The 56,084-nt window shown below is 68.7% G+C and carries 55 protein-coding genes (2 of these 55 running past the window's edge); 28 read left to right on the forward strand and 27 right to left on the reverse strand.

All coding sequences use genetic code 11. The features are described from left to right. Positions 1 to 2,992, reverse strand: partial view of an acetyl-CoA carboxylase family protein gene (locus AC5W7N_RS27880; RefSeq protein ID WP_495922642.1) — the 5' portion only. It extends 161 nt beyond the left edge of the window; only the first 2,992 of its 3,153 coding nucleotides appear in the window; it begins with the start codon at positions 2,990 to 2,992; the stop codon falls past the left edge of the window. 344 nt (positions 2,993 to 3,336) lie between these two features. Between AC5W7N_RS27880 and AC5W7N_RS27885 the strand changes: the two genes are divergently transcribed. From AC5W7N_RS27885 to AC5W7N_RS27900, 4 genes are all read left to right on the forward strand, one after another. Next, positions 3,337 to 3,867: a cyclase family protein gene (locus tag AC5W7N_RS27885; protein ID WP_495922643.1), complete on the forward strand. Its 531-nt coding sequence runs from the start codon at positions 3,337 to 3,339 to the stop codon at positions 3,865 to 3,867. A 73-nt stretch (positions 3,868 to 3,940) separates the two neighbouring features. After that, complete coding sequence (locus AC5W7N_RS27890) at positions 3,941 to 4,087, forward strand: DUF1059 domain-containing protein (RefSeq protein ID WP_104361371.1); 147 nt, start codon at positions 3,941 to 3,943, stop codon at positions 4,085 to 4,087. A gap of 125 nt (positions 4,088 to 4,212) precedes the next feature. Continuing rightward, positions 4,213 to 4,635, forward strand: coding sequence for a YciI family protein (locus tag AC5W7N_RS27895; RefSeq protein WP_194989374.1), 423 nt, complete (start codon positions 4,213 to 4,215; stop codon positions 4,633 to 4,635). 15 nt (positions 4,636 to 4,650) lie between these two features. Further along, positions 4,651 to 5,937 (forward strand): RNA polymerase sigma factor, encoded by a 1,287-nt coding sequence (locus tag AC5W7N_RS27900; RefSeq protein WP_163812667.1) that lies wholly within the window; start codon positions 4,651 to 4,653, stop codon positions 5,935 to 5,937. Between the two features lie 105 nt (positions 5,938 to 6,042). Here AC5W7N_RS27900 and AC5W7N_RS27905 read toward each other — a convergent pair whose 3' ends face one another. Then, a complete protein-coding gene (locus AC5W7N_RS27905; RefSeq protein WP_195021609.1) occupies positions 6,043 to 6,930 on the reverse strand; it encodes a LysR family transcriptional regulator in 888 nt (295 codons plus the stop codon). Positions 6,931 to 7,000: 70 nt separating this feature from the next. On the opposite strand from AC5W7N_RS27905, the gene dapA reads away from it, so the two are divergent. The 3 genes from dapA (at position 7,001) to AC5W7N_RS27920 (ending at position 9,804) form a co-directional block, all read left to right on the forward strand. Beyond that, positions 7,001 to 7,897 carry a 4-hydroxy-tetrahydrodipicolinate synthase gene (gene dapA, locus AC5W7N_RS27910; protein ID WP_495922646.1) on the forward strand — a complete coding sequence of 299 codons (897 nt, stop codon included), beginning with the start codon at positions 7,001 to 7,003 and terminating at the stop codon, positions 7,895 to 7,897. Between the two features lie 40 nt (positions 7,898 to 7,937). Then, a complete protein-coding gene (locus AC5W7N_RS27915) occupies positions 7,938 to 8,645 on the forward strand; it encodes a TetR/AcrR family transcriptional regulator (protein ID WP_195021607.1) in 708 nt (235 codons plus the stop codon). A gap of 178 nt (positions 8,646 to 8,823) precedes the next feature. Next, positions 8,824 to 9,804 (forward strand): AurF N-oxygenase family protein, encoded by a 981-nt coding sequence (locus AC5W7N_RS27920; protein WP_194989378.1) that lies wholly within the window; start codon positions 8,824 to 8,826, stop codon positions 9,802 to 9,804. A gap of 13 nt (positions 9,805 to 9,817) precedes the next feature. Here AC5W7N_RS27920 and AC5W7N_RS27925 read toward each other — a convergent pair whose 3' ends face one another. Beyond that, positions 9,818 to 10,789: a pirin family protein gene (locus AC5W7N_RS27925; RefSeq protein WP_163812656.1), complete on the reverse strand. Its 972-nt coding sequence runs from the start codon at positions 10,787 to 10,789 to the stop codon at positions 9,818 to 9,820. Positions 10,790 to 11,011: 222 nt separating this feature from the next. After that, positions 11,012 to 12,064, reverse strand: a complete 1,053-nt coding sequence (locus AC5W7N_RS27930; protein WP_495922647.1) for an alpha/beta hydrolase — start codon at positions 12,062 to 12,064, stop codon at positions 11,012 to 11,014. Positions 12,065 to 12,291: 227 nt separating this feature from the next. On the opposite strand from AC5W7N_RS27930, the gene AC5W7N_RS27935 reads away from it, so the two are divergent. Beyond that, on the forward strand, positions 12,292 to 13,797 hold the full coding sequence (locus AC5W7N_RS27935; protein WP_495922649.1) for an FAD-dependent oxidoreductase: 1,506 nt from the start codon (positions 12,292 to 12,294) through the stop codon (positions 13,795 to 13,797). A gap of 302 nt (positions 13,798 to 14,099) precedes the next feature. Continuing rightward, entirely contained in the window at positions 14,100 to 14,570 is a 471-nt protein-coding gene (locus AC5W7N_RS27940; RefSeq protein ID WP_495922651.1) for a hypothetical protein, read from the forward strand. Here the strand turns inward: AC5W7N_RS27940 and AC5W7N_RS27945 are convergent. After that, positions 14,516 to 14,965: a hypothetical protein gene (locus AC5W7N_RS27945; RefSeq protein ID WP_163812648.1), complete on the reverse strand. Its 450-nt coding sequence runs from the start codon at positions 14,963 to 14,965 to the stop codon at positions 14,516 to 14,518. The two genes, AC5W7N_RS27940 and AC5W7N_RS27945, sit on opposite strands and share 55 nt — an antisense overlap. 88 nt (positions 14,966 to 15,053) lie before the next feature. Then, a complete protein-coding gene (locus AC5W7N_RS27950) occupies positions 15,054 to 15,500 on the reverse strand; it encodes a MarR family winged helix-turn-helix transcriptional regulator (RefSeq protein ID WP_495922653.1) in 447 nt (148 codons plus the stop codon). Between the two features lie 69 nt (positions 15,501 to 15,569). On the opposite strand from AC5W7N_RS27950, the gene AC5W7N_RS27955 reads away from it, so the two are divergent. Then, entirely contained in the window at positions 15,570 to 16,040 is a 471-nt protein-coding gene (locus AC5W7N_RS27955) for an NUDIX hydrolase (protein ID WP_163812644.1), read from the forward strand. Between the two features lie 4 nt (positions 16,041 to 16,044). Here AC5W7N_RS27955 and AC5W7N_RS27960 read toward each other — a convergent pair whose 3' ends face one another. From AC5W7N_RS27960 to AC5W7N_RS27975, 4 genes are all read right to left on the reverse strand, one after another. Next, complete coding sequence (locus AC5W7N_RS27960) at positions 16,045 to 17,028, reverse strand: NAD(P)H-dependent flavin oxidoreductase (protein ID WP_495922654.1); 984 nt, start codon at positions 17,026 to 17,028, stop codon at positions 16,045 to 16,047. 198 nt (positions 17,029 to 17,226) lie between these two features. Further along, positions 17,227 to 18,453, reverse strand: coding sequence for a cytochrome P450 (locus AC5W7N_RS27965; protein WP_163812640.1), 1,227 nt, complete (start codon positions 18,451 to 18,453; stop codon positions 17,227 to 17,229). A 148-nt stretch (positions 18,454 to 18,601) separates the two neighbouring features. Beyond that, the gene (locus tag AC5W7N_RS27970) at positions 18,602 to 19,540 is read right to left on the reverse strand and encodes a serine hydrolase (RefSeq protein WP_195021602.1); all 939 of its coding nucleotides are present in this window, start codon (positions 19,538 to 19,540) and stop codon (positions 18,602 to 18,604) included. Continuing rightward, positions 19,537 to 20,421, reverse strand: a complete 885-nt coding sequence (locus AC5W7N_RS27975) for a LysR family transcriptional regulator (protein ID WP_194992098.1) — start codon at positions 20,419 to 20,421, stop codon at positions 19,537 to 19,539. Before AC5W7N_RS27975 ends, AC5W7N_RS27970 begins: the two co-directional genes overlap by 4 nt. A gap of 229 nt (positions 20,422 to 20,650) precedes the next feature. Here AC5W7N_RS27975 and bla point away from each other — a divergent pair, with 229 nt between their 5' ends. Then, entirely contained in the window at positions 20,651 to 21,508 is an 858-nt protein-coding gene (gene bla, locus AC5W7N_RS27980) for a class A beta-lactamase (protein WP_228806929.1), read from the forward strand. A 125-nt stretch (positions 21,509 to 21,633) separates the two neighbouring features. Here bla and AC5W7N_RS27985 read toward each other — a convergent pair whose 3' ends face one another. Continuing rightward, a complete protein-coding gene (locus AC5W7N_RS27985; protein ID WP_495922655.1) occupies positions 21,634 to 22,140 on the reverse strand; it encodes a nuclear transport factor 2 family protein in 507 nt (168 codons plus the stop codon). Positions 22,141 to 22,340: 200 nt separating this feature from the next. Here AC5W7N_RS27985 and AC5W7N_RS27990 point away from each other — a divergent pair, with 200 nt between their 5' ends. Next, the gene (locus AC5W7N_RS27990) at positions 22,341 to 24,035 is read left to right on the forward strand and encodes an alkaline phosphatase D family protein (protein WP_195021600.1); all 1,695 of its coding nucleotides are present in this window, start codon (positions 22,341 to 22,343) and stop codon (positions 24,033 to 24,035) included. 46 nt (positions 24,036 to 24,081) lie between these two features. On the opposite strand, the gene AC5W7N_RS27995 is transcribed toward AC5W7N_RS27990, so the two are convergent. The 4 genes from AC5W7N_RS27995 to AC5W7N_RS28010 form a co-directional block, all read right to left on the reverse strand. Beyond that, a complete protein-coding gene (locus tag AC5W7N_RS27995; RefSeq protein ID WP_163812629.1) occupies positions 24,082 to 25,191 on the reverse strand; it encodes a mechanosensitive ion channel family protein in 1,110 nt (369 codons plus the stop codon). Positions 25,192 to 25,317: 126 nt separating this feature from the next. Next, a complete protein-coding gene (locus AC5W7N_RS28000; protein WP_163812627.1) occupies positions 25,318 to 27,777 on the reverse strand; it encodes an ATP-dependent Clp protease ATP-binding subunit in 2,460 nt (819 codons plus the stop codon). Between the two features lie 333 nt (positions 27,778 to 28,110). Continuing rightward, positions 28,111 to 28,962: an SDR family oxidoreductase gene (locus AC5W7N_RS28005; protein WP_194991119.1), complete on the reverse strand. Its 852-nt coding sequence runs from the start codon at positions 28,960 to 28,962 to the stop codon at positions 28,111 to 28,113. A gap of 133 nt (positions 28,963 to 29,095) precedes the next feature. Further along, complete coding sequence (locus tag AC5W7N_RS28010) at positions 29,096 to 30,307, reverse strand: pyridoxal phosphate-dependent aminotransferase (RefSeq protein ID WP_163812935.1); 1,212 nt, start codon at positions 30,305 to 30,307, stop codon at positions 29,096 to 29,098. 92 nt (positions 30,308 to 30,399) lie between these two features. On the opposite strand from AC5W7N_RS28010, the gene AC5W7N_RS28015 reads away from it, so the two are divergent. Then, a complete protein-coding gene (locus AC5W7N_RS28015) occupies positions 30,400 to 30,981 on the forward strand; it encodes a winged helix-turn-helix transcriptional regulator (protein ID WP_163812622.1) in 582 nt (193 codons plus the stop codon). 420 nt (positions 30,982 to 31,401) lie between these two features. Next, positions 31,402 to 32,400 carry an alpha/beta hydrolase gene (locus AC5W7N_RS28020; protein WP_495922659.1) on the forward strand — a complete coding sequence of 333 codons (999 nt, stop codon included), beginning with the start codon at positions 31,402 to 31,404 and terminating at the stop codon, positions 32,398 to 32,400. A gap of 27 nt (positions 32,401 to 32,427) precedes the next feature. Here AC5W7N_RS28020 and AC5W7N_RS28025 read toward each other — a convergent pair whose 3' ends face one another. Next, the gene (locus AC5W7N_RS28025; RefSeq protein WP_195021598.1) at positions 32,428 to 33,186 is read right to left on the reverse strand and encodes an AraC family transcriptional regulator; all 759 of its coding nucleotides are present in this window, start codon (positions 33,184 to 33,186) and stop codon (positions 32,428 to 32,430) included. A 137-nt stretch (positions 33,187 to 33,323) separates the two neighbouring features. Here AC5W7N_RS28025 and AC5W7N_RS28030 point away from each other — a divergent pair, with 137 nt between their 5' ends. Continuing rightward, a complete protein-coding gene (locus tag AC5W7N_RS28030; protein ID WP_495922661.1) occupies positions 33,324 to 34,199 on the forward strand; it encodes an NAD(P)H-binding protein in 876 nt (291 codons plus the stop codon). A 167-nt stretch (positions 34,200 to 34,366) separates the two neighbouring features. On the opposite strand, the gene AC5W7N_RS28035 is transcribed toward AC5W7N_RS28030, so the two are convergent. After that, positions 34,367 to 34,882, reverse strand: coding sequence for a cupin domain-containing protein (locus tag AC5W7N_RS28035; RefSeq protein ID WP_495922662.1), 516 nt, complete (start codon positions 34,880 to 34,882; stop codon positions 34,367 to 34,369). Here AC5W7N_RS28035 and AC5W7N_RS28040 point away from each other — a divergent pair. Together AC5W7N_RS28040 and AC5W7N_RS28045 are read left to right on the forward strand one after the other, a co-directional pair. Next, the gene (locus AC5W7N_RS28040) at positions 34,876 to 35,367 is read left to right on the forward strand and encodes a MarR family winged helix-turn-helix transcriptional regulator (protein WP_495922664.1); all 492 of its coding nucleotides are present in this window, start codon (positions 34,876 to 34,878) and stop codon (positions 35,365 to 35,367) included. The genes AC5W7N_RS28035 and AC5W7N_RS28040 overlap by 7 nt on opposite strands. Positions 35,368 to 35,687: 320 nt before the next feature. Further along, entirely contained in the window at positions 35,688 to 36,458 is a 771-nt protein-coding gene (locus tag AC5W7N_RS28045; protein WP_495922666.1) for a polysaccharide deacetylase family protein, read from the forward strand. On the opposite strand, the gene AC5W7N_RS28050 is transcribed toward AC5W7N_RS28045, so the two are convergent. The 5 genes from AC5W7N_RS28050 to AC5W7N_RS28070 all read right to left on the reverse strand — a co-directional run bounded on the left by AC5W7N_RS28050 (position 36,439) and on the right by AC5W7N_RS28070 (position 41,310). Beyond that, entirely contained in the window at positions 36,439 to 36,729 is a 291-nt protein-coding gene (locus AC5W7N_RS28050; RefSeq protein WP_194990722.1) for a hypothetical protein, read from the reverse strand. The two genes, AC5W7N_RS28045 and AC5W7N_RS28050, sit on opposite strands and share 20 nt — an antisense overlap. Before the next feature lie 125 nt (positions 36,730 to 36,854). Then, a complete protein-coding gene (locus AC5W7N_RS28055; RefSeq protein WP_495922667.1) occupies positions 36,855 to 38,270 on the reverse strand; it encodes an outer membrane protein assembly factor BamB family protein in 1,416 nt (471 codons plus the stop codon). Beyond that, positions 38,270 to 39,628, reverse strand: a complete 1,359-nt coding sequence (locus AC5W7N_RS28060) for a hypothetical protein (RefSeq protein WP_495922669.1) — start codon at positions 39,626 to 39,628, stop codon at positions 38,270 to 38,272. Before AC5W7N_RS28060 ends, AC5W7N_RS28055 begins: the two co-directional genes overlap by 1 nt. 24 nt (positions 39,629 to 39,652) lie before the next feature. Then, complete coding sequence (locus tag AC5W7N_RS28065; RefSeq protein WP_495922671.1) at positions 39,653 to 40,921, reverse strand: RNA polymerase sigma factor; 1,269 nt, start codon at positions 40,919 to 40,921, stop codon at positions 39,653 to 39,655. Then, positions 40,918 to 41,310: a YciI family protein gene (locus tag AC5W7N_RS28070; protein ID WP_195021592.1), complete on the reverse strand. Its 393-nt coding sequence runs from the start codon at positions 41,308 to 41,310 to the stop codon at positions 40,918 to 40,920. The genes AC5W7N_RS28065 and AC5W7N_RS28070 overlap by 4 nt, the downstream gene beginning before the upstream one ends. Positions 41,311 to 41,534: 224 nt before the next feature. On the opposite strand from AC5W7N_RS28070, the gene AC5W7N_RS28075 reads away from it, so the two are divergent. Further along, positions 41,535 to 42,542, forward strand: coding sequence for a DUF8832 domain-containing protein (locus AC5W7N_RS28075; RefSeq protein WP_495922673.1), 1,008 nt, complete (start codon positions 41,535 to 41,537; stop codon positions 42,540 to 42,542). Between the two features lie 104 nt (positions 42,543 to 42,646). Here AC5W7N_RS28075 and AC5W7N_RS28080 read toward each other — a convergent pair whose 3' ends face one another. After that, positions 42,647 to 43,207 (reverse strand): PadR family transcriptional regulator, encoded by a 561-nt coding sequence (locus tag AC5W7N_RS28080; RefSeq protein ID WP_495922675.1) that lies wholly within the window; start codon positions 43,205 to 43,207, stop codon positions 42,647 to 42,649. Between the two features lie 85 nt (positions 43,208 to 43,292). On the opposite strand from AC5W7N_RS28080, the gene AC5W7N_RS28085 reads away from it, so the two are divergent. Beyond that, the gene (locus AC5W7N_RS28085; RefSeq protein WP_495922677.1) at positions 43,293 to 43,727 is read left to right on the forward strand and encodes a nuclear transport factor 2 family protein; all 435 of its coding nucleotides are present in this window, start codon (positions 43,293 to 43,295) and stop codon (positions 43,725 to 43,727) included. Between the two features lie 10 nt (positions 43,728 to 43,737). Beyond that, a complete protein-coding gene (locus AC5W7N_RS28090) occupies positions 43,738 to 44,535 on the forward strand; it encodes a class I SAM-dependent methyltransferase (protein WP_495922679.1) in 798 nt (265 codons plus the stop codon). Here the strand turns inward: AC5W7N_RS28090 and AC5W7N_RS28095 are convergent. The 3 genes from AC5W7N_RS28095 to AC5W7N_RS28105 all read right to left on the reverse strand — a co-directional run bounded on the left by AC5W7N_RS28095 (position 44,532) and on the right by AC5W7N_RS28105 (position 47,180). After that, on the reverse strand, positions 44,532 to 44,882 hold the full coding sequence (locus AC5W7N_RS28095; protein ID WP_194990714.1) for a hypothetical protein: 351 nt from the start codon (positions 44,880 to 44,882) through the stop codon (positions 44,532 to 44,534). The two genes, AC5W7N_RS28090 and AC5W7N_RS28095, sit on opposite strands and share 4 nt — an antisense overlap. A gap of 19 nt (positions 44,883 to 44,901) precedes the next feature. Then, complete coding sequence (locus tag AC5W7N_RS28100; RefSeq protein WP_495922681.1) at positions 44,902 to 45,363, reverse strand: ArsR/SmtB family transcription factor; 462 nt, start codon at positions 45,361 to 45,363, stop codon at positions 44,902 to 44,904. A 200-nt stretch (positions 45,364 to 45,563) separates the two neighbouring features. Then, on the reverse strand, positions 45,564 to 47,180 hold the full coding sequence (locus tag AC5W7N_RS28105; protein ID WP_495922683.1) for a hypothetical protein: 1,617 nt from the start codon (positions 47,178 to 47,180) through the stop codon (positions 45,564 to 45,566). 309 nt (positions 47,181 to 47,489) lie between these two features. Here AC5W7N_RS28105 and AC5W7N_RS28110 point away from each other — a divergent pair, with 309 nt between their 5' ends. Then, on the forward strand, positions 47,490 to 50,033 hold the full coding sequence (locus tag AC5W7N_RS28110; RefSeq protein WP_495922684.1) for an MFS transporter: 2,544 nt from the start codon (positions 47,490 to 47,492) through the stop codon (positions 50,031 to 50,033). Positions 50,034 to 50,071: 38 nt separating this feature from the next. Here the strand turns inward: AC5W7N_RS28110 and AC5W7N_RS28115 are convergent, their stop codons facing one another. Then, positions 50,072 to 52,051: a heavy metal translocating P-type ATPase gene (locus AC5W7N_RS28115; protein ID WP_495924220.1), complete on the reverse strand. Its 1,980-nt coding sequence runs from the start codon at positions 52,049 to 52,051 to the stop codon at positions 50,072 to 50,074. 111 nt (positions 52,052 to 52,162) lie between these two features. Between AC5W7N_RS28115 and AC5W7N_RS28120 the strand changes: the two genes are divergently transcribed. The 7 genes from AC5W7N_RS28120 to AC5W7N_RS28150 form a co-directional block, all read left to right on the forward strand. Continuing rightward, positions 52,163 to 52,555, forward strand: a complete 393-nt coding sequence (locus tag AC5W7N_RS28120; RefSeq protein WP_195021584.1) for a hypothetical protein — start codon at positions 52,163 to 52,165, stop codon at positions 52,553 to 52,555. Positions 52,556 to 52,766: 211 nt separating this feature from the next. After that, positions 52,767 to 52,988, forward strand: a complete 222-nt coding sequence (locus AC5W7N_RS28125; RefSeq protein WP_014350467.1) for a DUF6480 family protein — start codon at positions 52,767 to 52,769, stop codon at positions 52,986 to 52,988. A gap of 45 nt (positions 52,989 to 53,033) precedes the next feature. Then, positions 53,034 to 53,597, forward strand: coding sequence for a nucleotidyltransferase family protein (locus AC5W7N_RS28130; protein ID WP_194991039.1), 564 nt, complete (start codon positions 53,034 to 53,036; stop codon positions 53,595 to 53,597). Next, positions 53,597 to 53,869: a BON domain-containing protein gene (locus AC5W7N_RS28135; protein ID WP_163812584.1), complete on the forward strand. Its 273-nt coding sequence runs from the start codon at positions 53,597 to 53,599 to the stop codon at positions 53,867 to 53,869. Before AC5W7N_RS28130 ends, AC5W7N_RS28135 begins: the two co-directional genes overlap by 1 nt. 35 nt (positions 53,870 to 53,904) lie before the next feature. Further along, a complete protein-coding gene (locus tag AC5W7N_RS28140) occupies positions 53,905 to 54,657 on the forward strand; it encodes a metallophosphoesterase family protein (protein ID WP_195021583.1) in 753 nt (250 codons plus the stop codon). A gap of 46 nt (positions 54,658 to 54,703) precedes the next feature. Beyond that, on the forward strand, positions 54,704 to 55,672 hold the full coding sequence (locus AC5W7N_RS28145) for a TIGR03557 family F420-dependent LLM class oxidoreductase (protein WP_163812579.1): 969 nt from the start codon (positions 54,704 to 54,706) through the stop codon (positions 55,670 to 55,672). 90 nt (positions 55,673 to 55,762) lie between these two features. Then, positions 55,763 to 56,084 carry the 5' portion of a DUF6766 family protein gene (locus tag AC5W7N_RS28150; RefSeq protein WP_014350462.1) on the forward strand. 11 nt of this gene lie beyond the right edge of the window, so only the first 322 of its 333 coding nucleotides appear in the window; it begins with the start codon at positions 55,763 to 55,765; its stop codon lies beyond the right edge, outside the window.

The following is a 56,084-nucleotide window of genomic DNA, read 5'->3' on the forward strand; positions in this document are numbered from 1 at the left end:
CCTTGGCGAAGCCGAGCCGCACCGCCCCTTCCAGGCCCATGCCGCCGATCTCGCCGGTGGGCCAGGCGACCACGAATCGCGGCGCCCGGAACGATCCGGCGGCCATCGCCTGTGCACCGAGCCCGTATCCCTTGCGCAGGATGACGGTGCCGAAGGGGACGGTGAGGGCGGCGGCATCGATGAACAGGCGCGCGAACCGGGTCACCACTCCCTCCTTCTCGATCTCCGGCCCGACCATGAAACCCGGTGTGTCGCAGAGGGACACGATCGGCAGGCGGTGGGTGCCGCAGAGCCGCAGGAATGCGCTGAGCTTGTCGGCCGCGGCGGCGTCGATGGCACCGCCGAGGTGGTGGCAGTCGTTGGCGATGACGCCGAACGGCCTGCCCTCCACCCGCATGAGGGCAGTGACCATGCCGATGCCCCAGTCGCGGCGCAGTTCCAGCACCGAACCGAGGTCGGCGATCGCCTCGATGACCGCGCGAATGTCGAAGGCGCGCAATCTGTTCTCGGGCACGATGTGCCGGGCCAGGCGCGGATCGGGTGCTTCCCACTCCTGGACCGCGCCTTGGAAGTACGCCAGGTACTTCCGCGCCACCGCGACTGCCTCGGCGTCGTTCGCCGCGACGATGTGCACGACGCCGTTGCGGCGCTGCACGTCGATGGGTCCGATGTCCTCTGGCTTGTAGACGCCGAGCCCGCCGCCTTCGATCATGGCCGGACCACCCATGCCGATATTCGCGTCCGGGGTGGCGATGACGACATCGCACATCCCCAGCAGCGCGGCGTTTCCGGCGAAGCAGCGTCCGGACACGATGCCGATCAAGGGAACTCGTCCCGAGAGCGCGCCCATGGCGCGGAAGGTGGTGACGTCCAGGCCCGACACACCCACGTAGTCGGTGTCGCCGGGACGTCCGCCACCGCCCTCGGTGAAGAACACCACGGGCAGTTCGCGTTCCCGCGCGAGTTCGAGCATGCGATCGGTCTTGGCGTGATTGCGCATGCCCTGGGTGCCCGCGAGCACCGTGTAGTCGTAGGACATCACGACCGCGCGGGACCGCTCATGCCCGAATCGATCGGCGTTGATGGTGGCGATGCCGGCGACGAGCCCATCGGCGGGAGTGTTCGCGATGAGGTCTTCGGTGCTGCGCCTGCGGCTCTGGGCGGCGACGGCCAAGCCGCCGTATTCGACGAAGCTGTCGGCGTCGACCAGGTCCTCGATGTTCTCGCGAGCGGTGCGGCGGCCGAGGCGATGACGTTTCGCGACGGCGTCGGGACGGGCCTCATCGCTGAGAGCGTCGTGGCGCCTGCGGACCTCGGCGAGGTCGTCGCGCACCCGATCGAGGTCGGTGACGGCCGCCTGCTCGCCGGTGCCGTCGTGGTCGGCGTCGGTGACGATCAGCAGCACGGCGTGCGGGTCGACCACGTCGCCGGGGGCCACGGCAGGCCGCAGCACGCGCAGCGGCTGCGGCGCGCGCACCACATGCTGCATCTTCATCGCTTCCAGCACCGCCACCTCGGCACCGGCGGGCAGCACGGTACCGGGCGCCGACACCGACACCACGGTCGCGCCCATCGGGGAACGAACCGTCCACTCGTCCGCAGCGAGATCGAGGACCTCCGACTGCTGGGCGGGCACGGCCGGTGCCGCGTACTCGGCTGCCCGAGTGAGTAGTTCGGCGGTGGCGTGGTCGAACCAGCCGGTCGATACCGGCCCGTCGAGGGTGTCGAGTATCGCGCGCAGCAACGCGATATTGGTGTCGAGGCCGGCGATGGTCGTCTCGGCGAGCGCGTCGCGACAGCGGCGCGTGGCGCTGTCCAGCGACGGTCCGCGGGCGATCACCTTTGCCAGCAGCGAATCGAATCGGGTGCCGTGCCGCATGCCGGTATGGACCGCGGTGTCGACGCGGACACCGGCGCCGGTAGGCGGACCGAACCCGGTGATGGCCCCGCTGGTCGGCAGTAGATCGCCGTCCGCGGTGACGAGTTCGGCGTTCACGCGCGCCTGCACGGCGTAGCCGCGCGCCGAATGGCCGAGGTCGAGTTCGGTCAGCGCACGGCCGAGCGCCAGGTCGAACTGGATGCCGACGAGATCGGTGCCGGTGATCTCCTCGGTGATGGTGTGCTCGACCTGGAGCCGCGGATTGACCTCGAGAAACCATCCGTCCTCGCCCGCGACGAGGAACTCGACCGTGATCACACCCCGGCATCCCACCGATTCCGCGATTCGCACCGCATCGCGATGCAACCGTTCCCGCAGGGCGGGCGCGAGCGCCGGTGCGGGCGCGATCTCGATGAGCTTCTGATGACGGCGCTGCACACTGCAATCCCGGTCACCCAGCGCCACCGCGTGGGTGCCGTCGGCGACGATCTGCACCTCCACATGCCTGGCGTCGGCGATGAGGGCTTCGGCGTAGACGGTGGCGTCGCCGAAGGCATTGCGCGCCTCGGCCCGGCAGCGTTCATACGCCGCCGCGATCTGGCCGGGCGCGAACACCATCCGCATGCCGCGCCCGCCACCGCCGGCGGCCGCCTTCACCATCACCCCGGCCGGATTGCTCGCCAGCAGGGCCGCGATGTCGTCGGGCCCGGCCGCACGAGTCGCCGGCAGCACCGGAACCCCGGCCTTCTCCGCCGCCGCGCGCGCCGCCACCTTGTCGCCGAAGGTCCGCAGCACCGCGGGTTCCGGGCCGGCGAAGATCAGCCCGGCCTCGGCGCAGGATTGCGCCAATTCCGCGCTTTCACTGAGGAACCCGTATCCCGGATGCACCAGCGCACCCGGCCCGGCGCCGCGAGCCGCCGCGACGATGGCGTCGACATCGAGATAAGCCGCCGCACCCTCTCCGGGCAACCGCACCGCCTCATCGGCCAACCGCACCGCCGTTGATTCCGATTCCTCGCCGGTGTGCAGCACCTGCGTCCGATATCCGCGTTCCCGGGCGGTTCGCACGATACGAACGGCGATCTCGCCCCGGTTCGCCACGACGATATCCATGACACCGCATCGTCGTTAATCTTGACGTCAATGTCAATTATTCGCCTGAGCCGCCCGAACGAGTAGTCCACTACGCGTGATTCGCGCCGACGGTGGATGGATCGTGGTTTTCGCCCCACTCGGCGGTACCCGGACGGCCGGCGGAACCGTCCCGGCACCGACCCCTCGGTGTTACCGGCTCGAGCGGCAACGTCCGCGCACCAGCGGCCGGGCCATGGAGCACCGAGGCCTTGGCCCTCGACGCCGACCACGGCTTCGGCGATCGTCACCGGCGACCGGCGACGCAATCGACGATGACCGGGTCTACGTCGAGGGCCGGGCGAGTGGCGCTATACCGTGACGCGGTGAACCCGTTCGGACGGCTGGTGAGCCTGTCACACGTACACGATCCGGCGACCACACCGGTGTATCCCGGCGATCCGGCATTCGAGATCGATACCGTCGCGACCATTGCCGAGGACGGCTATTACCTGCGGTTCGTGCGGCAGGGCGAGCATACGGGGACGCATTGGGGCGCGCCGGTGCATGTCGATCCGGCGGGTACGGCCGCCGACGAACTGGAGCTCGACGATCTGCTGCTGCCCGCGGTCCGGATCGATGTGCGCGCCGAGTGCGCGTGCGACCGGGACCATGCGATCACGGCCGGGGACCTGCGGGACTGGGAGCGGCGGCACGGGCGGATACCCGACGGCGCGGCGGTGATCGCCTGGACCGGCTGGGACGCGAAATGGGGCAGCCAGGACTTCCTCGGCACCGGCGCCGACGCCGGGCATATGCCGGGTTTCGCGGTCGACGCCGTCGAATGGCTGCTCGCGACCGGGCGGCTGGGGCGGCGCGGCGCCCTCGGCACCGCCGAGGTGAAACCGAATTACTAAAACGCGTTCACAAATGGCTGTCGCCGTGGTTCACTCGACACAACCGTGTTCCATGAGGACGAAGGGCACTCGCGTGAAGACCAGACTGAACTGCCCCTGCGGCGAACACATCACCGGCACCGACGAGGACGACCTCGTCGCCAAGACCCAGGCCCACCTCGCCGCCGAGCACCCCGGCCACGACTACACGCGCGACGAGATCCTCTTCATCGCGTACTGACCTGCGCGAACAGCGCCGGAAAAATTCTCGGAAAAATTTCACGGTCGTGTCGATCGGTTGCACCTCCCGTTCGACCTACGAATGAGAGGGTCACAACGACCCGGACCACACCGAGGAGACAGACCATGAAATACATGCTGATCATGCGGGCCACCGACGAGACCTTCGAGGCCTTCCAGAACGCCGACTTCACCGAAATCATGGAGTCGATGGGCAAGTTCAACGACGAGATGATCCGGGCCGGCGTGCTGGTCGCCGCCGAGGGTCTCGATCCCGACCCGGAATCGGGCGTCGTGGTGGATTATTCGTCGGAGACCCCGGTGGTCACCGACGGTCCGTACGGTGAGACCAAGGAGTTGTTCGGCGGCTTCTGGATTCTCAATGTGGCCTCGCGGGAAGAGGCGATCGAGTGGGCCAAGCGGGCGCCGATGGCGGGCCCGGGCTCCAAGTGCGAGATCCGCCGGGTCACCACTATCGACGAATTCCCGGAGGACAACGTGTGGATCGAGAAGGAGCGGGCGTGGCGCGAGGCCACCGGTCAGCTCTGAGCGAGCACGCCGAGGATGGTCGAGCACACCGGCCGTGAGGCCGTCGCCGCCGTCTGGCGGATCGAGTCCGCGCGGATCGTCGGTGCGCTGGCGCGCTACACCGGCGATTTCGCGCTGGCCGAAGATCTCGCCCAGGAGGCGTTCGCCGAGGCGCTGGTGACCTGGCCGCGGGAGGGCGTGCCGCAGCAGCCCGCCGGCTGGTTGCTCACCGTCGGTAAGCGGCGCGCGATCGACGCCTTCCGCCGCCGCGCGCTGCGCGACGACAAATACGCCGTCCTCGCCCATGGTCTGGGCGAGGGCGGCGTCGTCGCGGGCAGCCCGCCCACCGACCCGATGCGTGCGGCCGATGACGTGTTGTGGGACCCGGACCAGATCGACGACGATCTGCTGGCGCTGATGTTCGTCTCCTGCCATCCGGTCTTGTCGCGCGAGGCGCGAATCGCACTCACGTTGCGCGTGGTGGGCGGTCTGACCAGCGACGAGATCGCCCGCGCCTTCCTGGTGCCGACCGCAACCGTGCAGGCGCGCATCACCCGCGCCAAAAAGACACTCGCCGCGGCGCGGGTGCCTTTCGAAGTGCCGGCGTCGGCCGAGCGCGGCGCCCGGCTCGGTTCGGTGCTGAGCGTGATCTATGTGATCTTCACCGAGGGCTCTTCGGCCAGTTCCGGCACCGCGTGGATGCGGCTGGACCTGGCCGGTGAAGCGCTGCGGCTGGCGCGGGTGCTGGCTCGACTCATGCCCGAAGAACCCGAGACGCACAGCCTGCTGGCGCTGCTCGAACTGACCGCGGCGCGCTTTCCCGCCCGCACCGACGCCGACGGCCGGCCGGTGCTGCTGGAGCAGCAAGACCGGCGCCGCTGGGATCGTTCGGCGATCCGGCGGGGACGGGCCGCGCTGGCCCGCACCGAACAACTCGGACGCGGCCTGGGCGCCTACGGTTTACAGGCCGCGATCGCCGAATGTCATGCCGTCGCACCCTCGGTGGAGGAAACGAACTGGGAGCGCATCGTGCTGCTGTACGAAGCGCTCGGCCGGCTGGCACCGTCACCGGTGGTGGAGTTGAACCGGGCGGTGGCGGTGTCGATGGCGGACGGTCCGGCCGCCGCGTTACCGATCGTCGACGAGCTGGCGGCGGGCGGGGCGTTCACGAATTCGCATCTGCTGCCCAGTGTGCGGGGCGAGCTGTTCATCCGCCTCGGCCGCCGCGAGGAAGCCCGCGCCGAACTGGAAACGGCGATGCAGCTGTGTGGCAACGACCAGGAACGGGCGGTCCTGCACCACAAGCTCGCCGATCTCGGCTGATGAGTCCGGGCACGCCAGGCACTGCGCTCACCGGGTGACGCCCGCCGCCGGTGACCCATCGGAGCACGGCCACCGACGAGCATAGGGTCGTCGCAACGCCCCCGGCTAGGGCAGCGCCTGCGGGAATTCCCCTGCCGCACAGTCGTGCAGGGCGGCGCGGGCCGCGCTCACCATGGGATGGGCGCGGGTACCACGACGGTAGGCCAATCGAGTATGGCGCCGAGTCGGCAGCGGAGTCAGTACCACGCCCTCGGGTGGGGTGCTGGCACCGAGTTCGGGGACCAGGCTGACCCCGCGACCGGCGGCCACGAGGGCGAGCACGGCGCTGAAATCGTCGATGTGGTGGCGGATTCGCGGCGTGAAGCCAGCGGCTTCGCACACCCGGATCGTCATCGTGTGGCACAGGGTGCCCGGCGTGCCCGCGATCCAGGCGGAGCCGCGGTGGGCGGCGAGCGGATCGTCGCCGCGCGCGGCCAGGTAGATCGTTTCCGCGAGCAGCGGGTCGGTCTCCAACGCGGCGTCCGGCGCGACGGGCACGTGGTCGTATTCCTGCACCAGGGCGAGGTCCACCGATTCGCTGCGCAGCGCGGCCGGGGCGGTGGCCGGATCGAGCTCTGTGACAATCAGCTCCAGCCCCGGATGTGCGCCGGTGAGGGCGATCAAGGCGGGCGCGAGGATCGTCGGAACAGCGGTGGGGAAGGCGCCGATGCGCAGGGTGCCGGTGAGTTCTGCGCTCGCACTGGTCAGGTCGGCCGCCGCCCGCTCGAGGGTGGCGAGGATGGTTTCGGTGTGGTCGACCAGGGTCAGCGCGGCCGGAGTCAGGGTGACCCGGCGGCCGGTCCGTTCCAGGAGCGGCACGCCCGCCTCGCGCTCGAGGGCGCTCAACTGCTGCGAGACCGCCGAGGGCGTGTAGTTCAGCGCCTCGGCGACGGCGGCGATCGTCTGCCGGTGGGCCAGTTCCCGCAGCAGCCGAAGCTTCCGAACATCGAGCATCAGCTCAGCTTACGCTCGGCAATAGAAATGTGAACTGGACCTGAAGGTAGGACGCGCGCACGCTGGGCCCATGACCCTGACCGGACTGTTCGTCCCGCTCATCACGCCCTTCACCACCGACGGCGAGCTCGCGCTCGACGCCCTCGAGCGGCACGCCCATCGGGTGCTCGACGACGACGCCACCGGCATCGTCGCACTCGGCACCACCGCCGAACCCGCCACCCTGAGCGCCGAGGAACATCGCCGAGTGCTCGATGTCTGCCTGCGGGTGTGCAGCGAACGCGGCGCGCCGCTGATCGCCGGCGCCGGCACGAACTCGACCACCGGTTCTCTCGCGGCGCTGCATGCCCTGGACGAGCGGATCACCGCCGCGCTGACCGTCGTCCCCTACTACACCCGGCCGTCGGAAGCCGGGGTGCTGGCGCATTTCCGAAGGCTGGCGGCAGGACCGGTGCCACTGATCGTCTACAACATTCCGTATCGCACCAGCCGCACCCTCGGCCTCGACACCGTGCTCGAACTGGCCGATATCCCGGGCATCGCCGGGTTCAAGCACGCCGTCGGCGCGATCGATGACACCACCATCGCGATGATGGGCAGGCTCGCGGCCGAGGTGTCCGTGCTGGCCGGTGACGACCTGTACGCCGCGCCCCTGCTGGCGCTCGGCGCCCACGGCGCGATCCTCGCCTGCGCCAACCTCGCGACGTCGGCCTACGCCGAACTGGTCCGTGGCTGGCGCGACGGCCCGATCGATGCGGCCAGAATACTCGGACATCGGCTGTCCGGAGTGGCCGAAGCTGTTTTCGCGGAACCGAATCCGGTCGTCATCAAATCCGTCCTTGCCGCGCAAGGACACATTCCCAGCTCGACCGTCCGGCTGCCACTGCTGCCCGCTTCCGCGGCGGCGACGGCGGCCGCGCTCCGCGCACTCGACGCGGTCGACATCCGGTGCGGGCTGCGCAGCTGATCCGGCGTATTTCCCGCCGCGCACGCCGAGGTGGGATGCTGTGACCATGGTGTCGCAGCAGACGGACGTCGGTGGTGGACGGTGGGGTGACCACAATTCCGAACGCAGGCGCGCCATCATGGAGGCATTGATCGCCCTGATCGAGGAGTCCGATCCCGGCGCCGATATCCCGTTGCAGCTCATCGCCGAACGCGCCGGAATCCGCCGGTCGGTGATCTATCGGCATTTCACCGATCGCAAGGACCTCGACGCCAAGACCCGTGAATACATCGTCGAGTCCAACATCGACCGGGTCATGCCGACGCTGGACCTGGACGACACCCTGCACGACACCCTCGAGCGGATCATCGGCACCTACGTGCAGCTGGTGTCGGCGCGGCCGCGGCTGCATCTGTGGGTCGAGCACGGGCCGGGCAGCCACGATCCGGCCGGGCTGGCCGTCGTCGGCGGCACCAAACTCGCTGTCTCCCAGCGCATCACCGACCTGTTCCTGATGGCGACGGCCATTTTGGGCATCGAGGAGCCCGGGCTCGATGTGGCCGCCTACTCGGTGGTCTCGATGGTCGACGGCGCGGTGACGCGGTGGCTGCAGACCGACTCGCCCGGCTTGAACGCCGAGGAAATGGCGCGGCTGCTCACGCAATCGCTGTGGTTCCTCATCGACGGGCACGCGCGCCTGCGTGGTGTGGCGGTGGATCCGGATCTGCCGCTGCGCGAGCTGCTGGTGCGGGCCACCGCCGACGCCTGATTCGCACCGCCGCCGCACCCGAGATCGTGGCCGGTCAGCCGGTCCGAGCCGCTGCCGCGCGCGCGACACTGTGTGTGACACTCCGTCACGCTCACCTCTTGCCCGTCGCCGACAGGCGCTGTACCGTCGACAGTATGAGCGTGACACGCTGTCACACTCATCCGACGAGGAGTGCAGGATGAAGTCGACGCCCCTTGGCACCGATCCCGATATCGATCAGTACGCCGACGTCCTGGCAACGCTGTCGCACGGCTCGGTGACCCGCCGTTTCGACCCGTATATCGATATCGATTGGGACGACCCCGAATTCACGATCCGCTCCGACGACGATCGGTGGATTCTGCCCGCCTCCGACCCGTTCGGCGCGCATCCCTGGTACCGGGCCCTGCCCCGCGAGCGCCAGATCTCTATCGGCATGTGGCGTCAGGCCAATGTCGCCAAGGTCGGCCTCCAGTTCGAGAACCTACTGATCCGCGGGCTCATGCAACACGTCTTCGCCCTGCCCAACGGCTCCCCCGAATTCCGTTATTGCACCCACGAAGCCATCGAAGAGTGCAACCACACGATGATGTTCCAGGAGTTGGTGAACCGCATCGGCGTGGAAGTCGGCGGGATGCGTGCCTGGGTGCGGATGATCGGTCCGGCGATTCCGCTGGTGGCCTCGATCTTTCCGGAATGGTTCTTCACCATGGTGCTGGCCGGCGAGGAGCCGATCGACCACGCCCAGAAGACCATCCTCCGGGCGAACACGAACCCGCACCCGCTGCTCGAGCGGGTGATGTCGATCCACGTGGCCGAGGAGGCCCGCCACATCAGCTTCGCCCATGAATATCTGCGCCATGCGGTACCGAAGCTCGGCCCGGTGCGCCGGTTCGTGCTTTCGCTGCTGTTCGCGCCGACCATGCGGATCGCCTGCGACCTGATCGCCGTACCGACCCGCGAGTTCCGCAAGGAATGCGGTGTCCCGAGACGCGTGGTGCACGAGGTCTTCTGGGGCAGCCCGGAGTCACGCAAGGTGCTGCGCGGCTATTTCGCCGACGTCCGCATGCTCGCCGACGAGCTCGGCCTGATGAATCCGGTGGCCCGGCCGCTGTGGAAGCTGTGCCGGATCGACGGGCCCGCCTCGCGCTATCGCAGCGAGCCCGCCCGCGCCGCGTGAGGCGCGGCCCGCGTCAGTGCGGGCGGTGCGGCATCAGCGCGTTCTCGGGAACCACGCCCAGCTTGCCGGACTGAAAATCCTCGATGGCCTGGATCAGTTCGGCGCGGGTGTTCATCACGAACGGACCGTAGTGCGCGACCGGTTCCCGGATCGGCCTGCCGCCGAGCAGCAGCACCTCGAGTGCGGGACGGTTCGAATCCTGCGCGGTGTCCGCCGCGATGGTGATTCGGTCGCCTGTGCCGAGCACCACCAGCTGGCCCTGCTCGACCGGCCGGCCCTCGGCGCCGACGGTGCCGCGCCCCGACAGCACGTAGACCAGGGCGTTGTAGTCGGGCTGCCAGGGCGTCGACAGCTGGGCGCCGGGAGCGATGGTCGCGTGCGCGAAGGTGATGGGGGTATGGGTCGAGCCGGGCCCGTCATGACCGTCGATGGAACCCGCGATCACCCGGACCAGGGCACCGCCGTCGGCGGAGGACAGCAACCGCACCTGTCCGCCCTCGAGGCTCTGATACTTCGGCGGAAGGAACTTGTCTTTCGCGGGCAGATTCACCCACAGTTGCAGGCCGTGGAACAGGCCACCGGAATCGACCAGTTCCGCGGGCGGGGTCTCGATGTGCAGGACACCCGAGCCGGCCGTCATCCACTGGGTGGCGCCGTCTTCGATCAGCCCGCCGCCACCGTGGGAATCCTGGTGCTGGAAGCGTCCGTCGATCATGTAGGTGACGGTTTCGAATCCGCGATGCGGATGCCAGTCGGTGCCCTTGGGCTCCCCCGGCTCGTATTCGACCTCCCCCATCTGATCCATATGGATGAACGGGTCGAGCTCGGCGGTCGGCACCCCGGCGAAGGCCCGGACCACCGGGAAGCCTTCGCCTTCGTAACCGCGCGGGCCGGTGGTCACCGAGCGCACCGGACGTTCGGTGGCCTCGGGGCCGGCGGACGCGATCCGGGGCAGGGTCAGCGTATCGGCCGTGACAGCAGGCATTGCGTCTCCATTCTCTGCCACAACCCTGGTGTGCACCAGGGCGTGGGCGGCGCTGCTCGGTATCGGATCGAACTGGTTAAACTTTTAACCACCTTCGTGCGCGGTTTCTTCCCCGCGTGCCACCTGGGCGGTCTTCCCGCACGTCACAGCCCCGAAACGCAGCACCGGCGAAGCGATCCATGATCGCTTCGCCGGTGGATGCGCGAGGTCGGCCGCGCTACCTCAGCCGATGGATGACGACAGCGCGGGCAGCATCCGGAAGACCTGGTCCTGCCAGTTGTTCCAGGCATGGATGCCATAGGCGGGGAAATCGAAGGTGGCGTTGCGTGCGCCGAGGGTGGCCATGCGGACCTGGAAGGCGCGCGTGTTCACCAGTGCGAGCGCCTCCAGCGCCATGCCGTTGAGAGTGCCGACGCTCGGGGCGTCGGTGGCGGTGGGCAGGCCGCTGGCGGCGGAAACCCAGAGCCGGGTGTTGTTGCCGATCAGTCGCGGCGCGAACACGAACGGGTCCATGCGCAGCCACTTCGGATCCCACGGTGCGGCCATGGAGTCGACGTTGTAGCCGCCGGCGTCGATCATCGCGACGCGGATCGCCTCGCGCATACCGGGGGCGGAGATATTGAGGTAGCCGGAGAACGAACCGGCGAAGCTGAACTGATCGGGGTGGTAGGCGGCCAGGGTGAGCGCGGCGCTGCCGCCCATCGACAGCCCGAACACGCCGTTGCGGACGGGGTTGAAACCGAGCCGGTCACGCAGGGCGTAGCGCAGCTCCCGAGTAAGGAAGGTCTCCCAGCGGTAGGTGTAGTCCTTGCCGGGGCCACCGGAGAAGATGTTCAGGCCGCCGGATCCACTGGAGGATCCGGCCGCACCGGGCGGCACGCCGAGGAAGCTCGATGGGGCATTCCAGTCGATATAGAAGCTGGACTGGCCGCCGACCGGCATGACGACGTTGATGTTCCACTTCGTCAGCTCCCTGGCCACCTCGGTTTCGATCTCCCAGCCGTTGAGATCTTCCCGCGCGCGCATGCCGTCCAGGGCGTAGACCACCCGATCGGTGTTGCCGTCGGCGGCCCGGAACACCCGCGACTTGATCGGACCCATGCTCGAATCGACCCAGAAGTCGAATCCGGCGGGGTTGAACGCCGCCGAAGCGCTTGGCGCACCGACGAGGACGGCGCCTGCCGCCATGAGCAGGGCGACCAACGGTGCGAGCAGAGCCCGGCCGAGGCCGGAGCGGGAGGATTCGGGCCGGGGGCCTTGGCGGCGAAACCGCATCGATGAACCTTTCTCGACGTCACAGGGGTATCCACGCGGCCATCGGTCCGCGGCCCCCGACACCGCCGGACCGACCGGCCACATGAGTCGTCCCTCTGTCGGCTCCGGAACCCGTTCCGTTACCTTGCTGTGACATTTGCCTCGCAGCCCTGCACCACCCCATGACCGCCGCAGGCGCGTTTGAGCACGTCCGGACGGGGAAGCCGCCGAGTGTGAGCCTGCGAGTCGTGAACGAATCGTTCTGGATGGAAACCAGCGAACCCACCGCGTACCCCGCGCTGGACCGCGATGCCGAGGTCGACGTCGCCGTGGTCGGCGCGGGAATCGCCGGCTTGAGCACCGCCTGGGAGTTGCTCGGCACCGGTCGCTCGGTCGCGGTGGTCGAGGCCGGCCGAATCGCCGCGGGCGTCACCGGCTACACCACCGCGAAGGTAACCGCCCTGCACACGCTCGTCTACCAGCGCCTCACGAAGTCGTTCGGCGAGCCCGCCGCTCGCCTCTACGCCGCCTCGCAACAGGACGCGCTCGGCCGGATCGCGCAAATCGTCGACGAACTCGGCATCGATTGCCAGCTCGAGCAGTGCCCGGCCTACACCTACGCCGAATCCGCCGACGGCGTGGCCGCGATCCGCCGCGAAGTCGATGCCGCCGTGGCAGCCGGCCTGCCCGCGCAGTTCGTCACCGAGACCGACCTGCCGTTCCCGGTGGCGGGCGCCGTCCGGGTCGAGCAGCAGGCACAGTTCCATCCGCGCCGCTATCTGCTCGGGCTGGCCAGGGCGATCACCGAACGCGGCGGGATGATCTACGAGAACAGCCGGGTGGTGAACCTGAACGAAGGCCGCGCGCCGGTCCTCACGGTCGAGTCGGGTGCCCGGCTGACCGCCGCGGACGTCGTCGTCGCCACCCACTATCCGGTCTTCGACCGATCGCTGCTGTTTCCCCGCTTGACGCCGCATCGCGAACTGGTCGTCGCCGCGAGCATCCCCGAAGACCAGGCGCCACAGGGGTGCTACATCACGCCCCAGGGCACCACCCGCTCGGTGCGCACGGCCCCGCTGCCGGACGGGCAGCGCCTGCTCATCGTCACCGGCGAGAAATTCACCCCCGGACAAGGTGGAGTCCGCCGCCGATTCGACGTCCTCACCGACTGGACGAGCCGGCACTTCCCCGCCGCCGAGATCCGCTATCACTGGGCGGCGCAAGACAATTCGACCACCGACGACCTGCCCTTCATCGGCAGGCTGCATCCGCTGAGCACGCACGCCTACGTGGCCACCGGGTTCAACTCCTGGGGCATGAGCAACGGCGTGGTGGCCGCCCGGGTCCTGACCGGACGCATCACCGGTGACCGATTGCCCTGGACCGACCTGTACGAACCCACCCGGATACACCCGATCACCGAGGCCGTCCCGTTCGTGCGCGCGCAGACCGAGGTCGCCAAGCATTTCGTCGGCGACCGGCTGCGTACCGTGCGCACCGGCTCGGTCGCCGATATCGCGCCGAGCACCGGCGCCGTCCTCCGGGTGGCGGGCTCGCCGTGCGCGGTCTACCGCGACGAGGACGGCGAACTGCATGCGGTGTCGGCGACCTGCACCCATCTCGGCTGCCTGGTCGCCTTCAACGATGCCGAGCGCACCTGGGAATGCCCGTGCCACGGTTCCCGATTCACCGTCGACGGTGCCGTCGTCCAGGGTCCCGCTACCCGCCCGCTCGAACGCAAGCAGATCGATTAGGGACGACCCGCCACGAGCGTGCCGCCGGAAACGTCAATTGCACCTGCACGGTACAAATGTTCTTGCATTCGCACAATCGCATTCGGAAGTTTCGAATTCGGCACGCGCAGTTCATAATCCACCTGAATGAAATATGGCGAGTCCGGCTCCCCATACCCATACGATGCTGTAACCTTCAACTCCCAGTCGATGGAGAGGCAATAGCCGTGGCCCTGGCCCGCAGTAGCGCTTCGTGTGCGGTGAACGCGACAAGAGAAAAAGTGTGGGCGTTGATCTCGCGCCCGGACCAACTGAAGACATGGGTGCCCAATCACGACTTCTGGATCGGCGAGGTACCAGCGACATTCACGCTCGGCGTCACGGTTCGCGCGCAGGCAACCATCACCAGCATCATCCACGAACTCGATCTCACCGTCACCGAATGCCTCCCGCCCGAACGACTGGAACTCAGCGGTATCGGCCTCACCGGCAACCATTTCACCTATTCGATTTCCCTTGCCGAGGCCAGGAACTCACCGACGGTGGTCACCCTCGAAACGCGCTACACCGGTGCCCCGCGCCACGACACCGACTATTCCGCGATCATGCCGATCGTCGCCGATGAGATGAACCGCAGCGCAAAACTTCTCGCTGCCCAATTCCCGGCGGGCGACGTCCGTGGTTACCGAACGGGCCCGGCCCCCGCCTCCGCGCCGCGGGTTCTCCCCGAGGACGACGATCAGGTGGGCCGCACGATCATGAGCACGACCACCACGGTCCACAGCAGGTTGTAGATTCCGGCCAGCATCGACAGCGTCCGCAGGCGGCGTCCGTCATCGGGTGCCCGCAATGCCTCGCGCTGCATCGGGTAGATCTGCGCGCCGAGCAGGCCGCCGGCGACCGCGGTGAGGATCATGGCCGCGGTGATCCACCCCTCCCCCATGCGTCCCTGCACCGCCGCGAGCACGATGCCGACCGCCGGGACGATGATCGCGCAGGCGGCGTAGCCGCCGGTGATGCGGTGTAAAGCGCTCGCTACCGCCGGATTGCGCTCCGCGGAGGCCGCGCTACTCTGCGCCGCCCCGGCGGCGACGGGCGCGTAGCGCGGGAACAGGCTCGTCGCGATGGCCGAACCACCGACGAACACGATGCCCGCGAGAATATGCACCGACAACAACACATGCTGCACCGACCGACTCCATCCTTCAGACTGATTGAAGCATAACCGCAGCCTTCAACCTGCCTGAAGCTAGGGTGGCGCAGCTCACCCCGGATGGCTACGACGACATGGCCTCGGCGAAGGCCGCCAGAATGGCCGCGCCGACCTTGCGCTGAATCGGATCGGCTTCCGGGCCGAACATCCGCTCGTCCACGGTGGCCACCGCCGTCCGCGCCTGCGCAAGCAGCCGTTTGCCCTTGGCGGTGAGCTCGATCGTCGACGCCGACCCGGCGCGGGCCGTGCGATCGCGCACCAAGCCCGCACCGACCAGCGCCTTCACCGCGGTGTGCACGCTCTGCACGCTGATGCCCGACATGCGCGCCAACTCACTGAACGACGCACCGGGCACACCCGAAATATGGCCGAGCAGACCGAGTCTGCCGACGGTGAGATCCCATGGCGCGAGCGCGACGTTGAGCTCGGTCTCCACCCGGCGCGCGAGTGTCAGCACCAGGATGGAGGCACTGGTCACGGGTGGGTCGGGCCGGTCGTTCTCGGATGTCACCGACCCATCTTCGCGCACGCCGGGTCGGGGCCGGGGCACGGCGTACCGGCATTTCGCTACCCTGCGTGGATGACCGAGCGATTCCGGCTGGTGCCCGCCGTGTACGTGCTGTTCCGGCGGAACACCGCCGACGGGGAGGAAGTGCTGCTGCAATTGCGGCACAACACCGGCTTCATGGACGGATTCTGGGCGCATGCGGCCGCCGGGCACGTCGAGCTGGGCGAATCGGTGTTCACCGCGGGCGCGCGCGAAGCCGCCGAAGAACTCGGCGTCGGCGTCGACCCGTCGGAACTGTTGCCGCTCACCGTCCTTCACCGCCGCTACGGCGACGGCGCCGCAGACATCGATCACCGCGTCGATTTCTTCCTCGAATGCCGCACCTGGTCCGGTGAGCCCCGGCTGATGGAACCGGACAAGGCCGCCGATCTGCGCTGGTGGCCGATCGAAAAGCTGCCCGAACCGCTGGTCGAGCACGAGGCGTTCGTGATCGAGGGCTGCCGCACCGGCGAGCTACCACGACTGGCCGCGATGGGGTTCTGACGCCTCAGCCCGGGGTGGCGTCGGACTCGACGATGGTGGACCGGGCGGTGAGATACCGCGCGGCCGCGGTGCAGATGTCGTCGAACACCTCGGCGACCGGCTGACTGCTGGTGACCAGGCCGATGCCCTGGCCGGCGTCGATCGGCTCGATCCGTGGGTCGTCAGCGTCGACGGCGGCGGCCAGTTCGGCACGGGCGCGCCGGTCGGCGGCCAACGCGGCTTCGGCGCCGTCCCATCGGTCGGTGAAGTCGTTGCGCAGCACCCGCGCCGGATATCTGTCCGGCCACGGCAGACCCTGACCGATATCGAAGACGCGGGTGGTGATGGTGTCGGTCGCGTCGGCGCGCAGCAGTGCCGCTCGCGCGCGTTCGGTGGTGAGCGCTTCCGGGCACACCGCCAGCCGGGTGCCGAGCCAGGCTCCGGACGCGCCCGCGCCGAGGACCGCCGCCAGCGCATGCCCGGTCGCGATGCCGCCGGCCGCCAGCACCGGCACCTGGACGGCCTCGCAGACGATCTCGAGCAGCGGCAGGGTGGCCAGCGTGGGCTCGCCGTGGCCGCCGCCCTCGGCTCCCCTGGCCACGATGACGTCGATGCCCGCGGCCTCGGCCCGCACTGCCTGCTCGCGGTCGTAGACCTGGGTGGCGGCGCGAATCCCGGCCGCATGCACCCGCTCGACCCAGGACAGGTCGGTGGTGAAACTGATCGAGATCAGCACCGGACGCGCGGCGAGGGCGGTGTCGAACAGGTCGGGTTCGCGGGCCAGCACCCAGTCGATCATCCCGATGCCGAACGGCCCCGGATCCGGCCCGAGCTCGTCCAGTTCGGCCGTCAGCCGTGCCGCCGACCCCGCGCTGCCCATCCCGATCATGCCGAGTCCACCGGCCGCGGTGACCGCGGCGGCCAGCCTGCCGCCGGCCACGCCGCCCATGGGCGCGTTCACGATCGGGACCCGCAGGCCCATCTCGCGTGACCACGCTGTCGACAACATTCGGGTTCCACCTCCACTGTTTCCGGTCCGGGGCCGGGCCGGCTCCCTCGTGACAGTAACGCGCACGCGGCCCGGCCCTCCCGCCCGGCTGATGGCGGCACGCTGCGACCGGCTCGGCACACACACGAACGCGGCACCGCCCATCGAACGGTGCCGCGTCGTGCTCGATCGCGCGTCGTGCTTATGCGTGCCCGGTGCTCACTCGTAGGCGACTTCCCAGCGCTTGATGCCGTTGAGCCATCCCGAGCGCAGCCGCACCGGCTCGGACAGCTCGCGCAGGTTGGGCATGACATCGGCGATGGCGTTGAACATCAGGTCGATCTCGAGCCGGGCCAGGTTGGCACCCACGCAGAAGTGGGTGCCCGTGCCGCCGAAGCCGACGTGCGGGTTGGGGTTGCGCAGGACGTTGAACTGGAACGGATCCTCGAACGACGCCGGATCGAAGTTGGCCGCGCTGTAGAACATGCCGATGCGCTGGCCCTTCTTGATCTGCTGACCGCCGAGTTCGGTATCGACCGTCGCGGTGCGCTGGAACGCGGTGACCGGGGTGGCCCAGCGGACGATCTCGTCGGGCGCGGTGCGCGGACGCTGCTCCTTGTAGAGCTCCCACTGGTCGGGGTTGTCGACGAAGGCCTTCATGCCGTGGGTGATGGCATTGCGGGTGGTCTCGTTGCCCGCAACCGCGAGCAGGATGACGAACCAGGCGAATTCGTCGGAGCCGAGCGCTTCACCGTCGAGGTCGGCGTTGACCAGTGTGGTCACGATGTCGTCCATCGGACACTTGCGCTTCTCCTCGGCCAGGTTCCAGGCGTACCCCATGACCTCGGCGGTGGCCATCTTGTGATCGCCCTCGAAATCCGGGTCGTCGTAGGAGATCATTTGGTTGGTCCAGTCGAAGATCTTGCCGCGATCTTCCTGCGGTACGCCGATCAACTCGGCGATGGCCTGCAGCGGCAGCTCGCAGGCGATCTGCTGGACGAAATCGCCGCGGCCTTCCTTCTTGGCCTCGTGCACGATGCGCTCGGCGCGCTCGGTGAGGGCCTCGCGCAGGCTGTTGACCGCGCGCGGGGTGAAGCCCTTGGAGACGATCCGGCGCATCTTGGTGTGGTTCGGCGGATCCATGTTGAGCATGAGCATCCGCAGCATTTCGATCTCTTCGCGGGCGATATCGCCGTTGAAGCGGATGATCGCGGTGTTCTCCTCCGAGGAGAACACCTCGGGGTTCTTCGAGATCTCCTTGATGTCGTCGAGCTTGGTGACCACCCAGTAGCCGCCGTCGTCGAACCCGCTACGGCCCTTCTCCTGCGGGCACCACCACACCGGTGCCACCCGGCGCAGCTCGGCGAATTCCTCGATCGGCAAGCGCTGGGCGTACAGGTCGGGGTCGGTGAAATCGAACCCGGCGGGGATGGACGGTGCGGCCACGAGTACCTCCTTGCGGCCTGCTCCGGTGCAGACCTCACAGCGTTGTGTAGAACACGTTCCACCCCGATTAGACCATAAGAACGGAGTCGGTGAACAGGATTTAGTAATACCTGTTTATCAGACTTTCCGTGACGCCCGCCGGTGCGCGTCAGTCCTGCGTGAGCGGGTGCCGCAGCGCGGTGACGGCGATGCGGGCGGCTTCGGCGATCGCGGCGTCGACCACGGCCAGCTGCGGATCGGCCCGCGCCGCCCGGGTGAACACCGCCACCGCCACCGGATACTCGGCGGGAAACTCCACGACGGCGACCTCGTTGCGGATGACGCCGATGGTGCCGGTCTTGCCCGCAACGCTGACCCCGCGATGCGGAAACGCCGCGGCGATGCGGTGCGGCCACACCTGCTTGCGCATCACCGAACGCACGAACCCGGTTTGCTCCGGCGACAGTACGCCGCCCTCCCAGACCAGGTGCAGAAACCGGGTCATCTCCTCCGGGGTGGTGGCACTGGCGTACGAGGGGTCGTAGGCCGAGACCGACCAGGCCTCGTCGTTGTCGGCGAGCGCGGCGAAGGCCTCGGCGGTGCTGTGGGTATCGGTATCGCGGACCAGGCTGCGGTGCACATCGGCGGTGCCGCCGACGATCCGGGTCTCGGTGAGCCCCAGTTCGTCCAGCAGGTCTTCCACCGCACCGAGTCCGATCTCGCCGAGCAGGACGTCGGCGGCGGCATTGTCGGAGACCGTCATCATCGAGGTGGCCAGATCGCGCCTGCTCATCGTTACCGGATCGTGCAGTGCGGCAAGGCCGGTGGGACCGGGTGTGCAGTCGGCGGGATCGACGGTGAGCTGCGCGCGCGGATCGATCAGCCCGGCGTCGACCCGGCGGCAGAACGCTACGAACAGCACGAGTTTGTAGACCGAGGCGGTGACCACCCGGTCACGGCCGTCGACCGAGATCTCGGCCGCGCTACCGCAGCGGCGGGCGTGCAACCATCCGGTGCAGCCCGCGTCGGCGAAGACCGCGCGGATCCGGTCGGTGACGCCGTCCGCGTCCGCACCGAGCTGCCGCGTGTCGTAGCGGATGCGGCTCATCGCAAGCGCTCCCGGTACAGCACGCGGTCGAGGGCGTCGGCGTGCGGCTGGGCGTCGGGGCGGTGGACCACGCGCACCCGCAGCGCAAGGGCCTGCGGGGCCATGGTCAGCCAGGTCACGCCAGGAGTGGGTGTCGGCGCCATTGCCGTGAGCCCGAAACTGGTGCCGGCAGCGACCGCGGCCAGGACGGCGCGATCATCGCGGGCGGTGCCGAGATGTACGTCGAGCCCGCGTTCACGCAGCAGGTCGAGCGTCGTGTCGAATGCGGGTGGATTGCCCGCGCGCGGCGGGTGCACGAACGTCAGGTCGGCGAGCATACGGAAGGTGGGACGTTCGGCGGCGGCGCTGCGATGATCCGAGGGCACCACCAGCCATCGCGGCAGCTTGACCACCGGCCCGGCCTCGACGCCGTCGACCAGGGCCGGATGCTCGATCACCGCCACATCGCACAGGCCCGCCCGCAGATCGCCGAGCAGATCGGCGGTCGCCCCCACGGTCGTGGCAACGGTCGCGCCGGAACCAGCCGATCCGCGCAACGCGGTCACGCAGGCGGTCACCAGCGGATCCGGTACGGCTGCCGCCACGCCCCAGTGGACGTCGCCGCGGGCGTGGGCGATGCGCTGCGATTCGGCCAGCAGCCGTTCGGCGTCGTCGACCAGCAGCCGGGAGCGTGGCAGCAGCTGACGTCCGGCGGAGGTGAGCACCGCGCCCTGTGGGGTGCGGTGCACGAGTTCGACGCCGAGGAATTGTTCGAGCCGCCGCAGCCCCTGCGAGAGCGGCGGCTGGGTCATCTCCAACGCGGCCGCCGCCCTCCCGAAATGCCCCTCGTCCGCGACGGCGACGAAGAAGCGGAGGTGGCGGATCAGGTCCATGGCGGTCATTGAACCAGCCGGCCGTCAGGTCCCCGCCGCGTCGCGTGGCGACGGCTCGTATCTGTGCCCGGACAGGGCCGGTGAACTGCGGTGATATCGAGTGCGACTGGCCACTGCCGATACCCGCTATTGGCCGCGAGGAGCGCAGCGATGATGTTGTTCAGCGGTGACTTTCCCAGCTCCCTCCCACCGCCGCCGACGTCTGCTCGCCACCGTCCTGGCGATCTCCGCGCTGACGATGAGCGCGGCCTGCGACTCCGGCTCCGGTTCCCCGAACGCATCACCCACCGGCGCGGCGACCACCTCGGCGGTAGCCGATCCCCGATTCGCCGCACTGGAAACGACCGCGGGGGCCCGACTGGGCGTGTTCGCCGTCGACACCGGCTCCGAGCGCACCGTTGCCTACCGGCAGGACGAGCGTTTCCCGATGGCATCCACCTTCAAGGGCCTGGCCTGCGGCGCACTCCTGCGCGAGCATCCCTTGTCGACCGGTTATTTCGACCAGGTGATCCATTTCTCCGCCGCGGAACTGGTCGAGTACTCGCCGGTGACCGAAACCCGCGTCGAGTCCGGCATGACCGTCGCCGAACTGTGCCACGCCGCCATCACCGTCTCCGACAACACGGCAGGCAATCAGCTGCTGAAGCTCCTCGGCGGACCCCAGGGTTTCACCGCGTTCCTGCGCTCCCTCGGCGACGAGACCTCCCGGCTGGACCGCTGGGAGACCGAGCTGAACACCGCGATTCCCGGCGATGAACGCGACACCACCACCCCGGCGGCGCTGGCCGCCGATTACCGCGCGCTCGTCGTCGGCGATGTGCTCGGCGAACCCGAGCGCGCTCAGTTGACGTCGTGGCTGGTCGCCAACACCACCGGCGGCAGCCGGATCCGCGCGGGCCTGCCCGCGGACTGGACCGTCGGCGACAAGACCGGATCCCCGGCCTACGGGTCGGCGCTCGATGTCGCCGTAGCCTGGCCGCCCGGACGCGCGCCGATCGTCATCGCGGTGCTGTCGACGAAGTCCGAGCAGGACGCCGAACCCGACAACGGGCTGCTCGCCGACGCCACCCGGGCGGTCGTCGACGCGCTCGGATAGGGCTCGACCGCGCCGGGTGCATCGGGCACGGTCACTCGGCTCGTCCACCGCCACCCGCGACTGCCGTGGCGACGACTCGGGCCGTCGCCACGGCACCGCGGCGACGGTGGCGGGCCAGGTGAGGCCTACTGGGTGATCCGGCAGGAATCGTCGATCGGCCGGGTGATCGACCAGATCCGGTCGAATCGGCAGGTCGCGATCTTCCAGGCAGCGTCCTCGATGACGTATTCGTCGGTGTATTCGCCGGTGGAGACGGTTTCGGTGTTGTCGATCAGGTTCACCTGCCGGAATTGCAGGGTCCAGCGGCCCGCGGCGGTGGTGTCGTCGATGATCGTGATGTCGGGGTGCAGACCGTGATGCATATCGAGGATGACGTGCTTGCCGTCGACCTGTTTCAGGGCGATGGATTCGAACACCGCGGCCATGCCGTCCGCGTCGAAGGCGCCGAGCTCGCCGTAGTCGAGTGCCGAGCCGGAGGCGATGAAGCAGTCGCGGAAGCCCTTCGGGTCCTTGGCATCACAGGCCCGGAAGTACCGGTGCTTGAGCGCTTTGATCGACTCGACGGCCTCCATCCGGGCCAGGCGGGCCGCCAGATCGGCGTCCAGTTTTTCCGGCGACGGTGATACGGACATCGGTGTCCTCCTTGTCGGCTGCTCGGCCACGGCCGAGACGCACTACCTGCGTGGGGTGAACCTAGCCGGGCCCACCGCGTGCGGACAGTGCCTGTCCCGGAGAGCGGACGACACCGTGCCACCAGGCCCGGCCGCCCGGCCGATGCGTCGGGCGGCCTGCCGCATTCCGGCGCCGGGCGGATCAGGGCATGCTGGACGGCATGGATCTGTCTCGTCGGCAGCTGCTGCGTCTCGGCGCCGCCGGAACCGCGACGGTGCTGGCCGGAGCCGCGGCGGCGAGCAGCGCCCGCTTCCGCGCGCCGCGCTGGCTCGGTGATCCGTTCTCCCTCGGTGTCGCCTCCGGCGATCCGACCCCCGACGGCGTGGTGCTGTGGACCCGGCTGGCACCGGATCCGCTCGCCCCCGACGGACTGGGCGGCACGGCGCTGGCGCCGGTGAGCGTGGACTACGAAGTCGCCGAGGACGACCAGTTCCGCCGCGTGGTCACCCGCGGGACGGCGGTGGCCGCGCGCGAGCTCGGGCACAGTGTGCACCCGGAGATCCGCGGTTTGGCACCGGATCGCTGGTACTTCTACCGATTCCGCGCGGGTTCGGCCATTTCCCCGGTCGGTCGAACCCGTACCGCGCCCGCGCCAGGACAGCAGGTGCGGCGCATGCGGTTCGCGTTCGCGTCGTGCCAGTCGTGGAGCTCAGGCTACTACACCGCCTACGACCACATGAGCGCCGAAGACCTCGACCTGGTGGTGCATCTGGGCGACTACATCTACGAGAAGTCCTGGCGGCTCGGCCGCGAGGGCGCGACCATCCCGCCGCAGTTGCGCGATGAGGCCTACGATCTGGCCGGCTACCGATTGCTGTATGCCCAAGCCAAATCCGAGCAGCCGTTACAGGCCGCGCACGCTGCGTTCCCGTGGCTGGTGACCATGGACGATCACGAGGTCGACAACAATTGGGCCGCCGACTCCCCCGGGCTCGGCATCGATATCTACCGCATCCCCGCGCTGTTCCGCAGCCGCCGGGCGGCCGCGTTCCAGGCGCTCTACGAGCATCTGCCGCTGCGCCTGGCGCAGATGCCCTCGGGACCGGATATGCGCCTGCACCGTCGCTACGGATTCGGTGATCTCGCCGAGTTCACCATGATCGACACCCGGCAGTACCGGGATCGGCAGGTCTGCGGGGACGGCGGCCTCAGTACCGGATGCACCGCCCGATTCGATGCCGGCCGCAGCATTCTCGGGCAGCCGCAACGCGATTGGCTGATCGACGGATTCGGCCGGTCGCCGGCGCGGTGGCAGATCCTCGGCAACCAGGTTGCGATGAGCCAGAGCGACTACGACCCGGGTCCGGATCTGGATCTGGGCACCGATGCGTGGGATGGCTACGTCGCCGAGCGAGCGGCGGTGCTGGGAGCCGCCGCCGACCAGGGGGTGCGCAACCTCGTCGTCATCACCGGAGACCGGCATGAGAACTACGCGGCCGATCTGCGCCGCGACCCCGCCGATCCCGCGACGCCGGTGGTGGCCGCCGAATTCACCGGCACCTCGATCAGCACCGGCGGTGACGGCGCCGACCTTCCGCACCGCGGGCGTCTGCTGCTCGACGCGAACCCGGATATGAAGTTCTACAACGGGCAGCGCGGATATGTCCGGGTCGAACTCGATCAGCACCTGTGGCGCAGCGACTTCCGGGTGCTGCCGTATGTCCGGCGGCCCGGCGCGCCGATCGACACCCGGGCCGCCTACGTGCTGGAAGATGGCCGCCCTGGCGTCGTCGAGGCGTGGCGGCCGGATGCCGATACGGCCGGACGCCGCATCGCCGGCGCGGAACAGACGAGGACCGATGGGAATCGCGCCGCCGAGCCGTCACCGTCCGGCGAGCACGGCGGGCCGCCGTGAAGCGGGCGGGCCCGATGCGCGATGTACTCGGGCGCCGCGTGACAGCTCAGCCGCGGTAGCCGTCCTTGTCCGTGCCCGCCCACACGCTCCCGGCTCCGGCCAGTGCCGGTATCCGCTCGTCGTCGGGTCCGGCGATGGTGGTGGAGATCTTCGGCAGGGCGTACGGGTGGTGGCGGCCGAGCCAGTCGAGCAGCTCCTCGCGCACCGCGCACCGCAACGTCCACACGTCATCGGAATCGGCGGCCGACATCGCCGCGCGCACCACGATATTGGTCGGGGTCGAGTCGGTGACCAGCAGATTCCACGAGCGGCCGTCCCAATCGGGCCGCTGCTTCAGATACTCGTGCAGGTGTTCGCGCAGCAGCGGCACCGGCGTGCTGTGATCCAGGTGCAGGAACACCGTGCCGGTGAGCTCGGAACCGCCGCGCGACCAGTTCTCGTACGGCTTGCTGTTGAAATAGGACACCGGCATCGTCAGCCTGCGATCGTCCCAGATCCGCACCGTCAGGAACGCGAGGGTGATCTCCTCGACGGTGCCCATCTCGCCTTCCACCACGACCGTGTCGCCGATCTTCACCGAATCGCCGAACGCGATCTGCAAGCCGGCCATCAGGTTGCTCAACGTCGACTGCGCGGCGACACCGGCGATGATGCCGATCACACCGGCCGAGGCCAGCAGCGAGGTGCCGAGCGTGCGCAGGCCGGGAAAGAGCAGCAGGATCGCCACCGCGGCCGTGGTCACCACCAGCACCGAGGTCACGATGCGGCGCACCAGCGCGAGCTGGGTGCGTAATTGCCGCACCCGCGCCACATCACGGGTGCGCTGGGCGTAACGGCTCAACGTGTTGTCGGCCACCGCGTCGGCGGCCCGGATCACGAGCCAGACCGCGGCCATGATCGCCATGGTGGCCAGCACATTGCGGATCACCGCGTCCTGGCGTAATTCCAGCTCCGCCAATGGGTAGGTCGCGTGCAACGCCACCGCACCGAGCAAGACCTGCAACGGCATCCGCACCCGCCGCAGCAGCAGCGGCAGCCGGGTATCCGGGCGTTTGCGCGCGTAGAACCGCATCAGCCGATCGAAGAGCAGACCGGCAACCACGGTGAGCGCGAGGGTCCCGCAGAAGACGATGAGCGGCCGTAATACATCCTCCAAGGCGAAAGCTCCTTGTCGTTGGTCGTTCACAACGTCCAACGCACAGGCTACCGATGACACACGGCGACGCCAGCTCGGGCGGCGACCGCGAGCGAGCGCGGCCTGCTCACCAGCGACGAAGCGCGACTACGGTGCTGCCTCCACCGTTTTCGCGCCACGGCGCTCGACCGCGGCCAATTGCAGGCCGCCGCCGTCGGCGTCCAAGCGCACGGTGTCGCCGGGCTTCAGATCACCGTCGAGCAGCAAACGCGAGAGCTTGTTGTCCACCTCTTTCTGCACGGTGCGGCGCAGCGGGCGCGCGCCGAATTCGGGTTGGTAGCCGTGTTCGGCCAGCCAGTCGACCGCCGGATCGGTGACGTCGAGGTCGATGTCCTGGGCGTGCAACAGCCTGCGGGTGCCATCGAGCACCAGGTCGACGATGCGATGGATCTGGGCCTGATCGAGCCGGTGGAAGACGATGGTGTCGTCGATCCGGTTGAGGAATTCGGGCCGGAAGTGGGATCGCAGCCGCTCGTTCAATGTCGGGGTGATGGAGTCCAGATCACCGTCCGGTGCGGACAGGATGAGGTCGGAGCCGATATTGCTGGTCATGATGACGATGGTGTTCTTGAAGTCCACCGTGCGGCCTTTGGAATCGGTCACCCGCCCGTCGTCGAGCAGTTGCAGCAGCACATTGAACACATCCGGATGCGCCTTCTCGATCTCGTCGAACAGGATCACCGAGTACGGCTGACGGCGAACCTTGTCGGTGAGCTGGGCCGCGTCGTCGTAGCCCACGTATCCGGGCGGGGCGCCGACCAGCCGCGAGACGGTGTGCTTTTCCTGGAACTCGCTCATATCGAAGCGGATGAGCCGGTCCTCGTCGCCGAAGACGGCCTCGGCCAGCGCCTTGGCCAGCTCGGTCTTGCCGACGCCGGTGGGGCCGAGGAACAGGAACGACCCGATCGGCCGGTTGGGGTCCTTGAGCCCGGCCCGCGCCCGGCGCACCGCTTCGGCGACCGCGACGATGGCTTCGTCCTGGCCGATCACCCGCTTGTGCAACACGTCCTCGAGTCCGAGCAGTCGCTGACGTTCCTCGGTGGTCAGTTCGGATACCGGGATCCCGGTCTGGCGGGAGATCACCTCGGCGATATCGGTGACGGTGACCTGCGGTTCCTCGGTGTGCCCGGCGTCGGCGAGTTGTTCTTCGGCGACGGCGATCTCGGATTTGAGCTCCTTGGCCTTCTCGTAATCCTCGGCGGCGACGGCGGCGTCCTTCTCCCGGCGCAGCCGCGCCACCTCCTCCTCCCGTTCGCGCACGTCGGGATCGGGTGTGCGGGTCCGCAACCGCACCCGCGCGCCGGCCTGATCGATCATGTCGATGGCCTTGTCGGGCATGAACCGGTCGGTGAGATAGCGGTCCGACAGTTCGGCGGCGGCGACCAGCGATTCGTCGGTGTAGTGCACCTGGTGATGCTCTTCGTAGACGTCGGCGAGTCCGCGCAGGATCTCGATGGTGTCGGCCACCGACGGTTCGGACACCATCACCGGCTGGAAGCGGCGCTCCAGTGCGGCGTCCTTTTCGATGTGGCGGCGGTATTCGTCGATGGTGGTGGCGCCGATGGCGTGCAGTTCGCCACGCGCGAGGGCCGGTTTGAGCAGGTTGCCCGCGTCCATCGACCCTTCCGAGCCGCTGCCCGCGCCGACGATGGTGTGCAGCTCGTCGATGAAGACCACCAGTTCGTCGGAGTGCGCGCGCACTTCGTCGAGGATCTTGGTCAGCCGTTCTTCGAACTCACCGCGGTATTTGCTGCCCGCGACCAGTGAGCCGACATCGAGGGCGACGACGCGGCGGTCGGCGAGGGTGCTCGGTACGTCCCCGTTGACGATGCGCTGGGCCAGCCCTTCCACGATGGCTGTCTTACCGACCCCGGGATCGCCGATGAGCACCGGATTGTTCTTGCGCCGCCGCGACAGGATCTCGACGGTCTGCTCGATCTCTTCGGCTCGCCCGACCACCGGGTCCACCTTGCCCGCCCTTGCCTCGGCGGTCAGGTCGCGACCGTATTCGTCGAGGGTCGGGGTCTCGCTGGTCGTGCGCTGCCCCTCGGTGCCAGGCAGTTGCGCGCCCGCCATGGCCTGCGCGGCGGGGGTCTCGGTTTCGGCGATGCCGAGCAGGATGTGTTCGGGGCCGATGTAGCTGCTGCCGGCTTCGGCGGCGCTGCGCTGGGCATTGCGCATGGCACGTTTGGCCGCGGGGCTGAGCGCGATGGCGCCGTTGCCGTTACCGTTGCCGCTGCGGTGACCGGCGACGGCGTCGCGCATCTTCATGCTGAGCTCGTCGGGGTCGTGGCCGATCTCGGCGAGGATGCCGCGGGTGGGCTCGACCAGGGTCGCCGCGTACAGCAGGTGCTCGGGGGTGACTTCCGGACTGCGCCAGTCCTTGGCCGCGGCCTGTGCCGTCGCGACGAGTTGTTTGGCGTTATCGCTGAGCAGCCGGCCCAGGTCGGTGCGTTGCACCGGCGGCCTTGCCGCCATTCCGGGTCCGAAGAAGCGCTGGAAGATGTCGTCGAACGAACTCATCGAACTGGGCCAGGACTCGGTCATGGTCACATCCCATCTCGGCGTTACCGACTGCGGTCATTCGCGCCGGCGGGCCGTGGCCGGCGCCTGCTGCAACGCGACACTCCTTTCGGCTCGCACGTACCTCGTGCCCGAGGGAATCGGCGATGTACCCGGCGCGCTCCGGTCCGCCGCACGACTCCGCGGTGGCGGCGGGCGATCACTGCGCCCGACGGTGCCCACCTACCCGGTGGGAAACTCTCGGCGACCGCGATCCGCAGGTATTCGCCCACCTGTGCCAGTGCTTCGGCAACCGGGGGCCAGCTTACGCGGTTCACGCTCCGCGCGTGGCTATCCGGGAGCAACCCGGGGCGTAGCTCAGTCCGCGCGCTGCGCGGTTTCGGCCAGGAGTTCGGCGAAATCCTTGGCGGGACGACCGGTGATCCGTGGCACGGTATCGGTGACGACGTCCAGTTCGCCGGTGGCCATGGCCTGATACGAGCTCACCCAGCCGGCGACCTCCCAGTCCTCGGCGCCGTAACCGGCACGGCTCGCATACGCCTCGTCGAGCGATTCGGACTGGTAGGTGACGGTGCGGCCGGTCGCCTCGCTGATCATGGCGGCGGCCTCGGTCAGGGTGATCGCGCGCGGGCCGGTGACGTCGTAGGTGTGGCCGTCGTGGCCGGTGCCGGTGAGCACTGCCGCCGCCACGTCGGCGACATCGTCGCGCGCGACGGCGCCGATCCGGCCGTCCCCGGCTGGGCCGCGGATGACCCCGTCCGTACCGGCCAGCAGGGGAAGCATGTCCTGGTAGAAATTGTCCCGCAGGAAGGTGAAATCCAGCCCGCTGGAGCGGATTTCCTGCTCGGTCCACCAGTGGTCGCGGCCGAAGGTGAAGGTGCATTCGGGTGCGGCGCCGACGAAGGAGATGTAGACGATGCGGCGCACGCCCGCGTCGACCGCCGCGCCCACCACGGCCCGCTGCTGATCGGCCCGCTCACGCGACTCGCTCGCCGAGACGAACAGGAAGGTGCGCACACCCTCGAGCGCTGCGCGCACGCTCGCCGGATCGGCGTAATCCGCGGCGATGAAATCCGCGCCGGGTAACCGCGGCGCTCGCGCGGCATTGCGCCCGAGCAGTCGCTGCTCGATGCCCGCGGACGCCAGCCTGCGCGCCACCCGTCCCCCGATCGCCCCCGTCGCCCCACTGACTGCGATCAGTTCGCTCATGGGTCGATCGTATGAGCGGGAGGTAGCCGGCACCGGGCTCGGCACGCCGGTCGCGATCGGTGGACAGTGAACATCACGGCGACGGGCGAGTCGGTGCGCGGCGGGCGCTCGTCGACCAGGTACTCCTACCGCCCTACTGCCGGTAGGTCGCCAGGAACCGTCCGATGCGTTCGATGATGGCCTCGAGGTCGTCGGCGTGCGGGAGGGTGACGATGCGGAAGTGATCCGGACGCGGCCAATTGAATCCGGTGCCCTGCACGATGTGCAGCTTCTCCTGCAGCAGCAGATCCAGCACCAGCTTCTCGTCGTCGACGATCGGATAGACGTCCAGGTCGATTTTGGGGAAGGCGTAGAGCGCGCCCTGTGGCTTCACGCACGAAATGCCCGGGATGGCGTTGAGCGCCTCCCACGCGCGATCGCGCTGCTCCCGCAGCCGGCCGCCGGGCAGGGTGAGATCGTAGATGCTCTGATGTCCGCCGAGCGCGGCCTGGATCACCTGCTGGCCGGGAACATTCGCGCACAGGCGCAGACCGGCGAGCATGGTCAGCCCCTCCAGGTAGTTCGCGGCATGCTGGGTGGGGCCCGACACCACCATCCAGCCGGACCGGAAACCGGCGCAGCGGTAGCCCTTGGACAGGCCCGAGAAGGTCAGGCACAGCAGGTCGGGGGCGAGGGCGGCGGTCGCGGTGTGGGTACCGCCGTCGTAGTAGATCTTGTCGTAGATCTCGTCGGAGAACACGATCAGATTGTGGCGGCGCGCCACTTCGAGAATGTCGCGCAGCACGTCCTGCGAATACACCGCGCCGGTGGGGTTGTTCGGGTTGATGATGACGATCGCGCGGGTCCGTTCGGTGATCTTGGACTCGATATCGGCGACGTCGGGGAACCAGTCGGCGGATTCGTCACACATGTAGTGCACCGGCCTGCCGCCGTTGAGCGCGGTGGCGGCGGTCCACAGCGGGAAATCCGGTGCGGGAACCAGCACTTCGTCGCCGTTTTCCAGCAGCGCCGTCATGGCCATCATGATCAGTTCGGAGACGCCGTTGCCGAGGAATACCTCCTCGACGCCGACATCGGGCAGTCCGAGCGTCTGGTAGTACTGCACGACCGCCCGCCGAGCCGACAGCAGCCCCTTGGAACTCGAGTACCCACTCGAATTCGGCAGTGTCCGCACGATGTCCTGCAAGATCTCCTCGGGCGCTTCGAAGCCGAACGGCAGCGGGTTGCCGGTATTGAGCTTGACGACGTGATGTCCCTCGGCTTCCAGCCGCGCGGCATGCTCGGCCACCGGGCCACGAATCTCGTACGACACTCCCGACAACTTGCTCGACTGCTTGACCTGCATGGACATCCTCTTCTCGATACGGCTGCCGCTACTGTACTTGGAAATCCCAAGTATGCACTTTGATTTTCCAAGTCCTGCGTTAGAGTGGCCGAGTGCCACGCCGAAGTTACGACCATCACTGTGCGGTGAGCCGCGCGCTCGAGGTTGTCGGGGACCGCTGGAATCTGCTGGTCGTCCGGGAACTCACCGCGGGCCCGCGCCGCTACAGCGACCTGTTCGCCGATCTGCCCGGCATCAGCACCGATGTGCTCGCCGCCCGGCTCAAAGACCTCGAACGCGACGGGATTCTCACCCGGCGCCGGGTAGGACCGCGCGCGACCACGGCCATGTACGAACTCACCGACGCCGGGGCGCGGCTGCGGCCGGTACTGGAAGCGCTCTCGGTGTGGGGCACTCCGCTGTTGGGTGAGCGCCGCAGCACCGACGCCGTCCGCGCGCACTGGTTCGCGCTGCCGCTCGGACGCGCTGTCGCCGAACATCTTCCGGCCGGGACGGTCACCGTGCACATCGGCGAGACGACGTTCCACTACGTGATCACCGACACCGGCCTCACCCATCACGACGGTGCGGCCGAGGATCCGGATCTCGAGGTGCGGCTGGATCTGGAAGCGGTCACCGAGATCGTCAGGGGCACTCGTACGCTGGGCGATGTGCTGGCGCAGAGTCGTGCCTGAGAGGCGCAGGACGCCGAGCCGCCCGAGGCCTTGACCGGTATTTCCCGAGGCGGCGGAGCCGGTGCTCGCGGGTGGCGTAGGCACGCTGCGGCCGGCGAGCGGCAGGCCGATGTGCCGTTGAGTCCCGCGGCGTCCATGGTGATCGGCAAACGTCGCCGCGTCAGCGCGTCAAGAAGCGCTGGCTGCCTGCCTGCCGAAGGCCGGGTTTCCCGCTGCCGGGCGAAGTGATGGCGCTGCGCCGCACCGGTCTTGTGATCCGGCCCAGCCGATTGGCCGCGCCCCTTGGCGAGGTTCCCAACAAATCCCCGATCCCCGGACGCCGCAACCCCGCTCCCCTACCGTCGACCCCAGCTACAGGCTGGATTTCGGAGGTGTCCGGTGGGCAACGGCTGCGCGCGAGGTCGCGTCCGGCTGCGCGTGATGAGCGTGCTGGCATCCGTGGCCGCCCTCTGCGCCGCCGCGGATCCGGCCATCGCGATCGGCGCACCCGAGTCCGTGCCGATTCCGGACGGAACACAGCAGGCCCCCGATGGTTCGCGGATCGTCAGCATCGCCGAGGGCGCCGACCGGATGCTCGACCTGCGCGTGCACTCCACCGCGATGGACACCGACATCACCGTGAAAGTGCGGCCGGCGCCACGCACTTCCGAACCCGCACCGGTGCTGTATCTGCTCAACGGCGCCGACGGTGGCGCCGACCGGCACTGGGCCAACTCGACCGATATCGTCGACTTCTTCGCCGACGAACAGGTGACCCTCGTCGTCCCGATGGGCGGGCGCGGCAGCTATTTCGCCGACTGGCGCGCCGTCGACCCGGTGCTGGGCAAGCAACGATGGACCACCTTCCTCACCGAGGAATTGCCACCCATCATCGACAGCGCGTTCAAGGGCATCGGAAAGAACGCCATCGCAGGCATTTCCATGGCGGGGACCGCGGTCTTCCAGCTGGCGTTGGCCGCGCCCGAGCTCTACCGCGCCGTCGGCTCCTACAGCGGCTGCGTGCAGACCAGCGACCTCACCGGCCGCGCCCTGATCACCGCGGTGGTCGCCAGTAACGGCGGCAACCCGGCCAACATGTGGGGCGCGGGCCGCGAGGTGTGGGCCGCCAAAGACCCCTACCTGCACGCCGCCGACCTCCGCGGCACCGCCATCTACGTCTCCACCGGCACCGGACTCCCCGGCCCCCTCGACAACCTCACCAGCGCAGGCGACCCTCTCGGCCTCGCCTACCAACTGCTCTTCGGAGCCCCTCTCGAACAGGTCACCAACATCTGCACCCACCAGCTCCGCGACCGCTTGCGCGACTTGCAGATTCCCGCCACCTTCGACTTCCGCGACACCGGGACCCACTCGTGGGGGTATTGGGAGCAGGATCTGCGTCGGTCCTGGGAGTTGTTCCGTACGGCGTTGAACGAGTGACCGCTGTCGAGCGGAGCGCCCCAGCCCCTACCGGTTCGGACTCCGGCAAGCGGTCGGCGCGGGCAGCTCGCCTCGGAAGAAGGTGGCCGGTGGTACGCCCATCAGTGACCGGAAGTCGGCGGACAGATGTGATTGGTCGTAGTAGCCCGCGGCGACGGCCACCTCTGACCATGGCGAAGCACCAGTCTGTGCGAGAACGCCGCGCACTCGGCAGATCCGCTCGAAGTGCTTGGGCGACACACCGATACCCGTCGCGAAGAGATTGCGTAGCTGGCGCTCGCTCACCGTGAGCTCCGCAGCGAGATCCGGTATCGCCGGGGCTGCGCCGCTGCCGATCACCTCGACGGCGTCCCGGAGCAGGCGACGATGGGAACGCTGCGTATCCGTCTCCGAAATATATTGCGGAAGAGCTTCTTCCAGAAACGACAGCACGTCCACTGCCGGCCGATGTGCCAACTCGTTGGCGAGTACACCTACCGCACCGGGCATATCAGCGAGGGCGAATACGCCGTCGGCGAGTTCCGCGGCGCGAACACCGAGCAACTGCTGAGTAGTGCCCGGAGCCAATCGAATACGCAGGCAGCCGCCGGGCTTGTCGGGCATCGAATACGACGCGCGAGTCTGCGGCCCCACCACGAACGCCTCGCTGCGCCCCGCAGTCTCGGTTCGCAGCACCACCGACGTCAAGGCGTGCGGGGTATAGACGAACGCCCCGTTCAGGTCGGTGACCGTCGGAATCCGCCCCAGGTCGATCAGCCACGGCCGCAATGACTCCGGCACCGGCACACTCGACTCCAGCAGGTCGAGGTTCCGCGCGAGTGTCGCTACTCTGGTCACCCGACCACACTAGCCCGATTCCCTACGCGGCGAGTGTGCCGAATATTCCTATAGTTCCAGGTCATCGAGCCGTCACGATGGTCAGCATGATTCTCGTAACCGGCGCGACCGGCACCATCGGCAGTGAGATCCTGCGGCAACTGGCCGCACGCGGCGACAAGGCCCGTGCGGTGACACGCGACCCCGACCGCGCCACCGTCCCGGCCGGCATAGAGGTGGTGCGCGGCGACTACACCGATCCCGCGTCCATGTCCGCGGCGATGACCGGGACCCACGCCGTCTTCCTCGTCGGCGTACTCGGCCCCGACGATATCGATACCGACCGCGCCCTCATCGCCACCGCGGTATCCGCCGGAGTACAGCGCATCGTGAAGCTCTCCGCGATAGGCACCGGCGATCCCGCGCTCGGCCGGGTCGGCACCTGGCATCTACCCGGCGAGCAGGCGGTCCGCGACAGCGGCCTGGAGTGGACCATCTTGCGCCCCAGCTCCTTTGCTTCCAACACGCTGCGCTGGGCCGATGCCCTGCGTGCCGGGCAGCCGGCACCGAACCTCACCGGTACCGCCACGCAGGGCATCATCGATCCACGCGATATCGCCGCGGTGGCCGTCGAAGCTCTGACGGCAGACGGACATTCCGGACGTACCTACACCCTCACCGGCGCCGAACTGCTCAGCGTCCCGGACCAGGCCGCGATTCTCGGTGCAGCGCTCGGCCGCGAGGTCCGCGTCGCCGACATTCCGGAGCACACCGCCCGCCGGCACATGCAGGAGGCCGGCATGACCAGCGAGTACATCGATGGCGCACTCGCCGGTCAACGTTATGTACTCGAGGGCCGCAATGCCGTCGTCACCGACGATGTCCGCCAGGTCCTCGGTCGGGCGCCGCGTACTTACGCGGAGTGGGCCGCCGATCACGCATCCGCATTTACCGCTGCCGGCAACAGGAGTGCGGTGAGCTAGCCGAAGACATACGGGTCGGCGGTCGACCATCCTCGACACGCTGCGCGAATTCGGGGTACCCGCAACACTGCCCCCACCTCTCGGTGGCTGACCGCGAATCCGGCGATCGCCGCCGCGGTGGCCGTCGATCCGTTGCCCGCACGACCCGGTGACACAGCGGATGCTGCCTACTCGCACTCCGCAGGCACCGGACCCAGCATCTCGATGCCGTGTTCATGGGCCAGGGCGAGGACCTGGTCGAGATCCGGTTGCTCCGAGCCGGCCGCGAGTGCGGCGGCGGCCCGGGTGAACCGCTCCATGACGCCTCCGGGCGTGTGTACAGCGAAAGCAACTGCGTCGGAAGATGTCTCGTTGCGAATCGTGTGCGGCGTCCCGCCCGCGAGCGGAACGACCTCCCCCACTCCGGCCCGCCGCCGGACGACGCCGTCCGACTCACCGATGTAGAAGGTGAACTCACCAGCGAGGACGTAATAGACCTCACTGGGTTCGTGACGGTGCATGACGGGCGGGCCACCACCGGGCGGCATCGTGATCTCCACAGCGAAGAGATCTCCCCGGGTCTGGGCGCAGGTCGCCAGCACCGCGATCCGGTCGGTTCCGAGCTGCCAGCATTCAACGTTCGAGCGATCGACAGGTAGCATGTCCATATCGTCAACGATAGACAGGAGGCCTGTCGATGTCAACGACTCGGCCCATCACGGACGGCGGTCCGCGGCCCTCGAATACCGCGGTGCTGTTACGCGATGCGTTCACCGTGCTCAACGATCTGGCCCTGGCCCGCCTCGCGGCGGCGGGCCACGAGGCGATCCGCGCCGCACATGGCGTGGTGTTCCAGCACCTCGACGACACCGGCACCACGGTCAGCGCCTTGGCCGAGCGAGCGCAGATGACCAAACAGGCGATGGCCGAACTCGTCGCCCACCTCGAAGCCCACGCCTACGTCACCCGAGAGCCCGATCCCAGCGATCGCCGCGCGAAACTCGTCGTCCCCACCGACCGGGGCAAACAGGTGATCGCCATCGCCCAATCCACCGTGCCCGCCGTCGAGGAAGCCTTGGCGAGGCTCCTCGGCGCCGACGGACATCGCGAGTTGCGCGCGAATCTCGAAGCCATCATCGAGTCCGCCGACTCGCTTGCGAGCGAGGTCTTCGCCGCGCGGGCTCGGTAGGCCGCCCTCATGGGGGCCGCACCGCAGTCGAATGCTCGGCAATGACGAGATCACCAATGCTGGGATGGCCGCCCCGATGTGGGTGCCTGGTCCCGCTCAGTTCTTCCCGTGGCACACGGTAATCTCGCACTGCCCGGAACACCCCTCGGAGGGCCGGGGCGGTGTCACTCGCCTGCCGGGAAAGGTCGTGCACGACAGGCCGACCGGGGCGTGTGTGTATCGGAAGTGGCTCGACATCACAGGGAGGAATGGTGCGGGTTCAGCGGCGGTTTTCGGGTGGATCGGCGGGGTTCACGGTCGGTCGACGCCGGTTTCTCGCATTGGGTGCGCTCGCACCGATCGCACTCGGCGCGGCGCAGGCGGAGGGGCGGCCACGCAGCGACACCGGCCCGGCTCACGCGTTCGAACCGCACCGATTCGCCGGGCGCGCTCCGCGGCACTGGGGCACCCATATCCACGGCATTCAGACGCACGTCGCGACCGTGCCCGGCCGCCGCACCCTGGCACTGACCTTCGACGGCTGCGGCGGGCCATCCGGGTCGTCGGTCGACCATCGGCTCCTCGATACGCTGCGCGAATTCGGTGTCCCGGCAACTCTTTTCCTCAACCACCGGTGGCTGACCGCTAACCCGGCCGTCGCCGCGGCTCTCGCCGCCGATCCACTGTTCCGGCTGGAGAATCACGGCACCGGCCATCTGCCGTTGTCCGTGAACGGCGCCGCCGCCTACGGAATCCCGGGCACCGCGGATCCGGCGGGCGTGGTGAACGAGATCGAGACCAACCGCCGCTACCTGCGCGACACACTCGGCGTGACGAGCACCTGGTTCCGCGCCGGCACCGCCCACTACGACGATGTCGCGGTCGAGATCGCCGGCCTCCTCGGCGTCCGCCTCGCCGGCTTCGCCGTCAACGCCGACTACGGCGCGACCGCCTCCCCCGACACCGTCGCCACCCACATCCGTCACGCACCCGACGGGGCCATCATCCTCGCCCACCTCAACCACCCCGCGTCGGGCACGGCGGCGGGGCTGCGCGCGGCATTGATGACGCTGCGCGCCGAGGGCGTGAACTTCACGCATCTCGCGATGTGAGCCCGATGAATACCGCCCCGGCAAGCGTCGGCGCCCCGATCATCCCGATCCAGAACCAGCGAGTCGGCCACATCTTCGCCGCCGTCTCACCGAAGGTTCGTTCGGTGTCCGGGTCGTAGCTCGCGTAATAGCAGCTGACCGAGCTCGGTCCCAGCTGCCACCACACCGCGGCGACCGCCAGCACCGCTACCCCGCAGATGAAGCCGAGCAGTGTCGAGACGAGGATGGTCGACTTCGTCGAACCCGATGAGAGCTGTGTCATGACCGTCATCGAACACCTCAGCAGCAGGAATGCGAGTCTCTACTGCCAGCCGTGTCCTGCCCGAGCAGCGGAAAGACTCATGTGAAAGGCACCGACGCCCGCGTTGGCATCCGTCGCCATCAGACCGGCGCCCGCTAATCGAGTGGGCGCAGCCCGAGCATCGTGCGCGGTGTGGCGAAGAGGTACCGGCCCGCGCCGCGGGCGATGAGTTCGCCGCTGCCGACGAGGGCGTCGCCGTCGCTGTTGATGGCGAGAAATGGTACTTCCCAAACGGTTTCGCCGGTGCGCGGGTCGATTGCCCAGAGGCCGGTTGAGTCGGTGAGGACTGCGACGGTGCCGTCCCACGCCTGGACCGTCCCGTAACGGTCATCGGCGGTGCGCCAAAGGCGTTGTCCGGTACGGAGATCGAGGCCGGTTGTGGTTGTGGTCGTTGGATCGCGGAGGATGGCAGTGTGGCCGAGGATTGCGGTCGCGGCGCCCGGGTCGAAGATGGCGATGTGGGGATTTCGGCCATCGGCGGCGTCGTCCAGGGGTGGGGTGTAGAGCAGATCGGGGCTGGTCCAGCGGAGGGCACCGTCGCGACGGTCGTAAGCGGCATCGCCCAGCAGGACGGGGATCGAGTCGTCGGCAGGGCGATCGGGGTTCAGGTCGTGTGCGCCGGGAGTGCTGGTGCTGGCAAGGACGCGGCCAGCGCGGTCCAGCAGATCGATTCCGGTGACCCGGTAACCATCGCATTCGGTGTTGACGCGCACGACCAGAGCATCGAATGTCGGTATGGTGCGGGAACATCCGAGCTGTGCGGTCCAGGTGGTTTCGCCGGTGCGCAGATCGAAGGCCGCGATATCGATGCCGAGGGTGAACAGGCCCTGGCCGTGGGTCACATCGAGCGCATCCCACGGGAGGTCTTCCCACGACGTCCCCGTGGCGAACTGGCGCGTCCAATAGGCGTCCGGGTCGGCGATGGTGCCCGAATGCACGCGCACGTCATCGGATTCGACGTCGCCCTCGGCGATGTACAGTCGGTCGTCCACGGCGGCCATCGCGAAGATCTGCCAATCGACCGGAGTGCGGGTGACGGTTCCGTCGGCGGTGTCGATACCGATGAGCGCGGCATCGTCGGCGGAAAATCCGGTGTAGCAGACCAGCGACCCGTCGACGGGCACGTCGGCACAACCGCCGAGGCCGGCCGCAGGCGCCTCCCAGCGCTTCTCCCCCGTCTCGGCGTCGAAGCCGTACAGGATCGGATCACGCAATCCCGAATCGCCGGCAACGCCGATCACCGTCGCGACGGTATCACCGGCGTCGACGAAACCCGCGCCGCCCAAATCGAATTCGGTGCCACCGGCCGGATCGCGGAATTCCGCGAACGCCTGCCCGTAGATGGCAGCGGCGTCGACCGACCATGCCAGGCCAGGCGCCGCGTCGTTCGTACCGGTGATCTTGCGGGTGCCGTCCTCCGGCTGCATCAGTACCGCAACCGCGCCTGCGCTGGTGAGAACAGCCGCGACGGCCGCGAGCACCAAGTTGCGCACGCCAGGCGCCCACGCCATTACGAGACCTCCAGGCCGGGAGCCAGCGCGATGGCTTCGAGTTGCGTCGTGGACAAAGGTTGCGCGGGGGCCTCCGCTCGCGAGGTGACCTGAATCCGGTTGCCGGACTTGTGGGTGACGATCACGCCGCGAAGCAGCTCGGTGGCCGGCACGCCCGACCGGGCGACCGCGGTCGTCGATTCCACACTCTCCACGACCGTCCCATCGGGCAGCTCCCTCTGCGTGACGACGCGATCGCCCGACTCCGACGGCCGCTGTGGCACGGTGGGCTCGCCCTGCTCGATGGTGATGACGACGCTCAGCCGCGACTGCTGCCCGTCCGCGCTCACTCGGACCTCCTGGCACACCCCGCCCGACCCGTACCCGCCGGGCCGCAGATCCCCCAGCGGGCGATCGAGAACCAGCCCATCGAGCCGGACCCCGGCCAGCACCGCACCCCACCGACGGGCCGTTGCTTCGTCGACCACCGGCGTCTGGACCTCTGACGTCGAACACGTTTCGGGCGGATCCGGCGTCCCTGCCGGGACCGGCGCGGAGACACGCACACCGGGTGTGGTGGCCACAGCGATCAACTCGTCCATGGTCATCGGGACCGACCCGGTGGGTTCACCGCCGTTCGGGGCATCGGTCGCGGTGGCGGTGACCCTGCTGCCATCCGGGACATACGCCGTCACGGTACGGGAGAGCGTGCGCACGCCATCGGTCTCCGACCATGTGTCGTCGAGGTCGATCGTCGTGCCGTCATCGAGAACACGCCGTTCGTCGAGTTGACCCGCGACGCACGGCGGAACCGGATCACCGGATCCGCGCACCGTCACCGATAACGATCCCGTGCGGTCGCCGCGCAGGATCGTGGACTGGGCGTGGGTGAACCCGCCGAACTTCGCTGCCTCGGGAGATGCGTCGGGATCGCCGAGAATCGGCTGGAAGAACAGGGACTCGCCGACCGGGACGAAGCCGAGATCGATCTCCTCCGGCAGCGACTGCTGCAACGCGGCCGACATCGCGACGGCTTTGGGCCCGGAGAACCACGGATACGCCGGGTTGTCGTAACCGAACTCGTTCACCGCGGCCCAGCCGAACAGCCCACCCTCGCCGGGTGGCTCGACCACCGCACAGCCGGGAATCTGCGTCGGATACGTCACCGGCGGCGTCACATAGGTGTGCTGCTCGGTCGGCTGCGGTGCGACGCTGGTCGTGGTCGGCGGCGCCGTCGTCAACTCGGTCTGCGGTTCGTGCAGCAGCCCACCGACGATCACCCCGCCGGCCACGATCGCCACGCACACCAGCGCCGTCGTCCAACCGCTGACCGCGCGCGATGGCGCGGCAGTCCGTTCAGCCCCCGTCGAGTCCGGCACACTCGGCTCCTTCCGATCCCGCCATTAGATCACCCCCTCCGACAGAAACCGCCGACCGTCAGCCACAGAACGCATTCGAGCATTGAGGTAACGCTGTTCCGGAAGGCTTGTGCTGAGGCGCGCGGCCTCCGCGTAGCTCGCCAGAGCCGCGGCGCAGTCGCCGGTCATTTCCAGCAGGTGAGCGCGGACCGCGTGGGTGCGGTGGTGGCGGCGCATGGCCGGGTCGTCCAGTAGCGGATCGATCAGGGCGAGCCCCTGTTCCGGGCCGAAGGCCATGGCCACGGCGACGGCGCGGTTGAGGGTGACGGCCGGGCTGGGGGCGATGCGGTCCAGCATGGTGTAGAGGACGCAGATCTGGGGCCAATCGGTGGACTCCCAGGTGGGCGCTTCGGCATGGACCGCGGCGATCGCGGCCTGGAGCTGGTAGCGGCCGACGTGGCCGCGGGGCAGGATCGTTTCCAGGATGCGGACGCCTTCGGCGATCAGCTCGGAATCCCAACGGGTGCGGTCTTGTTCGGCGAGCGGGACGAGATCGCCGTGATCGCTGCGGGTAGCCGCGCGGGCGTGGGTGAGCAGCATGAGGGCGAGGGCGCCGGCTACCTCGTCGTGGTCGGGCACCACGCGGTGCAGTTGGCGGGTGAGGCGGATGGCTTCGCCCGCCAGGCCCGGATCCAGCAGTGCGGTGCCGCCGGTTCGGGTGTGGCCCTCGGTGAACATGAGGTGGCAGACGTCGAGTACGGCCGCGATCCGAGCCGGAAGCTCGGTTGCCGCGGGCAAGTCGAAAGTGGCTTGCGCGGCGCGTAATCCGGTTCGTGCACGGGAGAGGCGTTGCGCCATCGTGCGCTCGGGCACCAGGTAGGCGGCGGCGATCTCGGCGGTGGTCAGGCCGGCGACGGCATGCAGCGTCAACGCGACCTGGGAGGGGCGGCTCAGGCTCGGGTGGCAGCAGAGCAGGAACAGGCGCAGGGTGTCATCGCCGGTGGCCGGTGGGTCGGCGTCGGCCGCAGGCGCGAGGTCGTCATCGGCGCGGCGTGCGTGGGCGACCGATTCCTCGCGTTCGATGCGCGCGAGATCGGCTCGCTGACGGTCGATCAGCCTTCGCGACGCCACCCGGATCAACCAGCCGCGCGGGTTGTCCGGCACCCCGTCGCGCGCCCACTGCACGGCCGCGGCCTCGGCGGCCTCCTGTGCGGCGTCTTCGCAATCGCCGAGATCGCCGTGCCTGCGCAGCAGGGCGGTGAGCACGTGCGGCGCCTCGCGACGCCACACCTGCCCCACCGCCTCCGTGCTCACTGGTCCTCGCCACCCGGCCACATGGTTGGACGCAGCTCGACCGTTTCGCCGGGACCCGCGAACTGAGCGGCGAGCTGCTCGGCGCGTTCGTGGCTGTCGACGTCGATCAGGAAGAAGCCGGCCAGATGCTCCTTCGATTCCGAATACGGCCCGTCGGTCGGCAGGGGCTTGCCGTCGTCCCAGCGGTACAGCCGAGCGGACTCCGGCGTCCCGAGCGCCTCACCGCCGATCAGTTCGCCCCTGTCCTGCATCTCGGTGAGCAGCCGCTCGAAATCGGCGTTGATCCGCTCCCGCTCCTGCTCGGGCAAGGCCTGGAACTCGGGCAGGAAATCGCCGGTGGGATGCCCCCACGGCTGCGGATTCGAATGAATCAGGATCACGTACTTCATCGATGCTCCTCGGTCTGGTGCGGTGACGGACCGGTCCGGGTCCATCCTCACCCGGAACGTCGGAGCCGGGGGCACGCGAATCGACATCCCGGCCGAAATTTTTCGCCGGTCCGCTCGGTGTGATCGGGATCACCGAACCACGCGTTGCTAGATACCCCTAGGGGGTATAGGTTTGTGGCAACGGACGAACAAGCCACAGACGACGAGCGGTAAGGACGACGATCATGAGCACCACTGCCCACACCAACCATTCGGCACACACCACCCATCCCGGACCGGATGGTCATGCCACGGCTCACGCCGACCATGCGGGCCACGACGCCGCCGCACTGACGGCCCACACCGGGCACGCCGATCATGGTGATCACGCAGCCCACGGCGGTCATGGAGCGCACGGCGATCACGCAGCCCACACCAACCGAGCAGCGCACGGGAACCACGCAGCGCACGCCGACCATGCGGACCATGCGGCCCACGCCGGCCATGCAGACCACTCAGCTCACGGCGCATCAGAATTCCCTGGCGGTCTCCTGATCACCCAGGACGGCTACACCCTCGAACTCGCCGACACGATCATCCAGCCGGGCGAGGTCGATTTCCGGTTCCGGATCATCGGCCCGGACGGCCGGCCGGTCACCGACTACACCCCGATCCATGACAAGCAACTGCATCTGATCGTCGTGCCGCGCGAGCTGACCGGGTTCTGGCATGTGCATCCGGAACTGTCGGCGGACGGCACCTGGTCGGTGCGGTTGAACCTGCCGGACGCGGGCGCATATCGGGTGTTCACCGACATTTCGCCACAGGCGCTCGGAAAGACCATCACGCTGGGCGCGGATCTGGCGGTGGCCGGCGAGTACGCGCCTCGGCCGGTTCCGGAGGCGGCCCGGAAGTACCAGGTGGACGGCTACGAGGTCGAGCTCGCGGGCGATCTCACCACCGGCGCGGGCAGCCTGCTCACCCTCACCGTGCGCAGGGACGGTGCCCCGGTCACCGATCTGCAGCCCTACCTCGCCGCATTCGGTCACCTCGTGATCATCCGGGCCGGCGATCTGGCCTACGTCCACGTCCACCCGAACGGTGAACCGGCGGACGGCGTCACCGCCCCCGGCCCGGACATCTCGTTCCACACCGCGGTCCCTGGCCCCGGCACCTACCGGCTGTTCCTCGACTTCGAGCACGGCGACACGGTCCGCACCGCGGCGTTCACCGTGCGCACCCCGCAAGGCTGATCCGAGCAGATGCTCCTGTGGACGGCGGCCGCCGACCTCCGACTACGCATCCGACGTGGGGCACTCAGATGTCTGAGCGCCCCACGTCCGCGCGATACCCTGCGCTACTTGCTGTTCCGAGTCGCCGGCCCTTCGGGATCGGCGGCCAGCTCCTCCCAGAAATCCACGTACGCCTGCTCATGCCCGATACCGAGCTGGAGGATCCGGGCTCGCGCGACGGCGCGCACATCGCCTCCGGTGTGATCGATGGCGTCGTAGAGCTTGCGGTAGTGATCGAGCCAGCGGCGATGCTCCGCGGACTGGTGGCGGGCCAAGCCGACGACATCGTCCGGATCGCCGAGGTCGACGAAGAAGAGTTTGATCTGGGCCGGGTCCCTGGTTTCGGCGGGCGGGGTCGCGGGATCGGCGAGCCACTCGCGTAGGCGCTCGCGGCCCTTGCCGGTCAGGTGGAAGACCCGCCGCCTGCGCCCTCCTTCTTCGGCTTCCTCACGCAGCAGACCCTGTTCGGCCAAACGCACCGGGATCCGATAGAGCTGGGCGTGCGGAATCGGCCAGAAGTAGTCGACGCTCTCCTCGATGCGGGCCTTCAGGTCATAGGGGGTGAGCGGGCCGTGGCGGGCGATCAAGCCCAGCACGATGTGGTCCTGCGCTCCGAGATCCGCCATGTCGCCCTCCACACACCGATTGACACCGTCTCAGTGAGACTATACGTTCCTCTCGTTGCGACCGTATCAATGAGAGAATCCGTCGATGAGCTCAGCCGCTGTCCAACTGTTCGATAAGTGGACCGACATGTGGAATGGCGAACTCCAGCTGGTCGAGGAGATCATAGCGCCGGAATTCACCCTGCGGTACGCCCAGCCGGGCGCCGCCGACTACGACTCCATTCGCGATCGGCCGGCCTTCACCGCCCAGATCGCCCGGCTACGGCACCAGCGCCCGGATCTCCGCTTCGCGCCGCAAGGCAGTTTCGTCATCGACATGGACGAATCCGGCACCGGCCTGGTAGCCAGCCCCTACGGCGCGCGCTTCACCGCTGCCGACGGATCTGTGATCGACGTGAGCGGCACCGACATCCTCCGCGCCACCGGCGGGTTCATCACCGAAGTGTGGTCGGTTTCCGGCGGTCCGGGCGGGCGCCGGTTCTACTCGCCGGATGAGCTCGAGGATGCGGCGCGGGATTAGCATCGAAGATATGAACCTCGGCGGTTCGGCGGGTGGGGGGTGGCGTGGCGAGGAGTACTCGGCAGCCGCCGAGCATCATCGCGCGGTCGACGACTGGTTTCTGGCCCGCCATCCGCCTCGGGCGTGGGACACGGTGGTCGATCTCGGGTGCGGTACCGGGGAATTCACCGCGAAGATCAGCGCATCGGTTCCCGACGGACTGGTCATCGGAGTCGATCAGGACCCGTCCATGCTCGCCACCGCTCGGCGTCGGGCCGGCGCCAACCTGGAGTTCCTCACCGCTTCGGCCACGGATTTCGATGGCCTGATCCCGCCGGGGACGGTCGATCTCGTGGTGAGCCGCGCGATGTTGCACTGGCTGCCGATCTCGGCCTACCCGCGGGTCTTCGCCGCGGTGCACCGGGTGCTGCGTCCCGATGGCTGGTATCACTCCGAGTCTGCCGCGGCGGGAAACGCGCCAGGGGTGATCGGCCTGCTCGAGCGCGTCGCCCGCGCCCATGACCTGCGCCCGCCCGAACCGTTCCCGGAGCCGGCGCCCGTGGCCGAACTGCTCGCCGCGGCCGGATTCGTCATCCCCGACGACGGCGTGCGCGCGGTGCCGCAGCGTCGCCCGTTCACCCGCGACGAGCTGGCCGCCATGCTGCGCACCACCGCGGCGGTCGCACTCACCCGGCAGGCTCCCGCGGCCGCACACGCGCGCCTGGCCGAGGAACTCGCCGACGCCGTCGACGAATTGCGCGCCCCGGACGGCACCTACGACCAGACCTTCGTCCGGCTGGAGATCCTGGTCCACACACCGGTCCCCTAGCCTGCGGGCTCGATCCGACGAATTGTGCGCGCCACGAGGAATGCGGCGCACGTCAGGTAGATCGCGGCGATGACGAGGTCGAGGATCCCGGCGCCGAATTGCGCACGGTGGAATCGGTCGAGCGCGGCGACGGTGATGACGCCGGAACCGAAGAAGAATCCCGCGGTCAACGCGGGCAGCGCGATCCGAGCGGGCAGGAAGGCCGCGATCAGCAGCACCAGCGAGAAGACGAAATCCGGTGCGGCGAAGATATTGTCGGTGCGATAGGCGGTATCGAAGGTCAACTGGGCGATGAGCCAGGCGCTGACCGGGACGGCGGCGATCCGGGCGAACATGATCGTCGGCATGATGGACTCCTGAGGCAGCTCAGCGGTCGGGTTCGGACATCGACAGGATCGAGTCGACCAGACCCGGGAACTGGGTGCCGAGTTCGTCCAGCCGCAGCGTGTTCATGCGCTGACGGCCGACGTCGAACTGACGGATGATGCCGGCTTTGCGCAGGGCCTTGAAGTGGTGGCTGAGGGTGGAGGCGGCGACGTCGAGATCGAAGGTGCCGCACGGTCTGTCGCCGTCGGCGAGCAGGGCGCGCACGATCCGGCGACGGGTCGGGTCGGCCAGTGCGTGCAGCACATCATCGATCGCGATCTCCTCGATCGCGGGGTGGTCGGCGGACTTCCAACGCCCCAGCGGCACCGCAGCTGCGTCTCTTCGACACCTATCGAATAATGACAGCGTAGCCGCGTTCTTTTCGCCTGTCATCGAAAAGTGCGGGACAAACTTCGCGTCCCATGCGACTTCCGCCACCAGATCCACCTGATCGGGCTGCACATCCGCATGCTCATGAGCACGCACGCGAGATCGTCGGCGCGCTCATGCGCGAACGCGACGCGCTGCGCGAGGCCTGCGTCTATCCGCCGGGGGCGCCGTCCGTCCACGAACTGGCGACGGGCCAACGGTGTGGCCGCCCTGGCCGAGCGCGCAACGATCGGCGAACTTCGCCCTGCGACCCTGACGCCGAGGGCAGGCGGTCAGCGCTGCTTGCTGGTCCTGGCGCGACGACGTGCGGCCTGCATCTCGGCGAGTTCGCGTTCCAGCTCTTCGGCGATGCGGAACTGGCCGGTGTCGTAGATGCTGGTGGCCTGCACGACCTCGTGCAGCGCGGGTTCGGCCTCGGACTCCTTGCTCTTGGCTTTGCGCCCACGCAGCGCACCGATCTTCGGGCTGTCCGAGGAGGCGACGGCGCTGAACGCCGGGGCCGGTTCGGGCCGGTCGATGTTCACCGTGGGCTCGGCCGGCTTCGGCGCCACGGCCGAGCGGAAGGCCGTCGAGGTCGAGCGCGGCTCCGGCGCCGGGGCTTTCGCGGCGGGCTTCGACACCGGCTGGGCAGCACCGTTCGACGAGGCGCCCACCTTCGCGCTCGACGTGGTGGCAGCGCCGTTCACCGGCTCGCTCGTCTTCACCGAACGCTGCTCGGCCGTCCGCGCACCATCGGACGCGCCGGCAGCAGCCTTGCTCTCGGCCGCGACACCATTGGTGCCGGCACGCGTCGCCGAGGCCGGCGCCTTCTCGGCAGAACCGAGGAACACATCGTCGTCGAACGACACCGGGATCTTCGGCGTCGCCGGCTTGCCCGAGCTACGGAAAGCCGCCTTCGGCGCGGGCTCTGCGGCAGGCTCCTGCTCGAGCACCTCGGTCTCGGCCTCGGCGGCCTCACCCTCGATCTCCGGCTCCGCCGCCTCGGCCGGAACCTCCTCCCGCACCGCGGGTTCGGGATCCATCGACGCGGGCTGCTGCAACGCGTAATCCGGCGCGCTCAACCGGAAACTGTTGATGTCGGGCAGCCGATTGCGGATCTGCTCGGCCGGATCCGGCAATTCCCTGACCTGCTCGGTCGCCCGCGCGATGGCAAGACCGTACCGGGCGCTGACGGCGTCGTGGATGAGCAACGCGACGCCGATCATCACCGGAGCCACGGCGTGCACGGCAGCCTCGTACCACTGCGCGTCACGCACATACGGGTAGGTGTTCAGGCTGACAGTCAGGGCCAGCAGGGCGATTTCGGCGGCGGCGACCTTCTGGCGGTTGTCGACCACACCCCATTCGGCGACCTTGTTGGTGCCGATCATGATGATGATGAGGCAGACGCTGATCATCGCCTCGATCAGATAGCTGAACCAGTACAGCGGGTCGCCGGGCCCGCCGGGGGCGATGTTGTGCTGCACATTGACCGCCGACCACAACATGCCCGCCGCCACCACACCGGCCAGTGCGCGCAGCGACCACGAGCGGTGACGGTAGAGCGAGGCCAGTTTGGCGTGCGGACTGGATTCGCGCTGCTGGTTGGCGATTGCCTTGCGGGCTAACAAGAGATCTCGAATGTCGGCCTTCTCGATTTCTTCGGTGGTCTGCCTGGCACGGTCGGCGGCGGCGGCCGCCGCCTGGGCCTGTTTCCAGCGTTGTGCCCGGTCCTGGACGCGAATGCGCTCGGCGAGTTCGCGTTCGGCGCGCAGTTCTTCTTCCGACAGCGCGTCGGTGAGCGCCGGATCGAACTGGTAGGCCAGCCGGCCGCGGGCTTTCTCGACCCGCTGCGCCAGCTGTGAGACCTCGTCCTCGACGGGCCGCGCGATGGGGTGCTCGATGGTCACATCGACTCCCTGCGGCACGGATCGGAAGGCGGGCAGACGATCACACGTGGCTGTGGCACCCCACATTCATAGTCGATGCACCGTTGTCGGCGAAACCATTGATTCCCATCGACGGTGCGCACAAGCCCGCGCGAACCCGGTGACGGCCGACACATCCGGCAACTGTATAGTTGGCCGACGCAACTAGTTGCTGTTGCTAAACAATTCTGCTGGGGCGCACAGCCTGATCACGCGCCGCCCATCCGGTCGACGGCCGCGCCGCAGCGCGCGCTCCCCAGCCACGGCTACCAGACCAGAATCAGGGCTCACATGACCACATCGACCACCCGGGCGGACGCGGGGCCCCCGGAGACCGGCGAGAGCACCACCCTGTCACATCGGCAGGTGCTGACGATTCTCTCCGGCCTGTTGCTCGGCATGTTCCTGGCCGCGCTGGACCAGAACATCGTGAGCGTCGCGATCGTCAAGATCGCCAACAGCTTGCACGGCTTCGACGAACAGGCGTGGGCCACCACCGCCTATCTGATCACCGCGACCATCACCACACCGCTGTACGGCAAGCTCGCCGACATCTACGGTCGCAAACCGTTCTATCTCATCGCGATCGGGCTGTTCGTCATCGGTTCGGTGGCCTGCACCTTCGCCACCTCGATGTATCAACTCGCCGCGTTCCGCGCGTTCCAGGGTCTCGGCGCGGGCGGGCTGATGTCGCTGGCGTTCACCATCATCGGCGACATCGTGCCTGCCCGCGAACGGGTGCGCTACCAGGGCTATTTCATGATCGTCTTCGGTGGCGCGACGGTGCTCGGCCCGGTGCTCGGCGGCTTCTTCTCCGATTACGACATCCTCGGCGGTATCGAGGGGTGGCGCTGGGTGTTCCTGGTGAACGTGCCGGTCGGGGTGCTGGCGATGATCGTGGTGGCGAAGGTGCTCAATGTTCCGCATCAACGGCAGAACCACCGCATCGACTGGCTCGGCGCGATAGCCCTGGCGATCTGTGTGGTGCCGCTGCTGATCGTGGCCGAACAGGGCAGGCATTGGGGCTGGGATTCGCACAAGGCGCTGACCTGCTACGGCATCGGCGCGGCCGGGCTGCTGCTGTTCGTGCTGATCGAGTTCCTGATGAAGGACGCGGCGCTGATCCCGCTGCGGTTGTTCAAGAACTCGACGTTCAGCGTCACCATCGCGGGCGGATTCATCGTCGGTGTGGCGATGTTCGGCGCGATCACCATGGTGCCGCAGTACTTCCAGGTGGTGCGCGGGTATTCGCCCACCAAAGCGGGGCTGCTGATGCTGCCACTGGTGCTCGGCATCATGATCGGTTCCGGTGTGGCCGGGCAGATCACCAAACGCACCGGCCGCTACAAGATCCTGCCGGTGGCGGGCACCTTCATCATCGCGGTGGGCGCCGTGCTGTACGCGCAGGTGCATTACGACAGCGCACTGTGGCAGCCGCTGGTCTACGGCGGCGTCATCGGGCTCGGGCTCGGCGCCTGCATGCAGACGCTGATCATCGCCGCGCAGAACGCGGGCCCGCGGTCGGATATGGGTGTGTCGACGGCATCGGCGACGTTCTTCCGGCAGATGGGCGGCACCCTCGGCGTCGCGATCTTCCTGACCATCCTGTTCAATCTGCTGCCGCGCAAGATCACCGACGCGTTCGGCGGCACGCTGCCGCCCGGCTTCGACGCCGCCGCCCTCGGCGACCTGCAAAGCAACACCAGTGTGATCGCCACGCTGCCGCCGGAGGTGCGGGCGCCGATCCTGACCGGCTTCACCGACTCCATGCAGGGCGTGTTCTATGCCGCGGCCGCGGTGGCGTTGCTGGCGTGTGTGGTGCTGATGTTCATGAAGGAGATCCCGCTCCAGGACGCACCGATACCGGCGACCGCACCGGATGCGGCGTCGACCGGCAAGGCAGCCGCTTCGTCCTGGGACGAGGATCAGGTGTGGGAAGGCGCCGCGCAGGCGCTGTCGGAGCCCGAGCCGGTGCTGGCCGCCGCCGCGGCCAGGCACGCGGAGTCCAACGGTCACAGCGCGCCCGAGGCCAGCGTGACCGCCGCGTTCGCGCCCCGCGGCGACTTTGGCGAGGACGTCGCGATCGCCGGTCGGGTCCATCGCGAGGACGGGCAGCCGGTCCCCGACGCGGCGCTCACCCTGATCGATCCGAAGGGCCGTCAGGCCGCGCGCGCCACCGGTGATGCGCATGGCGCATTCGCCTTCCCGACCGCGGACGCGGGCAGCTATGTGCTGATCGCGTCGGCGAGCGGGCATCAGCCCACCGCGGTCAATGTGACCGTCGGGCCACAGCCGCAGCGACTCGATCTGACGCTGCTCGGGTCCGGGCGGCTGTCCGGTGTGGTGCGTTCGGCCGGCAGCGGAGATCCGCTGACCGGTGCGACCGTGACATTGACCGATCAGCGGGGCGAGGTGGTAGCCGCGGCGGTGACCGGCGCGGACGGCGGCTATGTGTGCGAAGGCGTGGTCGCTGGCTCCTACACGCTGGTGGCAGTAGCCGACCATATGCGCCCGGACGCCAGCACCCTCGCGGTGCCCGACACCGGTGTGCTGCGCCACGATATCGAGCTCACGCCGATGGCGGTGCTGGTCGGCACGGCCGCAACCGAGGACGGCCGCACCGTTGCCGACGCCCAGATCACCGTGCTCGACGCCACCGGCGAACTGACCGCCACCACCCGCACCGATGAGCACGGACGGTACGTGGTGCCGGATCTTCCGGTCGGCCGGTACACGATCGTCGCGCGCGGATATCCGGCGGTCTCCGGGCAGGTGATGGTGTCCGGCGGTGAGGTGTCGCACGACGTGCGACTCGGTTACGACACCGGCGACTGAGCTGCGGCCGGGCCGCGGTGGCCACGATCGGCTGTTGCCTATCGAGCGGCCGGAAGTTCCTGCGGGGCCGGGGAATCGGCGCGCGCCCCGTCGGACCCGAGCACTGCCGCCGGGCGCAGATCCAGCCGGCGCAGCAGCTGGGCGTTGATCGCGACGACCACCGTGGACGCCGACATCAGCAGCGCACCCACTTCCATCGGCAGGGTGAACCCCCACGGCGCCAGCACGCCGGCGGCCAGCGGCACCGAGACCAAGTTGTATCCCGCTGCCCAGCTGAGGTTTTGGATCATCTTGCGATAGGTGGCGCGCGAGAGTGCCATCACCGACAGCACCGAGCGCGGGTCGTCACCGGCCAGCACCACGCCGGCCGAGGCGATGGCCACGTCGGTGCCGGCGCCGATGGCCAGGCCCACATCGGCCTGCGCCAGCGCTGGTGCGTCGTTGACGCCGTCGCCCACCATGGCGACGGTGCGGCCCGCCGCTTGCAGCGACGTCACCTTGGCGCCCTTGTCCTGCGGCAACACACCGGCGAAGACCTCGTCGATACCCAGCTGCCGGGCCACCGCATGCGCGACCGGGGCGGCGTCACCGGTGATCATGGCGACGTGCACACCGCGCTCGTGCAGAGCGGCGACGGCCTGGCGCGATTCCGGGCGGATCTCATCGGCCAGGGCGAGCGCGCCGATCACCGCGCCGTCGCGGATGACGTGCAGCACCGTGGCGCCCTGTGCCGCCCACGCAGCGGTTTCCGGCAGTTCGGACAGGCCGTGTTCGCCGAGCATGCCCGGCCCGCCGACGCCGACCTTCGCGCCGTCGACGCGCGCGGTGACGCCGACACCGTTGCGGGCGGCGAAATCCGTCGCGGCCGGAACGCGGTCGCCGCGCTGTTCGGCCGCGGTGACGATCGCGCGCCCCAGCGGATGTTCGCTGTCGCCTTCGACGGCAGCGGCCAGTACCAGGGCCTGATCGGCGTCGTATCCGTCGCCGCCCGCGATATCGACCACCGCGGGTTCGCCCTTGGTGAGCGTGCCCGTCTTGTCGAAGAGCACGGCGTCGACGGTGCGCATCGCCTCCAGCGAACGACGATCGGTGATGAGTACCCCCGCCTTGGCCGCTCGTTCGGTCGCGATCGACACCACCAGCGGAATGGCCAGCCCCAGTGCGTGCGGGCAGGCGATCACCAGGACCGTGATGGTGCGGGTGACGGCGGCGTCGGGTTCGCCGAGGGCAAGCCACACCGTCGCGGTGATCACCGCGGCTCCCGCGGCGAACCAGAACAGCCAGCCCGCGGCCCGGTCGGCGAGCACCTGTGCTCGTGACGACGAGTTCTGCGCCTCGCTGACCAGACGCCGGATGCCTGCCAGCGCGGTATCGTCACCGACCGCGGTGATCCGGACCCGCAACGCGGAATCGGTGCTGACGGTGCCCGCGACGACCCGATCGCCCGGCGCGCGCCGTACGGCGACCGATTCGCCGGTGATCATGGATTCGTCGACGTCGGCGCTGCCGGATTCGACCACCCCGTCGGCGGGCACCCGGCCGCCCGGGCGCACCACCACCAGGTCGCCTTCGGACAACTCGGAGACCGCGACGGTGGTGATGTCGTCGCCGTCGACCCGTTCGGCCTCGTCGGGCAGCAGCGCCGCCAGCGATTCCAGCGCACTCGACGCCTGCCCCAGCGACCGCATCTCGATCCAGTGCCCGAGCAGCATGATCACGATCAGCAGCGCCAGCTCCCACCAGAAATCGAGCTCATGGGAGACGAGGCCGAGCACCGCGGCCCACGACGCGAAGAACGCCACCGTGATGGCCAGCGCGATCAGCAGCATCATGCCCGGCTGTCGCGCCCGGATCTCGCCCGCCGCGCCGGCGAGGAACGGCCGCCCGCCCCAGACATACATGACCGTCCCCAGCACCGGCGAAATCCAGGTGACCGGCCCATTGTGCGGCAGCTCGTACCCCAGCAGATCCGCGAACATCGCATTCGCACCGACCACCGGCACCGCCAGCACCAGCATGTACCAGAACAGCCGCCGGAACTGTGCCACATGATCCCCGTGGCCGGCGTGGCCGGCTTGTCCGTGCCCGGCATGCCCAGCGTGGCCGTGCCCGCTGTGTCTTGTGTCGCTGTGACCGGCGTGACCGGCGGCCTCGTGCCCTCCATGAGCCGCATGGCCGTGCCCACCACGCCCAGTATGCGGGCCATGACCGGCATCGCCGCGCCCGTCATTTCCACCGCCTGCGTGCTCGCCCTGGCCGCCGGCATCACCGTGCCCGCGCCGTCGGTGACCGCCGTGGTCCTCCCGATAGCCCCCGTGCTTCTCATGGCCCTCACCGTGGGCAGGTGCGCCTCCAGCGGCCGCGCCGCGGGCCGGACCGCTGCTCGGCAGCTCAGCGCTCTCGTCGGTGCGTGGGGTCGGGTCTTGGTTCGATTCGTGATCGGGGCCCATATCCCCGACGGTACCCATCCGGGGTATTTCTCACAGCCGGTCCAGTCGAGTCGGTCGCTCCTCGGCGCATAGGAGTGAGGTCGGCCTGCGGTCGGCGCGAACAACCGCGCTCTGCCGATTGGTCGGGACCGCACCGGGTACGCGGCAATCATGGAGCTACTCGTGATCCTCGCAATTCCCATCGCGGTCGCGGCGGTGATCATCTACCGCAAGACGACCGGAAAACATCCGAATGAGCCGTTGACCCCGGACAACGACGGTGAGTAGGCCTGTCATGACGTCTATGGACCCCGATCCGTCCCGCACTCCCGATCTCGAACCCGGCGGCGGGGTCGCGCCGGGCGCGACACCGCCGGATACGCCGCAGACCTCCGGTCTGTCGGCGCCCGAACCCGACACCCGCCATCATTTCCCGTTCACCGGCATCGCGGCGATTCTGGTGACGGTCCTGGTCGTGGCCGTGTTCCTGGTGGTGGCGGTGGCGCTGGTGATCTCGCTCGGGTGAGCGCGGCCCGCGATTGAGCACCGTGAACCCGGGTAGGCCCCGAACATGGCACCGACGATCGACCAGCTGCTGCACGCGCTCACCCGCGCGGCGAACGCACTGACCGAGGCCGGGATACCGTTCGCGGTGGCCGGCGGCTGTGCGGTGTACGCGCGCGGCGGGCCCGCCTCCGACCATGATGTGGACCTGTTCGTCCGGCCCGCCGATATCGGCGAGGTGCGCAGCGTGCTGGCTCGTACGGGCCTGCGGGTGGCCGACGCGGCCGAGGACTGGCTGACCAAGGCCTACGACGGCGACACCCTCATCGACGTCGTCCACCGCCCCAACGACCGCGCCGTCACCGACGAGATGCTGGCGCGGGCCGAGGTGATGCCGGTGGGCCCGACCCGGGCGCCGGTCATCTCCGGCACCGATCTGATGGTCGACAAGCTGCTCGTCTTCAGCGCGCACCGGCTCGATCTCAGCCCGCTGCTGCGCATCGCCCGCGATCTGCGCGAACAGGTGGATTGGCCGTCGGTGCGCGCCCAGACCGAACATTCGCCCTACGCCAAAGCGTTCCTCGGGCTCATCGACGATCTCGGGATCGCCGACACCGGAAGAGGCAACTGATGCCAGTGACCCAGGATCCCGGATCCACTCCGCCGCAGTATCTGGTCGCCCGGTTGCGCCGCGCGCTGGCCGAGGATCCGCGCACCGCCGAACTGGGTGTGCAGATCCATATCCGCGGCGGTGTCGTCGTCCTCGACGGCGAAGTCACCAGCGCCGAACGAAAACAGCGGCTCGAAGACGCGGTGCGCGAACTCGTGCCAGAGGCCCGCATCCACAACGAGGTCCGGGTGGGCACGGCGAACCAGCCGGGGCCGAGCGAGGAGTTGCGCTGACGGCACGGCCCATCGAGCGGAAGGAGTTGGCAGGCATGCGGATCGCGGCGGTCGGAGACATTCATCTGGGGACCGATTCACGCGGATTGCTGCGCCCGGCGCTACAGCAGCTTCCCGAGCGCGCCGATGTGCTGCTGCTGGCCGGTGATCTCACCAAACACGGGACCGTTGACGAGGGCCGCGTCGTCGCCGAAGAATTCGCGGATCTGCCGGTGCCGGTGATCGCCGTGCTCGGCAATCACGACTATCACAGCGACGCGCAGGACGAGATCACCGATCTGCTCGGCGGGCACAACATCACGGTGCTGGAAGGATCCGCCACGACCGTGGAGATCGACGGCTCGACGCTCGCCGTCGCGGGCACCATCGGCTTCGGCGGCGGCTTCGCGGGCAAATGCGCCAGTGTGTTCGGTGAGCGGATGATGCGCGATTTCGCCGGACGCGCAGTGGCCCTGGCCGATTCGCTGCGGGTGGCGCTGGCCGGCTGCGACGCCGACGTCACCGTGGCGTTGACCCACTACTCCCCCGTCACCGATACCCTGCACGGCGAACCACCCGAGATCTATCCGTTCCTCGGTTCCTATCTGCTCGGCGAGGCGATCGATGACGCGGGAGCGGACCTGGCCCTGCACGGGCATGCGCACGCCGGACGTGAACACGGCACCACCCCGGGCGGGATCCGGGTCCGCAATGTCGCGCAGCCGGTGATCCGGGCCGCGTACACCATCTACGACCTGCGGTCGGCGCCCGAGCCGGCGCGCGTGGGCCGCCCGGGCGCGGTGCGCTGAGGACCTGTTCGCCCCACGCCCCAGGCACCAACGACAGGAGGCAACCATGCAGATCGGGTACAAACTGGCGGCCGAAGCGTTCGGCCCCGAGGAGCTGATCCGGCAAGCGGTGCAGGCCGAGGCCGCGGGCTTCGACTTCGTGGAGATGAGCGACCATTTCCATCCGTGGCTGGACAACCAGGGCCATTCCTGCTTCGCCTGGACCGCGCTCGGCGCCATCGCCGCCCGCACCGAGCGGATCGGTCTCGCCACCGGCGTCACCTGCCCGATCATCCGGTATCACCCGGCGATCGTGGCGCAGGCCGCGGCCACGCTCGCGCTGATCTCGCAGGGCCGGTTCACCCTCGGCATCGGCTCCGGTGAGCGGCTCAACGAGCATGTGGTCGCGCGGGAGTTCCCGCCGATCGCGGTGCGTCAGGACATGCTGCGCGAGGCGCTGGAGATCATCCGCTTGCTGTGGCGTGGCGGCTACCAGTCCTATGACGGGCGGTATCTGTCGATCTCCGATGCCAGGGTCTTCGATCTACCCGAGAGCCCACCGCCCATCGCGGTGGCCGCGGGAGGACCCGACGCCGCCCGGATCGCCGGCGAATTGGGCGACGGCCTGTTCGCCACCGAGCCCGAGGCGCGCATCGTCGAGGACTATCGCGCGGCGGGCGGGACGGGGCCGCGCTACGCCGAGGTCGGCATGGCGTGGGCGCCCGATGAGCAGAGTGCTGCCGAAGCCGCGCATGAAACGTCGCGCTGGGCGGTGACCGGCTGGAAGGTGATGAGCGAGTTGCCGAATCCGGTGAACTTCGCGGCGGCGACCACGACCGTGCGCGTCGAGGACATCCGCGAGGCGATGGCCTGCGGGCCCGATCCGGCCCGCTATCTGGCGGCGGCGCAGAACTACGTCGATGCCGGGTACGACCATCTGGTGATGCAGAACGCCGGCCCCGATCCGGACGGGTTCATCGACTTCTATCAGCGAGAACTGGACAAACCGATGCGTGAGCTCACCGCACGGACCTGAGCGCGGCTCCCAGCCTCGAGGCACGGGTCGGCCGGCCAGCGCCGGTACGGTGACCTGCGTATCCGCGGCCGTGCCGGGTATCGCTGCGATATGACCCACTTCAGACGTTGGGGCGCGGTGTATCTGCTGGTGCTGTTGTTCGCGGGCTCGTGGGCCGCGCAGTTCGTCACCCAGCTCAGCGATTACCGCAGCACCCAGGAAGCGCTCGGGCAGCCCTTCGAATGGGGCGGCTACCTGCACAATTTCTTTGCCAGCACCTTCGAGAACTGGCAGAGCGAGTGGCTGCAGCTGATTTTCCAGGCGATTCTGCTGCTCGGCGCCAAGCATTGGCTGTTCGCCGTCGATGCCGAAGATCTCGAACGAATCGAGAACAAGATCGATGCGGTCAACGCCACGCTGGCCCGCACCGGAC

The sequence above is a fragment of the Nocardia sp. CDC519 genome, assembly GCF_059509835.1.

Bases quoted from the DNA above. Each gene is read 5' to 3' on its own strand.
- AC5W7N_RS27920 (WP_194989378.1), top strand. From the start codon at position 8,824: ATGAAGTCGACGCCCCTTGGCACCGATCCCGATATCGATCAGTACGCC.
- AC5W7N_RS28090 (WP_495922679.1), top strand. From the start codon at position 43,738: ATGAACCTCGGCGGTTCGGCGGGTGGGGGGTGGCGTGGCGAGGAGTAC.
- AC5W7N_RS28140 (WP_195021583.1), top strand. From the start codon at position 53,905: ATGCGGATCGCGGCGGTCGGAGACATTCATCTGGGGACCGATTCACGC.
- AC5W7N_RS27925 (WP_163812656.1), bottom strand. From the start codon at position 10,789: ATGCCTGCTGTCACGGCCGATACGCTGACCCTGCCCCGGATCGCGTCC.
- AC5W7N_RS28070 (WP_195021592.1), bottom strand. From the start codon at position 41,310: ATGAAGTACGTGATCCTGATTCATTCGAATCCGCAGCCGTGGGGGCAT.
- AC5W7N_RS28040 (WP_495922664.1), top strand. From the start codon at position 34,876: ATGTCAACGACTCGGCCCATCACGGACGGCGGTCCGCGGCCCTCGAAT.
- AC5W7N_RS27905 (WP_195021609.1), bottom strand. From the start codon at position 6,930: ATGCTCGATGTTCGGAAGCTTCGGCTGCTGCGGGAACTGGCCCACCGG.
- AC5W7N_RS28135 (WP_163812584.1), top strand. From the start codon at position 53,597: ATGCCAGTGACCCAGGATCCCGGATCCACTCCGCCGCAGTATCTGGTC.
- AC5W7N_RS28110 (WP_495922684.1), top strand. From the start codon at position 47,490: ATGACCACATCGACCACCCGGGCGGACGCGGGGCCCCCGGAGACCGGC.
- AC5W7N_RS28145 (WP_163812579.1), top strand. From the start codon at position 54,704: ATGCAGATCGGGTACAAACTGGCGGCCGAAGCGTTCGGCCCCGAGGAG.
- AC5W7N_RS27985 (WP_495922655.1), bottom strand. From the start codon at position 22,140: ATGTCCGTATCACCGTCGCCGGAAAAACTGGACGCCGATCTGGCGGCC.
- AC5W7N_RS28010 (WP_163812935.1), bottom strand. From the start codon at position 30,307: ATGCAGGTCAAGCAGTCGAGCAAGTTGTCGGGAGTGTCGTACGAGATT.
- AC5W7N_RS27955 (WP_163812644.1), top strand. From the start codon at position 15,570: ATGACCGAGCGATTCCGGCTGGTGCCCGCCGTGTACGTGCTGTTCCGG.
- AC5W7N_RS28000 (WP_163812627.1), bottom strand. From the start codon at position 27,777: ATGACCGAGTCCTGGCCCAGTTCGATGAGTTCGTTCGACGACATCTTC.
- bla (WP_228806929.1), top strand. From the start codon at position 20,651: ATGAGCGCGGCCTGCGACTCCGGCTCCGGTTCCCCGAACGCATCACCC.
- dapA (WP_495922646.1), top strand. From the start codon at position 7,001: ATGACCCTGACCGGACTGTTCGTCCCGCTCATCACGCCCTTCACCACC.
- AC5W7N_RS28030 (WP_495922661.1), top strand. From the start codon at position 33,324: ATGATTCTCGTAACCGGCGCGACCGGCACCATCGGCAGTGAGATCCTG.
- AC5W7N_RS28095 (WP_194990714.1), bottom strand. From the start codon at position 44,882: ATGCCGACGATCATGTTCGCCCGGATCGCCGCCGTCCCGGTCAGCGCC.
- AC5W7N_RS28115 (WP_495924220.1), bottom strand. From the start codon at position 52,051: ATGCTGGTGCTGGCGGTGCCGGTGGTCGGTGCGAATGCGATGTTCGCG.
- AC5W7N_RS27960 (WP_495922654.1), bottom strand. From the start codon at position 17,028: ATGTTGTCGACAGCGTGGTCACGCGAGATGGGCCTGCGGGTCCCGATC.
- AC5W7N_RS28130 (WP_194991039.1), top strand. From the start codon at position 53,034: ATGGCACCGACGATCGACCAGCTGCTGCACGCGCTCACCCGCGCGGCG.
- AC5W7N_RS27900 (WP_163812667.1), top strand. From the start codon at position 4,651: ATGGTCGAGCACACCGGCCGTGAGGCCGTCGCCGCCGTCTGGCGGATC.
- AC5W7N_RS28085 (WP_495922677.1), top strand. From the start codon at position 43,293: ATGAGCTCAGCCGCTGTCCAACTGTTCGATAAGTGGACCGACATGTGG.
- AC5W7N_RS27895 (WP_194989374.1), top strand. From the start codon at position 4,213: ATGAAATACATGCTGATCATGCGGGCCACCGACGAGACCTTCGAGGCC.
- AC5W7N_RS28125 (WP_014350467.1), top strand. From the start codon at position 52,767: ATGGACCCCGATCCGTCCCGCACTCCCGATCTCGAACCCGGCGGCGGG.
- AC5W7N_RS28020 (WP_495922659.1), top strand. From the start codon at position 31,402: ATGAGCGTGCTGGCATCCGTGGCCGCCCTCTGCGCCGCCGCGGATCCG.
- AC5W7N_RS28005 (WP_194991119.1), bottom strand. From the start codon at position 28,962: ATGAGCGAACTGATCGCAGTCAGTGGGGCGACGGGGGCGATCGGGGGA.
- AC5W7N_RS27970 (WP_195021602.1), bottom strand. From the start codon at position 19,540: ATGAGCCGCATCCGCTACGACACGCGGCAGCTCGGTGCGGACGCGGAC.
- AC5W7N_RS28055 (WP_495922667.1), bottom strand. From the start codon at position 38,270: ATGGCGTGGGCGCCTGGCGTGCGCAACTTGGTGCTCGCGGCCGTCGCG.
- AC5W7N_RS27930 (WP_495922647.1), bottom strand. From the start codon at position 12,064: ATGCGGTTTCGCCGCCAAGGCCCCCGGCCCGAATCCTCCCGCTCCGGC.
- AC5W7N_RS28075 (WP_495922673.1), top strand. From the start codon at position 41,535: ATGAGCACCACTGCCCACACCAACCATTCGGCACACACCACCCATCCC.
- AC5W7N_RS27990 (WP_195021600.1), top strand. From the start codon at position 22,341: ATGGATCTGTCTCGTCGGCAGCTGCTGCGTCTCGGCGCCGCCGGAACC.
- AC5W7N_RS28050 (WP_194990722.1), bottom strand. From the start codon at position 36,729: ATGACGGTCATGACACAGCTCTCATCGGGTTCGACGAAGTCGACCATC.
- AC5W7N_RS28080 (WP_495922675.1), bottom strand. From the start codon at position 43,207: ATGGCGGATCTCGGAGCGCAGGACCACATCGTGCTGGGCTTGATCGCC.
- AC5W7N_RS27975 (WP_194992098.1), bottom strand. From the start codon at position 20,421: ATGACCGCCATGGACCTGATCCGCCACCTCCGCTTCTTCGTCGCCGTC.